Origin of the sequence: Fibrobacter sp. UWP2, from assembly GCF_900141705.1 — a bacterium.
Classification (GTDB): Bacteria; Fibrobacterota; Fibrobacteria; order Fibrobacterales; family Fibrobacteraceae; genus Fibrobacter.
On sequence record NZ_FQYM01000018.1, the window covers coordinates 1 to 56,050 of the forward strand.

54 protein-coding genes and 1 tRNA gene (1 of these 55 cut by a window edge) are annotated in these 56,050 nt (G+C 54.2%); 36 read left to right on the plus strand and 19 right to left on the minus strand.

Annotated features, from left to right (window positions below; translation table 11 throughout):
* Positions 1–285, minus strand: a 285-nt coding sequence (locus BUB55_RS09160; RefSeq protein WP_143152881.1) for a hypothetical protein, incomplete at its 3' end; no start/stop codon positions are given.
* A 141-nt stretch (positions 286–426) separates the two neighbouring features.
* Between BUB55_RS09160 and BUB55_RS09165 the strand changes: the two genes are divergently transcribed.
* The gene (locus tag BUB55_RS09165) at positions 427–720 is read left to right on the plus strand and encodes a hypothetical protein (RefSeq protein WP_073190200.1); all 294 of its coding nucleotides are present in this window, start codon (positions 427–429) and stop codon (positions 718–720) included.
* Positions 721–753: 33 nt separating this feature from the next.
* On the opposite strand, the gene BUB55_RS09170 is transcribed toward BUB55_RS09165, so the two are convergent.
* Entirely contained in the window at positions 754–3,273 is a 2,520-nt protein-coding gene (locus BUB55_RS09170; protein WP_143152991.1) for a U32 family peptidase, read from the minus strand.
* A 19-nt stretch (positions 3,274–3,292) separates the two neighbouring features.
* Positions 3,293–3,673 carry a hypothetical protein gene (locus tag BUB55_RS09175; RefSeq protein WP_083596955.1) on the minus strand — a complete coding sequence of 127 codons (381 nt, stop codon included), beginning with the start codon at positions 3,671–3,673 and terminating at the stop codon, positions 3,293–3,295.
* Between the two features lie 61 nt (positions 3,674–3,734).
* Between BUB55_RS09175 and BUB55_RS09180 the strand changes: the two genes are divergently transcribed.
* Genes BUB55_RS09180 through rfbD form a run of 3 tightly spaced genes read left to right on the plus strand, consistent with a single transcriptional unit; the run spans position 3,735 to position 5,715 of the window.
* Complete coding sequence (locus BUB55_RS09180) at positions 3,735–3,944, plus strand: hypothetical protein (RefSeq protein WP_073190206.1); 210 nt, start codon at positions 3,735–3,737, stop codon at positions 3,942–3,944.
* 14 nt (positions 3,945–3,958) lie between these two features.
* Positions 3,959–4,771, plus strand: a complete 813-nt coding sequence (locus tag BUB55_RS09185) for a hypothetical protein (RefSeq protein ID WP_073190208.1) — start codon at positions 3,959–3,961, stop codon at positions 4,769–4,771.
* Positions 4,772–4,803: 32 nt separating this feature from the next.
* Positions 4,804–5,715: a dTDP-4-dehydrorhamnose reductase gene (rfbD, locus tag BUB55_RS09190; RefSeq protein WP_073190210.1), complete on the plus strand. Its 912-nt coding sequence runs from the start codon at positions 4,804–4,806 to the stop codon at positions 5,713–5,715.
* On the opposite strand, the gene BUB55_RS09195 is transcribed toward rfbD, so the two are convergent.
* Positions 5,716–7,017: a CotH kinase family protein gene (locus BUB55_RS09195; protein WP_143152992.1), complete on the minus strand. Its 1,302-nt coding sequence runs from the start codon at positions 7,015–7,017 to the stop codon at positions 5,716–5,718. It lies immediately after the preceding gene.
* Between the two features lie 144 nt (positions 7,018–7,161).
* Between BUB55_RS09195 and BUB55_RS09200 the strand changes: the two genes are divergently transcribed.
* Positions 7,162–8,295 carry a dTDP-glucose 4,6-dehydratase gene (locus tag BUB55_RS09200; protein WP_073190332.1) on the plus strand — a complete coding sequence of 378 codons (1,134 nt, stop codon included), beginning with the start codon at positions 7,162–7,164 and terminating at the stop codon, positions 8,293–8,295.
* Between the two features lie 36 nt (positions 8,296–8,331).
* Here the strand turns inward: BUB55_RS09200 and BUB55_RS09205 are convergent, their stop codons facing one another.
* Positions 8,332–9,267, minus strand: coding sequence for a bile acid:sodium symporter family protein (locus BUB55_RS09205; protein ID WP_073190212.1), 936 nt, complete (start codon positions 9,265–9,267; stop codon positions 8,332–8,334).
* A gap of 54 nt (positions 9,268–9,321) precedes the next feature.
* Between BUB55_RS09205 and BUB55_RS09210 the strand changes: the two genes are divergently transcribed.
* Both BUB55_RS09210 and radA read left to right on the plus strand, forming a co-directional pair.
* Positions 9,322–10,056 carry an acid phosphatase gene (locus tag BUB55_RS09210; RefSeq protein WP_073190213.1) on the plus strand — a complete coding sequence of 245 codons (735 nt, stop codon included), beginning with the start codon at positions 9,322–9,324 and terminating at the stop codon, positions 10,054–10,056.
* Positions 10,057–10,172: 116 nt separating this feature from the next.
* On the plus strand, positions 10,173–11,552 hold the full coding sequence (gene radA / locus BUB55_RS09215) for a DNA repair protein RadA (protein ID WP_234971883.1): 1,380 nt from the start codon (positions 10,173–10,175) through the stop codon (positions 11,550–11,552).
* 90 nt (positions 11,553–11,642) lie between these two features.
* Here radA and BUB55_RS09220 read toward each other — a convergent pair whose 3' ends face one another.
* Positions 11,643–13,076, minus strand: a complete 1,434-nt coding sequence (locus BUB55_RS09220) for a pentapeptide repeat-containing protein (protein WP_083596956.1) — start codon at positions 13,074–13,076, stop codon at positions 11,643–11,645.
* A 122-nt stretch (positions 13,077–13,198) separates the two neighbouring features.
* Here BUB55_RS09220 and BUB55_RS09225 point away from each other — a divergent pair, with 122 nt between their 5' ends.
* The 13 genes from BUB55_RS09225 (at position 13,199) to thiD (ending at position 23,190) form a co-directional block, all read left to right on the plus strand.
* The gene (locus BUB55_RS09225; protein WP_073190215.1) at positions 13,199–14,395 is read left to right on the plus strand and encodes an NAD(P)/FAD-dependent oxidoreductase; all 1,197 of its coding nucleotides are present in this window, start codon (positions 13,199–13,201) and stop codon (positions 14,393–14,395) included.
* Positions 14,396–14,401: 6 nt separating this feature from the next.
* The gene (locus BUB55_RS09230; protein ID WP_073190218.1) at positions 14,402–14,842 is read left to right on the plus strand and encodes a SufE family protein; all 441 of its coding nucleotides are present in this window, start codon (positions 14,402–14,404) and stop codon (positions 14,840–14,842) included.
* Between the two features lie 9 nt (positions 14,843–14,851).
* Positions 14,852–15,376 (plus strand): hypothetical protein, encoded by a 525-nt coding sequence (locus BUB55_RS09235; protein WP_073190220.1) that lies wholly within the window; start codon positions 14,852–14,854, stop codon positions 15,374–15,376.
* Positions 15,377–15,380: 4 nt separating this feature from the next.
* Complete coding sequence (locus tag BUB55_RS09240; RefSeq protein WP_073190222.1) at positions 15,381–15,896, plus strand: gamma carbonic anhydrase family protein; 516 nt, start codon at positions 15,381–15,383, stop codon at positions 15,894–15,896.
* Positions 15,889–16,851 (plus strand): diacylglycerol/lipid kinase family protein, encoded by a 963-nt coding sequence (locus BUB55_RS09245; RefSeq protein ID WP_073190233.1) that lies wholly within the window; start codon positions 15,889–15,891, stop codon positions 16,849–16,851. Before BUB55_RS09240 ends, BUB55_RS09245 begins: the two co-directional genes overlap by 8 nt.
* Positions 16,851–17,858 carry a UDP-3-O-(3-hydroxymyristoyl)glucosamine N-acyltransferase gene (locus BUB55_RS09250; RefSeq protein WP_073190237.1) on the plus strand — a complete coding sequence of 336 codons (1,008 nt, stop codon included), beginning with the start codon at positions 16,851–16,853 and terminating at the stop codon, positions 17,856–17,858. The genes BUB55_RS09245 and BUB55_RS09250 overlap by 1 nt, the downstream gene beginning before the upstream one ends.
* An 88-nt stretch (positions 17,859–17,946) precedes the next feature.
* Entirely contained in the window at positions 17,947–18,765 is an 819-nt protein-coding gene (locus BUB55_RS09255) for a UDP-3-O-acyl-N-acetylglucosamine deacetylase (protein WP_234971884.1), read from the plus strand.
* Positions 18,737–19,204, plus strand: coding sequence for a 3-hydroxyacyl-ACP dehydratase FabZ family protein (locus BUB55_RS09260; RefSeq protein ID WP_073190241.1), 468 nt, complete (start codon positions 18,737–18,739; stop codon positions 19,202–19,204). The genes BUB55_RS09255 and BUB55_RS09260 overlap by 29 nt, the downstream gene beginning before the upstream one ends.
* Positions 19,201–20,085 (plus strand): sugar phosphate nucleotidyltransferase, encoded by an 885-nt coding sequence (locus BUB55_RS09265; protein WP_073190243.1) that lies wholly within the window; start codon positions 19,201–19,203, stop codon positions 20,083–20,085. The genes BUB55_RS09260 and BUB55_RS09265 overlap by 4 nt, the downstream gene beginning before the upstream one ends.
* A 53-nt stretch (positions 20,086–20,138) precedes the next feature.
* On the plus strand, positions 20,139–20,912 hold the full coding sequence (locus tag BUB55_RS09270; RefSeq protein WP_073190247.1) for an RNA methyltransferase: 774 nt from the start codon (positions 20,139–20,141) through the stop codon (positions 20,910–20,912).
* Positions 20,913–20,914: 2 nt separating this feature from the next.
* The gene (locus BUB55_RS09275) at positions 20,915–21,349 is read left to right on the plus strand and encodes a dUTP diphosphatase (protein WP_073190335.1); all 435 of its coding nucleotides are present in this window, start codon (positions 20,915–20,917) and stop codon (positions 21,347–21,349) included.
* 46 nt (positions 21,350–21,395) lie between these two features.
* A complete protein-coding gene (locus tag BUB55_RS09280; protein WP_073190250.1) occupies positions 21,396–22,379 on the plus strand; it encodes a diaminopimelate dehydrogenase in 984 nt (327 codons plus the stop codon).
* A 16-nt stretch (positions 22,380–22,395) separates the two neighbouring features.
* On the plus strand, positions 22,396–23,190 hold the full coding sequence (thiD, locus tag BUB55_RS09285) for a bifunctional hydroxymethylpyrimidine kinase/phosphomethylpyrimidine kinase (protein ID WP_073190339.1): 795 nt from the start codon (positions 22,396–22,398) through the stop codon (positions 23,188–23,190).
* Between the two features lie 74 nt (positions 23,191–23,264).
* On the opposite strand, the gene dnaA is transcribed toward thiD, so the two are convergent.
* Positions 23,265–24,593 carry a chromosomal replication initiator protein DnaA gene (gene dnaA, locus BUB55_RS09290; RefSeq protein WP_073190253.1) on the minus strand — a complete coding sequence of 443 codons (1,329 nt, stop codon included), beginning with the start codon at positions 24,591–24,593 and terminating at the stop codon, positions 23,265–23,267.
* 347 nt (positions 24,594–24,940) lie between these two features.
* Here dnaA and BUB55_RS09295 point away from each other — a divergent pair, with 347 nt between their 5' ends.
* The 5 genes from BUB55_RS09295 (at position 24,941) to murC (ending at position 30,148) form a co-directional block, all read left to right on the plus strand.
* Positions 24,941–25,414 carry a hypothetical protein gene (locus BUB55_RS09295; RefSeq protein WP_143152993.1) on the plus strand — a complete coding sequence of 158 codons (474 nt, stop codon included), beginning with the start codon at positions 24,941–24,943 and terminating at the stop codon, positions 25,412–25,414.
* Positions 25,407–26,513, plus strand: coding sequence for a squalene/phytoene synthase family protein (locus BUB55_RS09300; protein WP_073190263.1), 1,107 nt, complete (start codon positions 25,407–25,409; stop codon positions 26,511–26,513). The genes BUB55_RS09295 and BUB55_RS09300 overlap by 8 nt, the downstream gene beginning before the upstream one ends.
* Before the next feature lie 8 nt (positions 26,514–26,521).
* Complete coding sequence (lspA, locus tag BUB55_RS09305; protein WP_234971885.1) at positions 26,522–27,121, plus strand: signal peptidase II; 600 nt, start codon at positions 26,522–26,524, stop codon at positions 27,119–27,121.
* Between the two features lie 196 nt (positions 27,122–27,317).
* Complete coding sequence (locus BUB55_RS09310; protein WP_073190345.1) at positions 27,318–28,601, plus strand: RluA family pseudouridine synthase; 1,284 nt, start codon at positions 27,318–27,320, stop codon at positions 28,599–28,601.
* Between the two features lie 122 nt (positions 28,602–28,723).
* Positions 28,724–30,148, plus strand: a complete 1,425-nt coding sequence (gene murC / locus BUB55_RS09315; protein WP_073190264.1) for a UDP-N-acetylmuramate--L-alanine ligase — start codon at positions 28,724–28,726, stop codon at positions 30,146–30,148.
* A gap of 49 nt (positions 30,149–30,197) precedes the next feature.
* Here murC and BUB55_RS09320 read toward each other — a convergent pair whose 3' ends face one another.
* Positions 30,198–31,199 carry a GGDEF domain-containing protein gene (locus BUB55_RS09320; protein ID WP_073190265.1) on the minus strand — a complete coding sequence of 334 codons (1,002 nt, stop codon included), beginning with the start codon at positions 31,197–31,199 and terminating at the stop codon, positions 30,198–30,200.
* Between the two features lie 225 nt (positions 31,200–31,424).
* Between BUB55_RS09320 and BUB55_RS09325 the strand changes: the two genes are divergently transcribed.
* Complete coding sequence (locus BUB55_RS09325; protein WP_234971886.1) at positions 31,425–32,573, plus strand: amidohydrolase; 1,149 nt, start codon at positions 31,425–31,427, stop codon at positions 32,571–32,573.
* Between the two features lie 20 nt (positions 32,574–32,593).
* Here BUB55_RS09325 and BUB55_RS09330 read toward each other — a convergent pair whose 3' ends face one another.
* Genes BUB55_RS09330 through nadB form a run of 3 tightly spaced genes read right to left on the minus strand, consistent with a single transcriptional unit; the run spans position 32,594 to position 36,044 of the window.
* Entirely contained in the window at positions 32,594–33,337 is a 744-nt protein-coding gene (locus BUB55_RS09330) for a CvpA family protein (protein WP_073190266.1), read from the minus strand.
* 26 nt (positions 33,338–33,363) lie between these two features.
* Entirely contained in the window at positions 33,364–34,380 is a 1,017-nt protein-coding gene (locus BUB55_RS09335) for a serine/threonine protein kinase (RefSeq protein ID WP_073190267.1), read from the minus strand.
* Between the two features lie 56 nt (positions 34,381–34,436).
* Positions 34,437–36,044, minus strand: a complete 1,608-nt coding sequence (nadB, locus tag BUB55_RS09340) for an L-aspartate oxidase (RefSeq protein ID WP_234971887.1) — start codon at positions 36,042–36,044, stop codon at positions 34,437–34,439.
* Between the two features lie 152 nt (positions 36,045–36,196).
* On the opposite strand from nadB, the gene BUB55_RS09345 reads away from it, so the two are divergent.
* From BUB55_RS09345 to BUB55_RS09360, 4 genes are all read left to right on the plus strand, one after another.
* Positions 36,197–38,146 (plus strand): peptidylprolyl isomerase, encoded by a 1,950-nt coding sequence (locus tag BUB55_RS09345; RefSeq protein ID WP_073190271.1) that lies wholly within the window; start codon positions 36,197–36,199, stop codon positions 38,144–38,146.
* A gap of 34 nt (positions 38,147–38,180) precedes the next feature.
* Positions 38,181–38,253, plus strand: a tRNA-Glu gene (locus tag BUB55_RS09350).
* 127 nt (positions 38,254–38,380) lie between these two features.
* On the plus strand, positions 38,381–40,279 hold the full coding sequence (locus BUB55_RS09355) for a glycoside hydrolase family 5 protein (protein ID WP_073190273.1): 1,899 nt from the start codon (positions 38,381–38,383) through the stop codon (positions 40,277–40,279).
* Positions 40,280–40,366: 87 nt separating this feature from the next.
* Complete coding sequence (locus tag BUB55_RS09360) at positions 40,367–42,313, plus strand: FISUMP domain-containing protein (RefSeq protein ID WP_143152994.1); 1,947 nt, start codon at positions 40,367–40,369, stop codon at positions 42,311–42,313.
* 4 nt (positions 42,314–42,317) lie between these two features.
* Here BUB55_RS09360 and ligA read toward each other — a convergent pair whose 3' ends face one another.
* The 3 genes from ligA to BUB55_RS09375 are packed head-to-tail and all read right to left on the minus strand — an operon-like array spanning position 42,318 to position 45,819.
* Entirely contained in the window at positions 42,318–44,468 is a 2,151-nt protein-coding gene (gene ligA / locus BUB55_RS09365; protein ID WP_234971888.1) for an NAD-dependent DNA ligase LigA, read from the minus strand.
* A gap of 18 nt (positions 44,469–44,486) precedes the next feature.
* On the minus strand, positions 44,487–45,050 hold the full coding sequence (locus tag BUB55_RS09370) for a manganese efflux pump MntP (protein ID WP_073190277.1): 564 nt from the start codon (positions 45,048–45,050) through the stop codon (positions 44,487–44,489).
* A 1-nt stretch (position 45,051) separates the two neighbouring features.
* A complete protein-coding gene (locus tag BUB55_RS09375; RefSeq protein ID WP_143152995.1) occupies positions 45,052–45,819 on the minus strand; it encodes a hypothetical protein in 768 nt (255 codons plus the stop codon).
* A 153-nt stretch (positions 45,820–45,972) separates the two neighbouring features.
* Between BUB55_RS09375 and BUB55_RS09380 the strand changes: the two genes are divergently transcribed.
* From BUB55_RS09380 to BUB55_RS09405, 6 genes are all read left to right on the plus strand, one after another.
* Entirely contained in the window at positions 45,973–46,272 is a 300-nt protein-coding gene (locus BUB55_RS09380; RefSeq protein WP_073190282.1) for a c-type cytochrome, read from the plus strand.
* Positions 46,273–46,292: 20 nt separating this feature from the next.
* Positions 46,293–46,829 carry a cytochrome c3 family protein gene (locus tag BUB55_RS09385; protein ID WP_073190284.1) on the plus strand — a complete coding sequence of 179 codons (537 nt, stop codon included), beginning with the start codon at positions 46,293–46,295 and terminating at the stop codon, positions 46,827–46,829.
* Positions 46,830–46,837: 8 nt separating this feature from the next.
* On the plus strand, positions 46,838–47,725 hold the full coding sequence (locus BUB55_RS09390) for a 4Fe-4S dicluster domain-containing protein (RefSeq protein ID WP_143152996.1): 888 nt from the start codon (positions 46,838–46,840) through the stop codon (positions 47,723–47,725).
* On the plus strand, positions 47,725–49,509 hold the full coding sequence (locus tag BUB55_RS09395) for a c-type cytochrome (RefSeq protein ID WP_073190288.1): 1,785 nt from the start codon (positions 47,725–47,727) through the stop codon (positions 49,507–49,509). Before BUB55_RS09390 ends, BUB55_RS09395 begins: the two co-directional genes overlap by 1 nt.
* Positions 49,506–49,952 (plus strand): hypothetical protein, encoded by a 447-nt coding sequence (locus tag BUB55_RS09400; protein WP_073190291.1) that lies wholly within the window; start codon positions 49,506–49,508, stop codon positions 49,950–49,952. The genes BUB55_RS09395 and BUB55_RS09400 overlap by 4 nt, the downstream gene beginning before the upstream one ends.
* Before the next feature lie 96 nt (positions 49,953–50,048).
* Positions 50,049–51,389 carry an FISUMP domain-containing protein gene (locus tag BUB55_RS09405; RefSeq protein WP_143152997.1) on the plus strand — a complete coding sequence of 447 codons (1,341 nt, stop codon included), beginning with the start codon at positions 50,049–50,051 and terminating at the stop codon, positions 51,387–51,389.
* 10 nt (positions 51,390–51,399) lie between these two features.
* Here BUB55_RS09405 and BUB55_RS09410 read toward each other — a convergent pair whose 3' ends face one another.
* The 5 genes in view from BUB55_RS09410 to BUB55_RS09430 are tightly spaced (at most 1 nt apart) and all read right to left on the minus strand, a layout consistent with a single transcriptional unit that may run on beyond the window.
* The gene (locus BUB55_RS09410) at positions 51,400–51,993 is read right to left on the minus strand and encodes an L-threonylcarbamoyladenylate synthase (RefSeq protein WP_073190296.1); all 594 of its coding nucleotides are present in this window, start codon (positions 51,991–51,993) and stop codon (positions 51,400–51,402) included.
* A complete protein-coding gene (locus BUB55_RS09415; RefSeq protein WP_073190299.1) occupies positions 51,994–52,386 on the minus strand; it encodes a YraN family protein in 393 nt (130 codons plus the stop codon).
* Entirely contained in the window at positions 52,386–53,891 is a 1,506-nt protein-coding gene (locus BUB55_RS09420; protein ID WP_073190302.1) for a serine/threonine protein kinase, read from the minus strand. Before BUB55_RS09420 ends, BUB55_RS09415 begins: the two co-directional genes overlap by 1 nt.
* Positions 53,888–55,912, minus strand: coding sequence for an ATP-binding cassette domain-containing protein (locus BUB55_RS09425; RefSeq protein ID WP_073190304.1), 2,025 nt, complete (start codon positions 55,910–55,912; stop codon positions 53,888–53,890). The genes BUB55_RS09420 and BUB55_RS09425 overlap by 4 nt, the downstream gene beginning before the upstream one ends.
* Before the next feature lies 1 nt (position 55,913).
* Positions 55,914–56,050 carry the end of a pyridoxal phosphate-dependent aminotransferase gene (locus BUB55_RS09430; RefSeq protein ID WP_073190308.1) on the minus strand. 1,060 nt of this gene lie beyond the right edge of the window, so the window shows 137 of its 1,197 coding nt (coding positions 1,061–1,197); its start codon lies off the right edge, out of view; its stop codon occupies positions 55,914–55,916.

The following is a 56,050-nucleotide window of genomic DNA, read 5'->3' on the forward strand; positions in this document are numbered from 1 at the left end:
TACGCGCACCTTCGCCTTGCCGCCCGCGATGTACACGGAACCGCCCTGGCTGGACCACTTCTTGAAGCCCTCCCTGGGGTGGTATGCTGCACCGCCGAGCTGTTCCCTTTCGGCCAGGAGTATCGCCTCCACGAGCCTTGCGCCCATCTCCCTCGACAGCGCGTCAAGGCAGCTTTTCCCCTGTTCGGCAAGGTCGGCCAGAACCACCCCGATACTGGTCGAAATGTCGATTTCTTCGCGGCGGACGATTGACAGTTTTGGGGTTCTTTTTGTACTTTTCATCATGGTGGTTATCCTCTTGCTTGGTGTTTTTTTGCTGAACCAAATTTACAAGTTGGAGACCACCTTTTTCTTTTTGGTTGCAGAAATTTCAACTAACTTTGGGGCATCTTCTCGACAGACGCCGATGACGATGATGACGAAGGCTTGGGCAATGGCGGAGAAACCGATTTTACCTGCAACTTCAAGAAGTCTGACGATACTTGGGTCCTCGAGGACGGCGAAGTGACCATAAAGTGGGACACCGGCAAGGCTGTCGCTATTGTCAAATCCGATATGGGTGATGCAGAATCATGCCAGATGATACTTGGTGTCCTCGCTTTGGATACCGAAAGCGAAGGCTCATCCTCTTGCGATGGCAGTATCCTCCTTATGGAAGATCCCGATTCTTACAAGGATCTCTCCAGAGAGGCCATGTACGACATGTACTGCGTTGATTAATTTACGTAATTGCGGAGTTTTTATGGCGTCGGCTTATTTGCCGGCGTCATTTTTTTTGCGGTCGTGCCACACGCTTTCGTTGAAGAGCTGGCCTTCGGAAAGGCCGTATTTCTCCTCGACGCCGGCGAGGCGGATGGCGGTTTCTACAGGGAGGCGCCCGCGGATGGCTTCGGCGTAGGTCTGCACCTTGCGGCGGACTACTTCTGGAGTTTCGTCCAAAAGTTCAATGCGGAAGTGGAATGCGTTCGCGGCGAGCAGTTGCGGGAGCAACTTGAATGCCGATTGCGGCTTGCCAACGAATAGCGTGTTGCGGCATTCGGCATCGGATTGCAAGAAGTGTCGTTCGCCCTTGTGGTCGAGAATTTCGACCTTGTGCTGGGTGCAAATCTTGCCGCATTCGGGGAATCGCCTGCCGGTAGTGAGCGCGCGGGCGAACGCGCAGTATTCGGAATGGAATGCGGGCATGTACTGGTGGAGCGAGAGCTCGAGACGTGCGGGGTCAATGTTGCCCAGCAGGTCGAAAAGCTGCGTGGAGTTCAGGTCCCACGAGGGGTGGAGCGTCTGTAATCCTTGTGACAGGAGCCAGTCGTAACTCAGGCAGTTTGCGGCGTTCAGGCTGTAGTCGCCCGCGAGCGGGATGCCACTTTCCTTGAGGATGGAGAGTGCGCCGAGGTTACGGACCAGCGCAAAGTCGGGGCATAGCCGCAGGATGTTCTTGAGGTAGTGGCTTTCGCCCGGCTTGTGGATGCGGAGCGTGGCCATGCCTGCCCTGAAACCGAGTTCGCGGATTTGTTCAAGCGGTTCGTCGTATTTTACGCCCCAGTCAAAGTCCATGATGACGTTGTCTATGTCGAGTCCTTCGAGCGCAGGGATTTGTTCGGGACGGCGGACGAGGACGGAAATGCTTGTTTTGGGCTTTGGAGTTCCCGCGGGTTTGTGCATCGCGGCGCTCAGCAATTCGCGCCCCGAATTCGCGCTGGGCGAGAGAGGTTTCCACAGGCAGCGTGCTGCGTCCAGCGCGGCGACGGCTTTTTGCCGGAGAGTCCGCAAGACCTTTCCCGGTACAAAGGCGTTTGCGTCCACTTGCGCGTCCAGCGAATTCAGGCGGTAAGCCGTTGCGCTGAGCGCCGCGAGCTCCTTGCGGGCAAGTTCTTCAATGCGGTTTGTGGCGTTGCGAGCCGCATCCAATGCGGTTTCGCTTTCCACCTGGACTTTGTGTCCGTCGCCGTCAAAGACGGTCAACTTCAGCGGCTCGCCGATGCGCCCGAATAAAGTCATGTCGATAGGCACGTGCTTTGCCAATTCACGGTCGGTGAAAGTGCGGCGCAATTCCTTTTCGAGTGCGGGGGAGTCGTTGCGGTAAACCTTCATGCCCAGGGCGATTTGCCGTGCGTTGAAATCGCGTCCCATGTCGAGGATGAAGTTCTGTGCGCCGCCCTTGCCCTGTGCAGTGCGGATTCCGAATAAACGCCCGCCGACGCTCACCTCGAATTCCGGATTCTCGAAGAGGATACCGTCTCCAGGGCGCGGCGCGGCACAAACCGGCGAATTTGGCGCAGCATTATCGCCTTCCACAACAATCCCGCCGCGGTCCACCTTCAAGACCTTTCCGAGGAATTCTCCGTGATGGTTGCTGAACGAGCCGTCCACCAGCTGCTGGTGGTCAACGCCCTTGAGCCAGCCCGTTCGGAGCCCACGGCTAAAAAGCACTTCCAGCGGTTCCATGTCGTCGGGGGAGAGCGGAGTGTTTGTAGAACTCTGGTCCAAGGCTTTGCGGTACGCCTTTGCCACCGCGGCCACGTACTCCGGGCTTTTCAGGCGCCCTTCGACCTTGAGCGAATCGACTCCGGCTTCACGGAGTTCGTCAATTATGGGCAGGGCGCACAGGTCGTGAGGGCTGAACAAATACGGAGCCTTCGCCTGCATGTATTCTTTGCCATCCACAAAAATGCGGTAAGGGAGCCTGCAGCTTTGTGCGCATTGCCCGCGGTTTGCGCTTCGTCCGCCAAAGTTTTCGCTCGTGAGGCACTGCCCCGAATAACTTACGCACAAAGCCCCGTGTATAAAAACTTCCAGTTCGAGCGGTGTCGTTTCGCGGATGGTCGCAATCTGCTTCAGCGAAAGCTCGCGCGCGAGTACCGCTCGGTTGAACCCCAGTTGCGAAACCAAGTTCACCGCCTCGGCGCTTGCAAGCGTCATCTGCGTGCTTGCATGAATTTCTTGGTTGGGTGCTATGGCCCGGATTAGCCGGGCGAGGCCTATGTCTTGGATAATGAAGGCGTCGGGTTCAAGCGCAATCAACCGCTCCAAAAATTCCGGAAGTCCCTGCAATTCGCGTTCAAAGACCAGCACGTTCATCGCGAGGAATGTGCGCACTCCGCGTACTCGCGCATACAGGATCATTTCGCGAACGTCGTCAAAGCTAAAGTCCTCGGTGCGGCCGCGCGCGTTCCAGTGCGGAACTCCAAAGTACACGGCGTCGGCGCCATTCTGGATGGCGGCCTCGAGCATTTCGCGTGTACCTACGGGGAGCAGTAATTCGGGCTTTTTCACATCCAAAAGTTAAAAAAAATCAGCCGAGGGAAAAGTCCTTGTAGCCAAATAGTACGACTGCGCCCGTTTCCCTGAAAAAGAAAGCCTTCTTGTGGCCGAGCCCTTCCAAAATGGCGTTGTCTAGGGCGTCGGTAATTTTGTCCCGGGGGCAACTTATGACCGGGAACCCGTCAAAAGAACCCTTGTAACCCTTTTTTACGATGCAGACTGCTGTATATTCGGGATCCATGTCGTAGATGGCCGCGAAGATGGCGAAGTCGGTCGCAGATTCGTCGGCGTTCTCTGCCGGGTCGCTTTTTAGCAAAAAAGTGGACTGCTTGGAACTGTCGCTTGTGTTCCGAACCGATACGGAGCCGTAATAGCCCCTTTCTTTGAAGCATGTCCAAAGTTCGTCTAGCATAATAACCTTTTTTTCTAATTAACAATAACAAATATAACGATTTTTTCTATTATAGGGATGTATGAAAATGAAATTCATTATTTTGTCAACAATTGTTTGCATTTTTGTCGCCTGCTCCAATCCCGAAGGCGAGGCGGAGATTGCAAAACTCACGGCGAAGAATGCCGAACTGATTCAACAAGTACAAACCCTCCAAAAAACTCTGGATTCCATCTCGGTACAGGCTGAAGCCCAGCGCAAAGTCCTTGAAGACCTTGACATGGCAAAATAGCCAGAATTTGGTGTATGATTCATTTATTGCTAATTGTCGCCTTGCTTGCAGCTTCGGCTTTTGCGACCGAACCCTTGCGGCCGGCTCTCCCGCCGCAAACAACGGTGGGCGTGGGCGCAATTGCAGAACTTCGTGACGACGTTTACAGCGGGGACATTGGGTGGAATGTTGAAATTGCCACTTGTGACTGCTTTAGCTTGTATACGGATCTTTCGTACAGGTTGGTGAGCTACGAATGGGACACCATGTGGCATGACCAGCGTCATGAGGCTGTTAACCTGCAAGTGAACGGAATGAATGAATCTTTTGTCGGGGTCAAGTTTTTCCCGATGAGGTGGCTAGGGGTGGTCGCGAACTGGCGGTTCCAACCGGGTGAGGGAAGCCGCGTCGAACGCTTTAACCGCCTTGGGGTGGAGCCTACCATTTTATATTGGTTCAGTCGGGGTTTGCTGCTTGGTTACAGCATGCAATATTACACGTTCGTTGAAAACGAGAACTTTCAACCCGGCGACGAGATTGGCCTCAAGGCTTCTTTTGTGTGGAACTTACTTTGGGACTATGCCAAACGAACCGGGTGGCGTATAGGCTATGCATTTCTATATCGCTGGAGAGTAGAGGAAAGCAAAAATTTCAACATGCTTAAAGCATACCAAAAGATGGACGATGCCTACCGCGGTTTCCGCATGCGTGGCGATGTTTCTTACTACTTTGGGTGGTTCCCGTTCCCTCTGGGGATGGGCATGGCTTACGAGATGAACCGCGGCGAAATGTTCGGTTTCGAGACGGGGCACCGCGTTGAATTGTACTTTAAAGCGCTAATGCCTTAAAATTTTTATAATTAAGAAAATTGAGGTTCATTATGAAGTTTTTTGTTACCGGAGTGGGTGGTCAGTTGGGCCACGATGTGATGAACGAATTGGCTCGTCGAGGCCATACGGGCGTGGGGAGCGACATTGCTCCCGAATACAGCGGTGTGGCAGACGGCAGTGCGGTGACGACCATGCCGTACGCTCAAATGGACATTACGGATGCGGCTGCGGTGGAACGGGTCATTTCTGAAGTTAAGCCGGATGCTGTCATCCATTGCGCCGCCTGGACCGCCGTGGACTTGGCGGAAGACGACGACAAAGTGGCCAAGGTGCGAGCCATCAATGCGGGCGGCACGCAGAACATCGCGAACGTGTGCAAAAAGCTGGGTTGCAAAATGACCTACATCAGCACGGACTATGTTTTTGACGGCCAGGGTACTGAACCATGGCTGCCCGATTGCAAGGCGTACAAGCCGCTCAACGTGTACGGCCAGACGAAGCTCGAGGGGGAGCTTGCCGTTTCGGGAACTCTTGACAAGTACTTTATTGTCCGCATCGCTTGGGTGTTCGGTCTCAACGGCAAGAACTTCATCAAGACGATGCTGAATGTGGGGAAGACTCACGATACGGTGCGCGTGGTGAACGACCAGATTGGAACTCCCACATACACGTTTGATTTGGCACGCCTGCTAATCGACATGAACGAAAGTGAAAAATACGGTTACTACCATGCGACGAACGAAGGCGGCTACATCAGCTGGTACGATTTTACCTGCGAAATCTACCGCCAGGCTGGACTTGCGACAAAGGTGGTCCCCGTCACGACTGAGGAATACGGGCTTAGCAAGGCGGCACGCCCGTTCAACAGTCGATTGGACAAGAGCAAGCTTGTGGAGGCCGGGTTCAAACCGCTCCCCACATGGCAGGACGCTTTGTCGCGTTACCTCAAAGAAATAGGGTAGTTACTCTAGTTCTTTTTTGATCCAAGCCAGTCTTTTACGGTGCCATGCGATGAGGTCGTCGATGGCTTCGTCGTACGAAGAATAGCTGCGAATGTGATTCTCGTGCTCGGTGCTATTTAGAATGTTCCACCGCGTGAAGTTGTTTTTAGCCGCATTGCGCAAACGCTTTCGCAAAGACTCGATGGTGTCTTCTACAGCTTTGAATTCTTGAAGGTGTTCGTCGAAGAAAGAGTATGCCTTTAACCTGAAAGCTGTCTTTTTGAATAGCCTGTGAGTCCAATATGTTTTTTTTATGTACCATCCCTCGGGAGCGTCGTTAAGGGTGTCGGGGTGACCGCCAAAGGCGAGGTCGAAATCCCATACAGGTCCCATTTTTATTGGACCGCCTTTTTCCCAGGTGAAGAATACGCTGGTATAAAAGGCTCCATCGAAATTCTTGGAGTATTCTTGAATCCAGTAATATTTGATATAGGAGTCTATGTCTATCCAGTTGGCGATTTCTGTTGTGTTCGGAGTCTTTAAGAATTCTTCGAAGCTGTTGATGTGGTTCTGCAGAAGGCTTAAAGAGGCGTAGGATGCGTTTTTGGGACTTAAAACGTGGAACGGTTTGCCTTGTTCCGATAAGAATACCTGTTCATCTTTTTTGTACTTGGAGTCGACTTCAACTAGGTAAGAGGAATCGTTTTCTGGAATGTTGACTCTTTTTTTGGCGACTTTGATGGTCTCCGTTAGCAAATAAACGCCCTGGTATTCTTTGTTTAAAAACAGTTCTACGAATTGGCACTTGGGGGTATATGGCAAGCCGAGGGTGGCGGATAGGTGGTAGGCTAGGTAGTTCTTGATTAGAGTCTTGTCTGCGTAGTTGGCTATGAGTGCCCAGTCACGGTTTTGGGGCATCCCCAAAAAAGCGTATTTGTCGTTGAACTCTAACTTGTAGCTTTTTTTGGGCATAGTCACCCAAGAAGTGTTGCCGCGTCCTCTTATGGTCAGGAATTTGATTTCATCTGTAGGGGAGTCTTTCCCATAGACTTGAAGCCTGGCAGGGACTTCGGTTTCACGATCCTTGACCTGGGTGAACTCGTCTGTTTCAATGACGATTCTGGGAAGTCCTGCGTAGGGGTATTCTGAATCGTCAAGGGCGAGGTAACTTCCTGTGGAATTCTTTAAGTTTGTGGGAATATCAATGTTGCTGCAGGCGAGGAGCAATAGCGTAAAAAGAAGCGCGAGTACAGCGCAATACCCCGAAACGAAGAGTTTCGCACTGGATGAACGACAGATCTTTTTAGCCCACAACATGAACATATTTAAAATACTATATCCAACCACAAAATTTACCGATTTTTGCTTTATATGGATAATTTTTACTTTCCAAAAAGCGGCGGCGCTTGGGTTGAAGATTGTTTTTTTTTTTATTTTTTTATTAAAAAGTTACATTGGCAGGAAAAAATGAAGAATATCGTCATCACCGGCGGTGCCGGTTTTATCGGAAGTCACGTGGTTCGCCTGTTCGTGACCAAGTACCCCGAGTACAATATCATCAACTTGGACAAGCTCACGTACGCTGGTAATCTTGCCAATCTCAAGGACATCGAAGGCAAGCCGAACTACAAGTTCGTGAAGATGGATATTTGCGACTTCGACGCGTTCTACAAGCTCATGCAGGACGAGCATGTGGACGGTATCATCCACCTTGCTGCGGAGAGCCATGTGGACCGCTCCATCAAGGATCCGTTCACCTTCGCCCGCACGAATGTCATGGGCACACTCAGCCTTTTACAGGCGGCAAAGCTCTACTGGGAGAGTCTTCCCGAGAAGTTCGAAGGCAAGCGCTTTTACCACATCTCGACCGATGAAGTCTACGGGGCTTTGAAGATGACGCATCCGGAGGGCATTGAGCCCCCGTTTACGACGACCGCCTCCAGTTCCGAGCACCACCTGGCTTACGGCGAAGACTTCTTCTACGAGACCACGAAGTATACGCCGCATAGCCCGTATTCCGCCTCCAAGGCGGGTTCCGATCACTTTGTTCGCGCGTTCCACGACACCTACGGCATGCCGACGATTGTCACGAACTGCTCCAACAACTATGGTCCCTACCAGTTCCCCGAAAAGCTTATCCCGCTCTTTATCAACAACATCCGCAAACGAAAGCCTTTGCCGGTGTACGGCAAGGGCGAAAACGTGCGTGACTGGCTCTTTGTAGAGGACCACGCCCGCGCTATCGACCTGATTTTCCACAAGGGGACCGTCGCCGAGACGTACAACATTGGCGGTTTCAACGAATGGAAGAACATCGACATCATCAAGGTCGTGATCAAGACTGTAGACCGCCTGCTTGGCCGTGCCGAAGGCGAGGACATGAATCTCATCACCTACGTGACGGATCGCCTGGGTCACGACGCCCGCTATGCCATCGATAGCAGCAAACTCCAGAAGGAACTTGGTTGGGAGCCTTCGCTCCAGTTTGAGGAAGGCATCGAGAAGACTGTCCGCTGGTACCTGGACAATCAGGAATGGCTCGACAACATCGTGAACGGTGAGTACGAAAAGTACTACGAGAAAATGTACAAGGACCGCTAAGGTTCAGAAAAGGCTCTGTCTAGCCAGTTCGTACGGCTACGCCCCCCACCTGCGATACACATTCGCCAAAATCGCGCCGGAGATGTTGTGCCATACAGAGAAGATGGCGCCAGGAACCGTCGCCATGGCAAGTCCCGAAAACGCCGTCGCCGCAAGGCTCGTGGCAAGACCGGAATTCTGCATGCCGATTTCCACAGAGAGAGCCTTTGTCTTGGGTGTCGAAAATTTCAGCAGCTTGCCGAGACCGAAACCGCAACCGTAGCCGAGCAGATTGTGGAGAATCACGACGGCGAACACGATGGCGCCCGTGGAGAGAATTTTTGCTGCATTGTGTGAGACGACTGCGGCCACAATCATCGCAATCGCAATCACGGAAACGAGCGGCAACACCTTCACGGCACGCGCAGTCCATTTGCCAAAGAACTTGTTGATGACAAACCCGAGCGCAATCGGCACGATGACGACCTTCACGATAGAAAGGAACATCGCTAGCACATCCACGTTCACCGTCGTGCGGAGCAATAGGTACGTAATTGCAGGCGTCAGCACAGGTGCGAGCAATGTATTCACGCTGGTCATGCCTACGGAGAGCGCCACGTCGCCTTTCGAGAGGTAGGTGATAACGTTGCTCGAGGTCCCGCCGGGGCAGGTGCCTACGAGAACCACGCCCGCCATCAGTGCGGCATCGAGCCCGAAAGCCTTGGAGAGTAAAAAAGCGAGTGCAGGCATCACGATGAACTGCGCTACACACCCGATGGTGATTTCTTTGGGGCGCGCAAATACAAGCGCAAAGTCGCTGAGCTTTAGCGTGAGCCCCATGCCAAACATCACCACCATCAAAAGGTAATTTACCCAACTGAGTTCAATCCAGAGCGTCGATTTCGGCAGGAACAGCGAGAGCGCCGCAATCACAAGTACGACAACAGCCATCCACTTGCCAATGAAATCACTGATTTTTTCAAGAATGTGCATTTGTAATCTCCAGTTCAACCGCAAAAGATAGTCTTTTTTATTTATATTCAACGCATGAACAATCTTATCAAGAAGGTATTTATTGTTGTCGCCTTTTGCGGCGCATCGCTTTGCAGTTTCGCTGCAGATGTCAAACCTTACGTGGAGGCGGATGCTCTCCCGAATGCGCTGAACTTCTACCCGGCGCCACCGGAAACAACTTCGGTGCAGTTCATGTACGATATTTCGCAGTACATGTGGGGCAAGGCCATGCGAGCCGACTCCGCACGTGCGGCACTTGCAATTGCGCAAGCGGCAACAGCCATGGACGATATGGTCCGGATGTTCAGCGAGCCCTTTGGCATGGAGATTTCTGCAAAAAAGACTCCTGCCATCATGAACGTGATTGAACGCGGGATTGCAACACTCCGGCAAGTGGGCAGAGTTCCAAAGAAACACTACATGAGGCGTCGCCCGTTCGACCGTTTCAACGAACCGACGCTCGTCCCTAAAGACGAAGAAGCCTTAAGGAAGAATGGCTCTTACCCGTCGGGGCATACGATTCTTGCGTGGTCGATGGCAATGTTGCTTGTGGAAATAAACCCGGCTGCTCAAGACGCTTTGTTGAAGTACGCCTACGAATGGGGGCAAAGTCGCGTGATTGCTGGGTTCCATTGGCAAAGCGACGTTGATGCCTCCAAGGTGCTTGTCTCGGGAGCTTTTGCAAGTCTGCATAATGACGAAACATTCCTTGCCGACATGAAAAAGGCTCGCGCCGAATTCAAGAAGCTGTCTTCAAAAAAGAAATAACCTGCGGAAAAATTCGCAAGCATTAACAACAAAAAAGTTCTACTTATCCCTGAAAATAGTGAAAATCTGTTCACTATGACACAAAATGTCACTGCACATTTGTTATATTGATGTGCATGGCGACAAAAGCAAAAAAAGAAATCGAATTTTTGTGCACGGACTGCGGCAACACCACCCCTAAGTGGGTGGGCAAGTGCCCGTTCTGTGGGGCGTGGAACACATTGAAGGAGCATGCGGCCCCAGTGGCCGATGTGGCCTCCACCAAGCGAGGGCTCGGAGGTCCGGTCCATAAGGTGGTTCCGCTCAGGGATGTGGCTACCGAGGACACGCGGCGGCTAAGCACCGCCAATGCGGAGTTCGACCGCGTGCTGGGGGGCGGGCTTGCGCCAGGTTCCCTGGTGCTCATCGGTGGCGACCCCGGCATCGGGAAGTCCACGCTGGTGCTCACAACGCTCGCCACGATGACCGCCGCCGGCGTCAAGAGCCTGTATGTGAGCGGCGAAGAGAGTGCCTGCCAGGTGAAGCTTCGCAGCGAACGCTTGAACGTTTCTGGCAGCGACATGCTGTTGCTTTGTGAGACGAGCCTCGAAAAGATTATTGAACAGGCCAAGGAAATCAAGCCGCAGGTTCTGGTTATCGACTCCATCCAAACAGTTTACAAGGGCGACCTGCCGGGGACTCCGGGCAGTGCTTCGCAGTTGCGTGAATGTACGCTCGACCTCATGGTCTTCGCCAAGAATTCTGGCTGCATCACCATCCTCATCGGGCATGTCACCAAGGACGGGCAAATCGCTGGCCCGCGCATTTTGGAACACATGGTCGATACGGTCGTGTACTTCGAGGGGGACCGCAACCACCAGTACAGGTTGCTCCGCACCATCAAGAACCGCTTTGGCGCGACTGACGAGATCGGTGTTTTTGAAATGACGAGTCACGGGCTCGAATCGGTCGCGAACCCGAGCAAGGTGTTTTTGCAGGAGGGCGTGCCGCCGACTCCCGGGAGTGTGGTGTGTTGTACGCTTGAGGGCTCGCGCGCGCTCTTGTTCGAGACTCAGGCGCTGGTGAGCCAAACGAATTTTGCCGTGCCGCAGAGGGTGGCCGCAGGGATAGACCCCAAACGGCTCACCATCATTTTGGCTTTGCTTGAAAAATTCGGCGATGTGACCATCGGTCCTGCCGATGTTTTCGCTAGCATAGCAGGCGGCATGAAGGTGAATGACGCCTCCTCCGACCTTGCCATCGCCCTCGCCATTGCCAGCAACCATTTGGGCATCCCGCTCGGGCGCCAGACCATCGCCATCGGCGAGCTGGGCCTCTCGGGGGAGGTTCGCAGCGTTTCACTTTTGGACCAGCGCCTCAAGGAAGCTCGTCGCCTCGGCATGGTCGAGGCTATTGTGCCCGCGTCCGGCAAGCTCCCGGAGAACATCGAGGGGATGCGCGTTGTCCGCGTGCACAGCCTAGGCGAGGCTGTTGCCTGGCTCATGGACAAAAAGTAATACGCGAATTGCAAGGCTTGCCTTTTTGATGCAGGCAAAAAAAAGACGCTCTTGCGAGCGCCTTTTTTAAATCCGTTAGTCAGGGAAGAATTATTCGTCGTCGTCGTCAGAATGTTTTTTCTTCTTCTTTTTCTTGCGCGGCTTCTGGTCGGTGGAGGTGTCGTCGTCCACGGACTTCTTCTTCTTGCCTTCGACCTTGATGTCGGCAGCCTTCTCACCGCGCTTGGTGAAGCCGTACTGACGCGGATCAAAGCCGCTGGGGAACTTGGTCTTGTTGTCGTAGATCACCTTCTTGGCGGTGAACTTCTCGATCTTCGCGTTGCTCAAGTCAGCACCGGAGAAGTCGACGTCGTTCATCTTGGTGTCGGCGTCAATTTTGATGCCCTGCATGTTGGCGTTGAGGAAGCTCACCTTTTCGAGCTTGGCACCGGCGAAGCTTGCACCGGAGAGCTGGGCGAGGTTGAAGTCGGAACGTTCGATGGTGGAGTTCGCGAAGTTGGCCTTGGTGAGGTCAGCCTTGTCGAAGATGTCCTTGAACACGTAAGCGCCATCGAAGACGGCCTTCATGAGTTCGGCTTCCTTGAACACGTTCTTTTCGACGGCGGCGTCGAAGTAGGAGGTCTTGTTCAGCTTGGCCCTTTCAAACTCGTTCTTGGAGACGGTGCCCTTGTCGAACACGACGCCAGTGAGGTCCTGACCCTTGAAGTCCATGTTCTTGACCGTGGACTGGGCGAACTTGGCCTTCTGGAGCTGAGTCTTGGAAAGGTCGACGTCGTTGAAGGTCGTAAGAGAAAGGTCGGCTTCCTGCAGGTTCACGTTCTTGAACTCGGCACCGCCGAACTCGGCCTGGGAAAGACCGGCCTTGGCGAAGTTCACGTTGATGAGGTCCGTGCCCTTGAAGTTGGCGGCAATCAAGTTACAGGCGGTGAAGTCCGTCTTGACGAGGGTCGCCTTCTTGAGGTTGCTGTTAGCCATGAGGGAACGGCTGAAGTTCGCGTTGGTGAGGTTCGCCTTGCTGAAGTCTGCACCGGTCAGGTCCACGTCCATCACGGAGGCCTGGGTGAGGTCGGCCTTGCTGAAGTCGGCGGCATCGGACACCTTCATGGCGTCGAGTCGTGCATTTTTCAGGTTGGTCTGCGGGAATTCACTATCGAGGAGAGTGGCACGGTAGAGGTTGGCCTCTTCCATGTCGGCGCCCTTGAATGTTGTGCCGCGGATGTCGGCGCCACTGATGATGACCTTCTTGAGGTTGGCGTTCTTGAAACTGGCGTTGTTGATCACCGCGTTCTGGAAAGAAACACCGGCAAGGTCGGCTTCGGTGAAGTTCGGACTGTCACCGGCGGAACGCTGGAAGTCCGTAACATTTTTGACCGCCTTGGAATTGCTGAAGTCGAATCCGTCGATACGCTTATCACGGAAAGAAACGTTGAGGTTCTTGCCCGCCCAGTTGTCTTGTGCAACGGCGCTGATGGCGAGAGCTCCCAGGAGGCAGAGTCCAAGTTTAGAAGTTTTCATCATATTCATATATAACATTCCCTTTATGGAAAAACCAAAATAACGGATAGCCCTAAAATAACTAAAAATTTTCAAAAAACACGTATATAAGTAAAAAAACTAGATAAATAAATGCTAATTTTGACCTTGAGATGTCAGATTTCCTTTCAAAAGAGTACGATGCCGTGGTTTGCGGGGCCGGTCCAGCCGGCTTGATGGCCGCTTGCACCCTCGGAAAAATGACGAGAGGGGCTAGACGGGTGCTCTTGTTGGACAAAAAAGCCCCCTGGAAAGAACCGATTTTTTGTGCCGAAGCTGCCTCGACCAGCAGGCTGGGTGCCTTGTGGCCCATAGACCGTAGCTGGGTTCGCGGACCCATTTCGGGCATCTACTTTACTTCTCCCAAGGGGTACAGGGCCGAATTTTATAGCAAGGACTGCGGTTGCTTGTTGGACCGCTCCAAATTCCACCATGCCTTGGCCGTCGGCTGCAAGGATGCCGGTGTGGAGTGCCATTTTGATACCGTGGTCAAGAAATTGGAACGCGTGGATAACGGCTGGAACATAGTTGTTGGCAATGGCGATTACGATGAGACCTTGTTTTCCAAGGTGGTGGTGGACTCTACGGGTCCGGGATGCCGCCTCACACGCGATATAGACTGCCTCAAGGGAATCGAGAGCGGCGATACCGATTTGGAGCCTGCGATTTTTGCGCTTGCCGAGGGAATCGAGCATAGCCGCGAACACATCGAACTCTTTTTTGGAAGCGATTTCCCCGAGGGCTACGGCTGGATATTCCCGCGCGACGGTGTCGAGGTGAATATCGGCTTTGTACTTGGTAAAAATGCCAAGTCGGGAATCTCGATGCGGCAAAAGCTCGAAGCATTTGTCGCCCGATACCCGGGTGCAAAAATTAGGGCCGTTTATGGCGGGATGATCGCCTGCGGTCAATCGAAGAAGCCGATTGCCAAGTGCGGGCTCTTTAAGGCGGGCGATGCCGCCAGCTGCGTGAACCCCATCAGCCGTTCGGGCATTACCGAGTCGCTGTTGTGCGGCAAGATTGTGGCGGAATGTGCTGTGGAGTGGCTCAAGTCCACAAGCGCCGAGGACCGCGAGCAGATCGAGGCTATGGCCTTCACTCGCTGGATGGATGCGATGGGCAAGTCTCACTTGCAGGTGGCTCGAGCCAAGAAGGCGTTCTACTCGGTCAAGGATTCGCAGTTTGACCGCGCCGCCGAGCGCCTCTCCAAGCTCCCTCGCCAAAAGCAGACTTTGTACAGGATATTCTTTAACGTTCTCTGGGCGTGCCCGTCGTTGATTTGGAAGATGCGCTCGTTCTTCCACTGGTAATGCGCTATGTCGATTACGGAACGTCAAGAAGAAGTCAGGCAGAAGTTCGCGTCGTTTACCGATCCGGACGACAAGTGGAAGTTCCTTTTGGACTTGGCAAAGGCGCACCCGGGCATGGACGCCTCCCTCAAGGCCGAGAAATTCATTATCCAGGGCTGCGCCGCTACGATGTACTTGGTACCGCAGTTCAACGGCTCGGTTCTCCATTTTGAGATGGACGTGGAAGGCGGGACGACGAACCCGCTCATTAGCCGTGGACTAGGCGCCCTCGCCTTGAAAATTTACAACGACATGGCTCCGGCCGATATTTTGAGTGTGGATCCTGTGTTCTTCCAGGAGATTGGCCTGAACGTAGGGCTCTCTCCGACGAGGTCCAACGGGTTTGCTAGCTTGGTGAAGCAAATTTATTTGTATGCACGCGTCTTTGACGCCATTTCAAAAAAATAAGGAATAATTATGGGTCTTAGTTTCTTGAACGGAAAGAGTCCTTTTGACGAGGCCGAAGAAAAACTTGAAGCCGGCGAAACCGTCAACGGTCGCCCCAAACTTCCCTCCGCCCCGGTGATGGGTTGGCAGGATGGCGTGTTCCTCCTGCTGTTGATCGGCCTGATTGTGGGCGGTTACCAGTACTATAAATATGTGAAAAAGAACTGTGCCGAGACTTTTGCCCGCTGCGACGCCTTGTACGTGGCCGCCGAAACCGACATGGTGAGCTTGCCCGCTGCCGAGGCCTGCTACGACAGTACGTGGGAACTGGGCTTTGTGAGCGATAGCCTGGAAGTGCTCCGCCAGGAGCGCCTGGGTGCCATTGCCGACAAGCGTACACTCCAAAAAGACGTACTCGAAGATATGAAGGACGCTGTGGCCGCGGGCGATACCGCCAAGGCTGCCGAAATTCTCTCGGGTTACAAGGGTGCCATGCTCCTGAACGGTTACGATCAGGAAGAATGGAACTCTATCGCGAAAAATATTGTACATTGAGGTTATGGCCTCAATCATTGAATACAAGGGCAAAAAGCCCGAAGTGGGTGAAGGCGTCTTTTTGGCGGAAGGCGCCCGCCTTATAGGTGACGTCAAAATCGGCAAGGATTCCTCGGTGTTCTACAACGCCGTGTTGCGTGCCGACCTCGCCCCGATTGTGGTGGGCGAGCGTACCAACATTCAAGACAACGTGACCATCCATTTGTCGACGGGCGTGGGAGTGACTATTGGTAACGAAGTCACCATAGGCCACAACGCCGTTGTTCACGCCTGCACCATCGACGACAACGTGCTCATTGGCATGGGCGCCATTGTGATGGACGGGGCGCACATCAAAAAGAATTGCATCGTTGCTGCGGGAGCCGTGGTGACGCAGGGCAAGGAGTTCCCCGAGGGGTCGCTCGTCGTCGGGACGCCGGCGCACATTTCGCGCCCGCTTAACGAAGAAGAAATCCGCGGTGTGCACGAGGGCGTGCAGCACTACATTGACGCGAAGAACGAGTTGCTGAAGCATGTATAAGTTCGTATTCCTCATTAACCCCATTAGCGGCGGCGGCCAAGGCAAGCTCATCCACGAGTTCCTGCCCGAGATCATGAAGTCCATGGAGTTTGCCGACAGCGAATGGAAGGCGGAATTCACCAAGAGTGAGGGGATGAGGGAACAGATTTGCGAGGCGCTCTCGAATACGGAAACGCTCATTGCCGTGGGTGGCGACGGGACTGTCTCGGCGGTGCTTTCGGCGATGCTTACGGGCGATTACGCCAGCAGGGTAAAGATTGGCTTGATTCCCCTTGGCACGGGCAACGACCTGGCGCGCGTTTTGAACTTGTACAAGCCGTTTGTGGACCGCGGCTTGCTGTTTTTGGTGCGCCGCCTGTTGCGTGCGCGAGCCACTCCTTTTGACATTTGGAAGGTCAACGGCAAGTTTGCGATGGCGAACTACTTCTCTGCCGGAATCGATGCGCGAATAGCCCATGACTTTAACCAGGATCGCGCAAACGGTGTGATTTCGAGTTCTTCGGTCGTTGCCAACAAGCTACACTATGTGCGCCGCTTTTTTGCCGATCGCAATTATATGCTCAAGAAGGCGACACTCGGTTATCGCGATGTTGACGGTAACTGCGAATCCGCTGACATCACGGGGCACCGCACTGTGATTGTGGGCAACATCCCGAGTTTTGCGAGCGGCGCGAATCCGTTTTACAAGTCGAATATGGCCGACGGTTGTTTGGAAGTGGTGGACGTGCCGAACATGTTCAATTTTATGATGGCGATTGCCATCGGGAATATCCCGCTTTTGGGCTTTATCTACAAAAAGTACTTCTTGAAATCGAGGAAGGTGCGCTCTTTAAAGCTGGTTGTGGCTGCCGATGAATTTTTGCAGCTCGACGGCGAGGATTTGAGCGGTAAGGTCCAGGGCGACATCACTATTGAGTTTGCCAGCCAAGTGCAAATGCTGGCATTGGGGGATTGATGACTCCGGTTGCGCTCTCTGCTGTTTTAGAATGGCTCGGCAATTCAGGCTTTGTTAAGGACGGCGACTCGGCAGCTATGGACGGCGCCGATTTTTTGTTGACCGGGTTTGCCGCCATAGAAAAGGCGTGCGAAACGGATGTCTCGTTTTGGTTGGGGAATCTATCGAAGAACGAGACGAATGCGAACGGTGTTTCGGAATCGGTTTTGGCGAACGTGAAGGCGGGCATTGTGTTTGTGCCGACAGACGTTTCGAAAGCGCAAGTGCCTGGAGCGCGTTGCGTGGTTCCCGTCAAGAACCCCTACCATGTGATGGTCGAATTCCTGAACCGTTTTGTGACCGATACAATGGGCCAAGTTACGGGGTGTGCGGCGACGGCCGAAGTTCACCCGTCGGCCGTGGTGGAAGGCTTTGTGGGCGAGGGGACCAGGGTTGGTCCCAATTGCGTTGTGATGCGTGGAGCCCGCGTGGGGGCAAACTGCGTGCTCGAGGCGAACGTGACCATTTACCCGAACGTGGTGGTGGGCGAGGACTGCGTTTTCCAGGCGGGCTCGGTCATAGGTTCCCGTGGTTTTGGTTTTTATGAGAACGAGGGCAAACGTCTACCGGTGCCCCATTTGGCAGGCGTTGTCATTGGCGACCGCTGCAGTTTTGGTGCCAACATGGTAGTGGCCGCGGGCTTTGTTTCGCCCACAACAATTGGCAACGACAGCCATTTTGATTCGTTTGTCCAAATTGGGCACAACAGCCAGGTGGGCAACAATGTGTACATGGCTTCGCAGTCGGGCATTGCCGGCACGGTCACCGTGGAAGATGACGTGGAGTTTGCCGGGGGAGTGCAGTCGGCGGGGCATTTGACCATTGGCAAGGGCGCCCGTGTTGCCGCCAAGGCAGGAGTCACCAAGAGCATTCCCGCAGGGAAGGTGGTCGCTGGTTTCCCCGCCGAGGACATCAATTTGTGGCGCAAGTCCGTTGTGAGTCTTCGCGTGCTCGCCAAGAAAAAGTAAAGCCATATTTTTTTATCTTTAAAGTACTATGCCGGCGACCCGTACTGTGAAATTTGAATCCAGGTCCCTTTCGTATGAGAGGGCCTGTGTGCAGGTCGATATTTGCGAACGCAATTCGCAATTGGAACCGCGAGTGATGTGGAGTGTGAACGGCAAGCCTTTTTACGGGACCGATGCCGCGAAGTGTTTTGACGAATTGAAGTACAGTACTGCGCGGACCTCCGTATACGCTAACGGGGAAGCTTCCTTTGACGGTGCGCCTGCACGCTTGGCGTCACCCGAGCACTTGGCGCCAGTTTTTTTGATGTGGCCGCGCCGCCGATTTAACGTGGATGCTTGCGCCGAAGGTGCCGCACCCTGCTCAGCGGAGTTGCCCATGCTCGACGGGAGCGCTCTCCCTTTTTTCCATGCGGTGCGCAAGCAGGCGGGCACGCCCGAGGAACTCGTTTTTTACGACGCTCCTGTGACCGACAGCTGGGAATGGAGTACGGGGGCGGTTCGCATTTACCCGAGTGAAACTTTTGAAGTGGAGTATGTGCTCGGCTTTGGTTCGGCGGCGAGTGTCGCTGTTTACTCGGCTGAGGACCTGTACAATATTTTTGAAGCTCGGACGTTTATTTTTGAAAGCGAATACGAAAAGGCCCGCCAAGCGGGGCTTTTGGCCGGAGTTGACGAAACTTGCGGCCTGTTGCTTAAAGATGGAGATGCCGCTTTGAACGCGACAAAGTACCGTGTTGCCGAAGAGCCCGCGTTCCACAAGATTCTTGACTTGCTTGGGGACTTGACATTTGTGAAGCCCGCCCTCCCCAAGATTCATATTGAAATCCTCAACGGCGGGCATTTTCACCACCACAAAATCATGGAGAAGGTATTGCCCTATGCTATACGATGCAGAATTTGTCCATAATCTTTTGCCGCAAAAGGCCCCGTTTGCCTTTGTCGACGAAATCCTCGAACTGCAGAAGGGAGACCCCGAATCCCCAGACGAATCCCTGCGCATGCCGAAGATTAAGGCTGTTTGGCATTTGAGTGGCGAAGAAAAGTTCTTTGGCGGTCATTTCCCGGGCAACCCGGTTTTGCCGGGAGTTCTCCAGGTGGAATCGATGGCGCAGGCAGCGACCATCATGACGCAAATCGCCCGTCCAGAAGTGGTCGAGGGCAAGCGCCCGGCCTTTATTGGTGTGGACAACTGCCGTTTCCGCGCGGCCGTGATTCCCCCTGCCGACTTGACTTTGATCGTCGAGATGACCATGGCGCGTCGTACTCTATTCAAGTACCATGGAAAAATCATGCAGGGCGAGACCCTGGTTTGCGAAGCCGACTTTAGCGCGGCCATGGTAAAATGACCGAAAAACTGAACGTCCTGATACTTGCTGCCGGGCTGGGTACGCGCCTTCGCCCGTTGACGAACGACGTCCCGAAACCGCTTGTGCCCGTGGTGGACGCGAGCATTTTGGAGCAGCAGGCAATCAAGGCCCGTGCCATTGGGGACGTTCGTTTGCACGCCAATGCCCACTACCTGGCAAACCAGGTGGTGGCCGAAGGCGAACGCCTGGGCTTTGAGAAGGTCTGGGTCGAACATCCCGAAATCCTCGGGACGGCAGGGCCGTTGCGCCGTATTTATGCGGCTGGCTACCGTGGCGGTCTCTTGATTATGAACGGCGATGCCTATTGCGATTTTGACTTGAAGGCCTTTGTTGAAAATGCGCGGGCATTGGCCGCTCAGCCGAATGGGCCGCAGGTGGCGCTCTTGGCGGTGGACTTTGCGAAGGTGAATACCTTTCGTGTAGGTGCAGACGGTCGCTTGGCTGGCGTGGTCGGCCGTTTTGGTGCTACAGAAGGTGAGCCCGCGACATTCTCCGGCGTTTCGTGGTACAGCGATGCAGCCCTCTCTCGAATTAAACCGGGGGAGTTCGACATCCGCGAATTCTGGAAGCAGGAAATTGCGGCCGGCCGTGCCCCCTTTGTGGACATGACGCAACTGTATGCCCAGTGGATAGACATGGGTTCCCCCGAGGGTCTCATGGCGGCGGTGGAGGCCCGCCTCAAGGAACTGGGCCGCGACGTGAACGAAGCCGTCATCGAACCCGGCGCCGAAATTCCTGCCGGCGTGACCCTCAAGCATTCTGTGATTTATAAGGGGGCCGAAATTCAACCCGGCGAAACGGTTGAAAACGAAATCCGCGGCAAGGGTTTCAAGTGGAACGTTAGCGCGGCGTCATCCTGAACAAGCGTAGCGCAGTGAAGGATCCAGGAAGAATTTTTTGAAGAGTTTTGATTATGCGTAAATTCAGAGTCGTACTTGTTGAACCGGAACATCCCCATAACGTGGGCTTTGTCGCTCGCGCCATGCACTGCTACGCCTTGCCCGAGCTCTACATCGTTTACCCCAAGCGCGAGAAGGTCATCGAGAATTCGTACCACACGGCGGCCAACAGCCACGACATTTTGGACAACGCGAAAATTGTCCACACCTTTGAAGAGGCTATTGGAGATTGCGCTTGTGCGGTCGCCTACAGTCGCCGCATTTTCGGGAGCGCTATCAAGCACACGATGGTGCAGAACCTTTCGGACATGCTTCCGGAAGACGGTACTGTGGCGCTCGTGTTCGGTCGCGAGTCCTGCGGGCTTGCCCTTGAGGAGGTGAACGCCTGCACGTACCAGTGCGAAATCCCGGTGCCCGGCCTCATGAGCTTGAACCTCGGGCAGGCGGTGGCGGTTTCGCTCTATGAACTTTGCCGCTCCGGCGCCCTTGCCAACGGCGAGGGACGTGCTAAGCGCACCACCAGGGGTGTTGCGGAGACCGGCCCCGCCACCATCCAGCAAATCGAGAGCTTCAAGGCGTTCTTGGACCGCTACCTGACGGGGCAGTACCACGACCAGGCATGGCGCGACAACTTCCTCAACACGATGGTGCAGCGCCTGCACCCCACACGCAACGAACTTTCGGCTTTGTTCGGGCTCATCCGTAATCTCGCGAAAAAGCCTGCCCGCCTGGAACGTGCGTTAGATAAGGTAGCCAAGCAAGCGGCACAGCAAGCCGATGATAAATGAACATGACCACGAAGACGATTAAAATTCAATATCTTGACGATTCTATCACGCGCCTCACGTATGTGGGCGGCAAGTCCGACTGGATTGACCTTGCGGCGGCGGAGACCGTGACGCTCAAGGCGGGGGAGTTCAGGCTCATTCACCTAGGGGTCGCGATGAAGTTGCCCGAGGGTTACGAGGCGCATATCGCCCCGCGCAGTTCCACGTTCAAGAACTTCGGCATCTTGCAGGCGAATTCGGTGGGCGTGGTGGATTCCAGCTACTGCGGCGCGAACGACTGGTGGAAAATGCCTGTTTATGCCACTCGCGATGTGACCATCGAGAAGGGGAGCCGCATCGCTCAGTTCCGCATCATGGAAATCCAGCCGACCCTCACCTTCGAAGAAGGTTCTCTCGACGGCGCCGACCGCGGCGGATTTGGAAGTACGGGAATATAAAGTTTTTTATATTATTTCCGCAAAAATTTTTAACAAGGATATTGTTATGGCAAAGATTGCTATTCTCGGTTACGGTAACCTCGGTCGCGGTGTGGAATGCGCCGTGAAGCAGGCTCCGGATATGGAACTCGTCGCCGTTTTCACCCGTCGTGACCCCGCTACGGTCAAGATCCAGACGGCGGGCGTTCCGGTGCTGAACGTTTCTGAAATGGAAGCCTGGAAGGATAAGGTGGACCTGCTCATCATTTGTGGCGGTTCCGCTACCGACCTGCCGGTGCTCACCCCGAAGTACGCTGCTATGTTCAACGTGATCGACTCCTTCGACACGCACGCCAAGATTCCGCAGCACTTCGCCGCTGTTGACGCTGCCGCCAAGGCCGCCGGCAAGATCGCGATGATTTCCGTCGGTTGGGACCCGGGCATGTTCAGCCTGAACCGCGTGTACGCCCAGTCCATTCTCCCGGAAGGCAAGGACTACACGTTCTGGGGCAAGGGTGTTAGCCAGGGCCACAGCGACGCTGTCCGCCGCATCAAGGGCGTGAAGAACGCCAAGCAGTACACCTGCCCGGTGGAAGCGGCTCTCGAAGCCGTGCGTAGCGGTTCCATGCCGGAACTCACCACTCGCCAGAAGCACACCCGTCTCGTTTACGTGGTTGCCGAAGAAGGTGCCGACAAGGCTTACATCGAAAACGCCATCAAGACGATGCCGAACTACTTCGATGAATACGACACCACGGTAAACTTCATCAGCGAAGAAGAATTCAACAAGAACCACAGCGGGCTCGCTCACGGCGGTTTCGTGATTCGTACCGGCAAGACCGGCATGAATAAGGAACACACTCACGTGATCGAATATAGCCTCAAGCTCGATTCCAATCCGGAATTCACGACCAGCGTCCTCGTGGCCTACGCCCGCGCCGCTCTCCGCATGAAGGCTAACGGCGTGACCGGTTGCAAGACTGTTCTCGACGTGCCGCCTGCATACCTCAGCACGCTCAGCGACGAAGAATTAAGGGCTCATTGCCTGTAATAGCAGAATGGATTCCATGAAGACTGCACTCACGATTGCAGGTTCTGATTCCAGCGGTGGTGCCGGCATCCAGGCTGACATCAAGACGATGACAGTTCATGGCGTTTTTGCCATGAGCGCCGTTACCGCTTTGACGGCGCAGAATACACTCGGCGTCACCGACATCATGGAGGCTTCTCCTGATTTTCTCTCGCACGAACTGGATGCCGTTTTTACGGACATCTTTCCGGATGCGGTCAAGACGGGCATGGTCTCTAGCAGTGGTCTCATCCATGTAATTGCGGACAAGTTAAAGCAGTACAAGGCAAGGAACATTGTGGTGGACCCGGTGATGGTCGCGACGAACGGGGCGAAGCTTATTTGCGACGAGGCGATAGAAACGCTCAAGTCCGAGCTTTTGCCCCTTGCTACAGTCATTACGCCGAACCGCCCCGAAGCCGAAGTGCTCACGGGAAACAAGATCAATTCGGAATCCGGCATGGAAGCCGCCGCCCAAAAGATCTACGAGGCGTTTGGTTGTGCCGTGCTGATGAAGGGCGGCCACGACTTGAACGATGCCAATGATTTGCTGTGGACCGCCAAAGGCCCGCAGTGGTTCTACGGCAAAAAGATTGACAACCCCAATACCCACGGTACTGGCTGCACGTTGAGCAGCGCCATTGCCTCGAACCTCGCGCTGGGAAACGACCTTTCTGTTTCCGTGAAAAATGCGAAGGATTACATTTCGGCGGCGCTTGGCTCCATGCTCGACCTGGGCCACGGCAAGGGCCCCATGAACCACGCCTTTGCGTTCAGTTCCAAACTGCGCTGAATCGTCTGGAATCTTTGCAAAACAATAAAGGCCGTCGGTTTCCCGGCGGCTTTTGCTGTATAGTGAACAAAGTATTAGTCGTGGATCGAGTTCTTGAGCGTCTCGATGAGGCGTGCAAAACTGGAGTCCGTTTCCATCTCTTTTTTGACGCTCTTGATGGCGTGTACCACGGTGGAGTGGTCCTTGCCGCCAAAGCGGGAGCCGATGCTCTGCAGGCTGATAGAAGAGCATTCGCGCATCAGGTACATGGCGACCTGGCGGGCCTTCGAGATTTCCTTGGTGCCGCGACCCGGCTCGGTGAGTTTGGATTCGGGTACTTCGTAGTGCTGCGATACAGCATGGAGCACGGCGTCGAGGCTTACGCGGCGGCGGAGCGTCGGGGCAATTTCGGCGACGACCTTTTGGGCGATTCCCATGTCGATGTCGTGATTCATGAGGCTCGACTGGAGCGTGAGCTTGATGATGGCGCTCTCGAGGCAGCGCACGTTGCTCGCGATTTTCTCGGCGAGGAAGTGGAGGACTTCGTCGCTGATTTCCAAATGGCGTTCCTCGGCCTTTTTGTGGAGGATCGCTTCGCGGGTCTCGACGTCGGGCGGCTGGATGTCGACCGTGAGGCCCCAGGCAAAGCGGCTGACCAGGCGGTCCGAAAGGTTCTTGACTTCGACTGCCGGAGCGTCGGAGGTAAGCACGATCTGCTTGCCTGCCTGGTGCAGGGCGTTGAAGATGAGGAAGAACTCGTTTTGAGTCTCGTACTTGCCGGTCCAGTTCTGGATGTCGTCGATGAGGAGGATGTCCACTTCGTTGCGGTAGAAGTCGCTCATCTCGGTCACGCGGCTCTCGCGCAGGCACTTGAGGTACTGCTGCGAAAAGTCCTCGCTGGTGAGGTAGCATACGCGCTTGTTCGGGTCTTCTTCGAGAATGTAGTTGCCAATAGCCTGCAGCAAGTGCGTTTTGCCGAGGCCCGAGGAACCATAAATAAAGAGCGGGTTGTACTGCGTGCCGTCGGGGTTTCTTGCGACTGCGAGGGCGGCGTTGAAGGCGAGCTGCGCTTTGTCTCCAGGCACAAAGTTCTCGAAGCGGAAACTGCCGGAGAGCGGCACACTCGGCTTCACAAAGTCTTTGAATACGTGATCGCCCGGAGGCGTAACTTGTTGACTAACAGTCTCTTGCGACTGGAATTCAAATTCCATCGGGGCGTCGCTGTGCGTGGTTTCGCGCCAGGCGAGGCGGATGAGTTCCTTGTAGGCGGAGTAGACGGAAGTGTCCAGTCCGGGCGGGACCGAGATGACGGCGTGGCCCACGGTCTGACTGCTGAGCTTGGTCGAGGCAAAATAGGTCTTGTACACGGAATCGGAGAGCATTCCGCGAAGGTAGTTCAAACATCTTTCCCATTCGACTTGCATCACAAACACATCCTTCTCAAAAGCAAAATAAAATCTATCAACAACTAGGTGATTAAATCTAATAATTTAAAGGCCGGTTGTTGATAAGTTTGGGCGGATAAATGGAAAAAAAACGTTTGTAAACCTGAATTTACAAACGGAGGGCGCTTTTCGTTACGGAGCCCGTATCGTTTTTTTTCGCCAATTGGGCGAAGAGGCGTTGTTTTGGCGATGTAAAGCTTTACTAAATTTGAGGTATTATGGAATCTTTAGAGTGGTATGGATATATCGTTTGGCTCCCCCTTGTTTTTTGGGTCGGCTTGTTTTTTTGGTTTTGGCGCTATTCCGGCACCCTGTATTTGAAGAAGATGATAAAGAAAGGAAAAAAATGGGCGGTAATCCCCGAGGCGTTCTCCAAGAATCCCTCGAGTTTTACGCGTTTGCGCCTAAAGAACTTCCTTTTATCGCTGCTGGTGTCGGCGCTTTCGGCGCTTTCGGTGGCATGGTGCCTGAGTGCTTTCGCGGGGATCGACTCCGCCCTGGTGCTTTTGGCTGTAGTGCCGTTCCTTTTGGTTGCCGTTTTCCTCTACAAGGTGGCCATGGCGAAGGTTTCGACCACTTATCAGGCCGCCTACTTTTTGGAATACTGCCGTGCCCGTTACGAGAGTGACAAGAAGGGCGCGCTGAGGAACGAGGCCGATATCCACAACAGGGCCATTTGGAGCTTTGCCAAAAAGCTGAAGAACGCCGAGGCGCACAAACGCCTATGGAAGTACGTGAACGCGATGGCGAATACAAAGAAAATCCCACCCGACGTAATGGCGGAGACCATGTATGGCTAATATCCTTGAACAAGTTGGTATGGGCGAGTCCGTGCTCACGGGCAAGAAAGCGTGGACCTATGCAGAGGAAATCCTTTTGCAGGTGTCAAGAACTTTCGCCTTGAATATCAACGTGCTCAAGGGAAAACTGCACAAAAGCATTTTGCTCGCTTACCTGTTTTTGCGCATTGCCGACACGGTCGAGGACGACCCGGTGATGGATGCCGACGAAAAGGAACACCTGCTCTCGCTTTTTGCCGACATCTTCAGGACGGCTGATCTTGCCGAGGAGGCAGTGGAGGCGTTTGAAAATGCGCTCCCTGATGAGTGGCGCAGGTCGGAACACCCGTACATGAACCTTTGCCTGCACACACATGTGGTGGTGCCGCTGTTGAAGGAGTTGCCTGAGGTCTATGCATCACCTGTGCGCGATGTGACCATCGAGATGTGTGGCGGCATGGCGCAGTTTGCAAAGCGGCAGGAGGAGGCGCTGAGCCAGGGCTGGTTCACGCTGGAAACGGTTGCCGATTTGGACGAGTACTGCTATTATGTGGCGGGAATCGTGGGACGGCTGCTTTCGCATTTGTTTGCCGCGGACACGTGCTTTATTGGCAATGCCCGCAAGGCCGAGATGCAAAAGCTGGACGTGAGTTTTGGTCTTGCGCTCCAGGTGGCAAACATCGTGAAGGACTGCCGCGAAGATGCGGAACGCCGTGTGTGCTTTATCCCCGAGGAGATTTGCCGTAAGCACGGCTTCAAGCATTCGTACGAGATGTTCGAGGATGTTGCGAATGTCGAGGACCGCGCGGATTTTGACCGTCGTCGCTCCGCAGTGATGGCTGAACTGGTGCAAAAGACATGGAAGCACCTAGACGATGCCATCGCCTACACAAAGCTCATCCCGAACATCAAAATGCGCACGAGGCTGTTTTGCCTGTGGCCGCTCTTTATGGCGGCGGAGAATATGAAGATTATCGGGGACGGTTCGCCCATTTTTGCAAACGACAAAAAGATGAAAATCACCCGCGACACGGTGAAGCGCATCGTGAAGTCGACGTCGCTCCATTTCTATTCGGATAATTGGATAGACAAGGCGTACAAGGCGGTAAAAGGAAAATAGAGGTTCTTTTGAAGTTTTTTAACAAATTACCATTCCACATTGGTGTCATTGTATTCAGCATCGTCGCGGACCAGTTGACTAAGCTTTGGGCGTTGGCTCGCTTTACGAACGAGACCGGTGCGCCGAACCACGAGTACGTCAATGTGATTGGCGACCTTTTGCGCTTTTGCCTGGTGTTTAACAAGGGTGCCGCCTTCAGCAGCCGCCCGCAAGACTTCTTGCCGTTTTTGCCGCCCTGGCTGTTCTTTTTGCTGATATCGATTGTAGCCGCGGTGGTGCTATTCTGGTTCTACAAGAACATCGACAAGCGCGATTACCTTACCCGCCTGGGTGTGGTGATGATCATTGGAGGTGCCATAGGCAACTTTATTGACCGCATGCGCCTCGAGATGGTCGTGGACTTTATTGACTGCGATTTCCCTGACTTTATCATGACGCGCTGGCCCACCTTTAACGTGGCGGACTGCTTTGTGACAGTAGGTGTCGCCATCGTAATCCTTTCGCCGTTTATCTTGAAAGGGATTCACAAACAAATTAAGGAAGAAAAGGAGCAGGCGAAGGAACAGCCTAAATCCAAAGACGAACCTTCTGAAGACCGCACATTTTAGACGGCTAACATTTTGGGGCGAAAGCAGGTAGACCAGGTTCGTGTTCCATTCCCTGCTGAGCTGGCCGTTGCGGCAAGGAGCAGTGTGCAGATGGCGAGAATGCGAATAAATCTCTGTAACGAAGTCATGCTTGAAAGATACGGAAAAAACGGAGGGCGGTCCTCGCGGGCGTGCTTTTTTTTGTAAGTTTGACATCATGAATTTTCCTGTAAAAGATGAACACTCCGGCGAACGCATCGACAAGTTCCTTGTGGGCGTGATGGAAAACGTGTCGCGTACCGACATACAGAAACTTATAGTTGCAGGCGAAGTGAAGGTCGGTGGCGCTGCCGTTTCCAAGAATTTTCGCGTGGAGACCGGTATGGTCGTGGTGGTGGAGAAGGTTCCCGAGAAGCAAGCGAGTTCGCTTGAGCCCGAGGAAATCCCGCTCGACATCGTGTACGAGGACGACGATATCGTGGTCCTGAACAAGCCGCGCAATCTGGTGGTGCATCCGGGTAACGGCGTACGCACGGGAACGCTTGCTGCAGGCTTGCTTCACCATTTCAAGGATAATCTTTCGGCGGTCAACGGCCCGCTTCGCCCGGGTATCGTGCACAGGCTCGACAAGGATACGCCGGGCCTCATGGTGGTGGCGAAAAACGATGCGGCGCACAGGCACCTGGCGCACCAGCTGGAAACCCGCACGTTACACCGCACGTACCAAGCGCTTGTGTGGGGTTGCCCGCGTGACCTTACGGGCGTGATTGACGCCCCTATTGGCAGGAACCCCAAGAACCGCCTCAAGATGGCGGTGGTGAAGGGCGGCAAGGAGAGCCGCACGCATTTTGAGGCAAAACAGTTCTTTGCGATTGCTACTTTGCTTGAACTCCAGCTCGAATCGGGACGTACGCACCAGATTCGCGTGCATAGCCGCTATACGGGCCACCCGGTGGTGGGCGACCCGCTTTACGATGGCCGAGAGGACAGCCTGAACCGCGTGCCGCCCTTGATGCGCCCGATTGCCGAGAAGGTTTTGGAAATTGCCCCGGCGCAGTTATTGCAGGCAGTGAAGATTGAACTTATCCACCCGACGACGGGCAAGAAGATGAAGTTCAAGGTCCCACTGGAAGAACCGTTCGCGAAGGTGCTGAAACTCCTGAAGAAGGAATGCCCGGCAGATGCCCCGGTGTTTGACGAGGAAGAAGGCTTCCGCGACTTTGATGCGGACATCCGTTTTGACGACGGCTATGACGCTGATGAAATTGACGACGAAGGCCTAGATGTGTTCGAGGATGGCGTTTTTCCGGAACTGAAGGAGCGCAAGACCCGTGCCCAGCGCCATGCCGAGAAGGCGGCGACGGCCGCGCAGCGCAAGGCGAAGGCTGCCGAACGCAAGCTCATCAAGCAGTTGAAGGCGGCGCGCAAGCGCGGGATTGCTCCTGAGGACTTCGTGGAACCCGGTTACGAGCCGACCATCGATCCAGATTTGCTTGGATAGATGAAAGAGGTGTCATTCTGAGCTATACGAAACTAAGAACTTCAGTTCTCAAGTTGAGTTATCCTCTTAGGGGAGAACGCAGCGGAGTCGAAGAATCTAAATCATTTAAAAGAATTGAAAATATGGAATCTTACTTCTTTATCGGTGTTGCGGGCGTGGGCATGAGTGCCATCGCGCAGTATCTGGCGGGCAAGGGCGTTGCGGTGAGCGGGTCCGACCGTCAGTTTGGTGAATTCCTCTCGGGCAAGTGCGAAAAGCCGCTCGTGATGGGCCAACTCGAGGATTGCGGAATCAAGTGCTTTGCGCAGGATGGCTCGGGCATTGTCGCGGGCCTCTCTGCCGTGGTGGTGAGTACCGCCATCGAGGACACGAACCCCGATTTGAAGCGTGCGAAGGAACTCGGCGTCCCCGTGATGCACCGTAGTGAAATGCTCGCGAAGATTTCGAAGGAAGCCCGCACGATTGCGGTGAGCGGAACGAGCGGTAAAAGCACCGTGACCGCGATGATTTACCACATTCTGGAATACGCAGGGCTTCAGCCTTCCGTGATGACGGGGGCGGGCCTCGTGAACTTGCAGAAGCAGGGCAAGATCGGCAATGCCGTGAGCGGCAAGGGCGAGTGGCTCGTTGTGGAAGCCGACGAAAGCGACGGAACCCTCGTGCGCTACGAGCCGGAAATCGGCCTGATTCTCAATGTGGACAAGGACCACAAGGAGATGGACGAACTGCAGGAAATCTTCCTCAAGTTCAGCCACAACATTCTTGACAACGGCAAGATTCTTATCGTGAACGACGCGCACCCGCTGGCAAAGAAGTTCAGCGCGGGCCGCGAATTCGATTTCGGGTTCGAGAACTACGTGGGCGTGCAGGGCACGGACTTCAAGACGGCCGGTACGCATATCAAGTTCCGCGTGCGCCACAAGGCGGAACTCGTGAATTTCGAGGTGCCGCTCCCGGGCAAGCACAACATGGAAAACGCCCTCGCGGCAACAGCGGCGGCGCTGCGCGCCGGAGTGTCGCTCCACACCTGTGCCGATGCGCTGGCGACATTCCCGGGCGTTTTCCGCCGCCACCAGATTCTGGGAACGTTCAATGGCGTCACCCTCGTAGACGACTTCGCGCATAATCCGGCAAAGATTGCCGCAAGCATCAAAAGCGCGCAGGACTTCACCGAGGGCCGCGTAATCGCCTGGTTCCAGCCGCATGGCTTTGGGCCCACGCGCTTCTTGCGGCATGACCTCGTGGAATTCATTGCGAACACGCTCCGCCCGAAGGATTTCGATTTTGACCGTGAAAACGACGTGATGTTCTTCAGCGAGATTTACTATGCGGGCGGCACCGTTACACGCGACATCAGTGCGGGCGACCTTGCCGATGACCTCTTGCTGAAGGGCTGCGAGGCCATCTACATCGAGAACCGCGACGAATGCGCGAAGAAGATGGTGGAATACGCGCAGCCCGGCGATACAATCTTGCTGATGGGCGCGCGAGACCCGAGTCTCGAAAAGTACGCACAAAGCGTGCAGAAATTGCTGGAAGCGAAGTAGAGCGCCCAAACAAACGCCTCGTATTAACGAGGCGTGTTTTTTTTACCCGCTAAAATAGCACCATCCCGCCGTCGTTTTCACCCAGGTTCATGCAACAGCGGTTCCTGCCGTTCTGCTTGGCGTGGTAGAGCGCTTGGTCGGCCCTTTGGATGAGGCTTGCCACAGTATCGCCCGCGATGCGTTCGGCAAAGCCGATGCTTACGGTCACCTGTAGGAACGTGCCGTCAGAGAGCACGATGCTCATGTTCTCCATGTTGCTGCGGATGCGTTCCGCGATAATGCGGGCGTTCTCGGTCGAAGTCCCCGGTAAAAATACCGAGAATTCCTCACCACCGTAACGTACCGGCATGTCGGAGGGACGCAGGCTCTTGGTGAGTGTCTGCGCGACGGAGATGAGCACCTGGTCGCCGGCGAGGTGGCCGTAGGTATCGTTCACGTTCTTGAAGTGGTCTATGTCGAGCATGAACGCCATGAGCTGGAAGTTTCCCATGTTGCTGCGGCTGATTTCACGCGTGTACATTTCCTCGAGCCAGCGGCGGTTATGGAGCCCGGTCATCGGGTCCACCTTGGCGGATTCTTCCATGCGGCGTAGGTGGAACTGTTCTTCGCAAACAATCCTGTTGTTGTTACGAACGCGTTGGCTCAAAATCTGCAAAAAGTTAAGGCACAGTTCGTGCGAGGCCCTAATCATGGACATGGCCACGTCGTGCGGGATCATCAGGAGTCGGCTTTTTTCTTTGGCGGAGACGAGTGCACTGGGCTCAATATCGTCAAATACCGACATTTCGCCAACACAATGCCCCGGACTGATGGTGTCAGTAAAACTTCCACCTCGGGATTCCATGCGCACTTCGAGCAGGCCATCTAAAAGAATATAGACCTGTCGTACAGGGTTCTGCGGGTCAATAAGACGAGTGCCCGGGTCGGCGACAAAAGTCTTGCAGCCAAGCAAAAAACCTGCCAGCTTTTCGAATTGTACATTCTTGAAGATTTCCAAGTTCGAGAACTCGTTTCTGGAGATTGGTAGTGTTTCGCGGTCGTCGTAATTCATGCTATTAGTATATATTTAAAACGAAAAATGCGAATGGAAGAAAAGCCCAAATAGGCGTAAAAATGTACTATTTTGGAAAAAAGCAAAAAAATGGGACTATTTATGGGAAAAAAAGTACTAAAATCGGTTGTTTTAAAGACAGGGGACGGATTGACACGAACCCAGGATGTTTTGATTGAAGGAAATCTTTTTTCTAAAATAGCCGATTCCTTGGCCCCGGAGGACATGTACAATGCCGAAGTAATCCAATGCGAGGGCTTTGCCTTGCTACCCGCCTTTTATAACGGCCATACGCATGCGGCCATGTCGCTTTTGCGAGGTTACGCCGACGATATGGAACTGGACAAGTGGCTGCGCGAGTACATTTGGCCCTTCGAGGCTAAACTGGGTGACAAGGATATTGAGGTTGGTAGCCGTTTGGCGGTCCTCGAAATGATCAAGTCGGGTACGGTCTTTTTTGCCGACATGTACTGGCATCGTGAACAGACCATGAAGGTGGTCGAGGAAATGGGTGTCCGCGCTTCCATTGGGGTGACGATTGCCGAGCAGTTGACGTCCCCTGAGAATATGAAAAAGAACATGGAGTTCCTCAAGGCGCATGTGGGCGAGAGCGACCGAGTAAAACTGTGCGTGATGCCGCACTCTATGTACACCAATGGCGAAGGCATGCTTCGCCGCTGCGTTGAAATCGCGAAGGCAGAAAACTACCGCATCCACACGCATTTGTCAGAGACCTTAAGCGAAGTGGAACAGTGCCAAAGACAGTTCGGATGTACCCCGGTAGAGCTGTTTGAACGCGTGGGTGCCATTGACGAACGTTTTTCGGCAGCCCACTGCGTACACTTTACCGAAGATGACCGCAAGCGTTTTGCCGATGCCGGGGCGACAGCGGTGATGTGCCCGTGCTCGAATCTTAAGTTGAGCAGCGGCATGCCCCAGGTGACACCGATGATCCGTGACGGAGTGAATCTCGCCCTGGGTACGGACGGAGCCTCTTCCAACAATAGCCTGGACATGCATCAGGAAATGAAACTGGCGACACTTCTTGCAAAGGTGAACGGCTCCGCCGACTCGCTCCCGGCAGAGGCGGCACTCAAGATGGCGACTGTCAACGTGGCGCGTGCATTCGGCTTGGCCAACGTGGGCGAGATCCGCGAAGGCTTTGTTGCCGACGGTCTCTTGGTGGATTTGAACAACGAACGCATGACTCCTTGTCACGACCTGGTGAGCAATTGGGTGTATGCGGCCGATAACAGCAGCATTGATTCTGTTATCTGCAACGGCAATTTTGTGATGCGAGGTCGCCATGTGGATGGCGAAGAGGATATAAAAGAAGCCGCTCGGGCTTGCGCCAAGCGGCTTGCAAACGCTTGAGTCGGCGGGGGAGTTCCCGCCTATTCGTCTATCGGGATGTCGTCCTCGTCATCGTATTCGATTTTGTCGCCTTCTTCGTCGATGGCGCGCTTTGCTTTTTTGCGGACTTTCTTGGCTGCTTTTTGGGACGCCTTTTTGACGCTGTCCGCAGCTGTCTTCGCTGCGTCGACGATGGAATCCTTGACGGCCTCGGCGGCTTGGGTTGCTTCTTCCTTGGCTTTTTCGACTGCCTTTTCCGTAATTTCTTTGCTCAGTTCAGTCGCCTTTTTTTCGGCAATTCCGACGAGGTCGACTTCTTCAGAAGAGAATCCCATGGTCTCGAGCGTGACTTTGTAGACGGCGTAACTCACCGAGTTGTCTCGGGCTTCCTTGAGGTTGCCGCTCACAGGTAAAATGTGCAGGATGGTGAGAAGTACGCAGCAGAGGAGGTAGGCCTTGATGAATCCCAAGAAGGCTCCCAGAATGCGGTTCACCTTGCTCACGGCGGTTCCCGAAACGGCCTTGTTGGTGAGGTGGCCGACGAGGATGAAACCGAGGAATGGGACAATGAAGCCAATGCAAATGCATACGAGCCTCACGGTGAATCCGCTCAGTTCGAGGTTTGCGGCGATTGTATTGGCAAGGAGTCCTTGTGAAACATAGGCGCCCACAATGCCTCCCACCCAGGCGCACAAACGGAAAATGCTCTTGAGCATCCCGCGCCAAAGCCCAATCAAGATGAAAACGAGGAGGCAAACCAGGCAAACGATGTCGATCCAGATCATCCCTAACGCACCTTTAAACTAACAACCTAAACAAAATGGATGGCGATCGCCGCTGCCGCGGCAACCACCGCTCCGACAATCAATCCTGCCTTAAAAGATAGTTTCTTTTTTTCGGAGTATTCTGCCGGGATGAACGCGGTCTCCTGTTCATTGAGAGCCGCGTTAGCCCATTCGACCATGTAGGGCCGCAAATCCCTGGGGTAGTGGCGCATGGACTTGGAGAAAAACTCGGCAACGTCGGTTGCCATGGGGCGCTTGCGCGGGTCCTTTTGGAGCATGCGCATAATAAAGTTTACCATGTCCTTGGGAATTTCTTTGCCGAATGCCTTGGCAGGGATCTTCTTTTTGTTGATGTTGTTGAATGTCTCGGCGATGCTCGCTCCGCGGAACGGGTTCTCGCCCAAAAGCATTTCGCTTGCAATGATGCCGAGGGCGAAAACGTCGGAGGCGGGAGTAATGTTCTTGGAGTCGTGGATTTGTTCGGGGCTCATGTAAGAGGCCGTGCCCAGCTGGGCGAAGTCCTCGGTCAGTTCCTGGTCGTTTTCGTCGTGGGCGACCCCGAAGTCCAAAAGGCGGACGCGGCCGTCCTTGTCGAGCATGATGTTCGCGGGCTTCACGTCACGGTGGGTGACACTATAGCGATGCGCTTCAGCAAGGCCGGAGGCGATTTGGAAAAGGAATTCCATCACAGCCCAAAGGGGAGGCTTGGGCCACTTGTCCAAAAGCTGGCGCAGGCTTTTGCCGTACACGAATTCCATGGCGAGCGAGTACTGCCCGTTGGTCTCTTGCCACAGGGCGTAGGGGAGCACGATGGTAGGATGGTTCAGCTTCGCCAAAATCTTGGCCTCGCGCTCGAAACGCTCCACAAAGGCACCCTGGTCGTAAAGGCTAGGGACCATCTGCTTGACGACCACCATGCGGTTGAGCGATTCGTCGTGGCAGAGGTAGACGTTGCCCATGGCGCCATGGCCCAAGAACTGCGTCGGCTTGTATACGCCTATCTTATTCGGCAGGGCATCCTTTGTCTGTTTTTTCGTCGCCATTGTTAAACTATCCCTCGATAAACCTCTTATAATCTTAATAATCTAATAACTAATAACTAGTTACTCCCTTTCTCGTTCAGATAAATAGTGTGGTGCTTGGTCTTGGGGTCCAGATTCGGGTAGTCCAAAATGTAGTGGAGCCCACGGGATTCCTTGCGGCGGAGTGCCGCGATGAGGATCATCTTGGAGACCTGGAGGGCATTGAGGAATTCGAGGAAGTGGAAGTTCTCGGTTTCCTTGTTCTTGATGGCTGTGGCGACGTCGGCTTCGAGCCCCTCGACAACCTTGAGCCCCTGGTTGAGCCCGGCGACCGTACGCACGATGGCGCAGTTTGACCACATCATGTCTTGCAGTATTTTTTTGCGTTTTCTCCAGTAGGCGGCTTTGGTGAAACTGACCACTTCTTTTTTGGTCGGCTTCGAAACGGAAATCTTTTCTTTGAGGAGCCCGTTCTTGGCGATGTCGTCTACGGCGCGGAGTGCGTAGACCACGCTCTCGAGGAGGGAGTTTGACGCCAAGCGGTTAGCCCCGTGGACGCCGGTCGCGGCGACTTCGCCGCAGGCGTAAAGGCCCTTGATTTCGGTGCGGCTCCAGGTGTCGACCAGGACGCCTCCGCACATGTAGTGGGCGGCGGGCACCACGGGAATCCATTCCTTGGTGATGTCGACGCCGACTTCGAGGCACTTGGCGTAAATGTGTGGGAAATGGCTTTTGATGTCTTTGGGGGTGCGCCCGGTGAGGTCGATAAACATGTTGGTCTTGCCGAGCCTCTGCATTTCGCTGTGGATTGCCCTTGCCACAATGTCGCGCGGGGCGAGCGAGTGCAACGGGTGCACTTGGTTCATGAACTCTTCGCCCTTCTCGTTTTTGAGAATGCCGCCGAACCCGCGTACAGCCTCCGAGATGAGGAAGGGCTTTTTGAGCTGCGGTGCGTACAAACTAGTGGGGTGGAACTGCATGAACTCAATATCTTGGAGCGCGGCCCCTGCGCGGGCGGCAATGGCCATGCCGTCGCCGCAACTGTCGGGCGGGCATACGGTGTACTGCCAAATGCGACCTGCGCCACCGGTAGAGAGAATGGTCGCCTTGGCACAGATGTTCTCGACGACGCCCGTCTTTTGGTGGATGATCTTGGCGCCCACGCAACGTTTTGCCTTGCCTTCGCCCTTGCAAATCAAGTCCTTGATGTAGCAGTTCTCGAGGTAGTCGATGTTTTTTTGCTTGTGGAGCTCGGCGAGGAGCGCTCGCATGATTTCTTTGCCGGTGAGGTCGGCGGCGTGCAGAATGCGGTGGTGGCTGTGTCCGCCTTCTAGGTGGAGGTCGAATTCTGCCTTGTTCGTGGGGGACGGTGTAAAGAGAACTCCCCACTTGACGAGTTGCTGGATTGTTTTGGGACCGTTTTCCACAAGAATCTTTACGGAGTTCTTTTTGCAGAGGCCGGCTCCCGCTTCGAGGGTATCGGCGACGTGGAATTCGAATTTGTCTGTTTTTTCGGTGACGGAGCAAATCCCGCCTTGGGCGTAGTTCGAGGATCCGTCGGGCTTGGCCCCCTTGGTGAGAATGACTACAGAAAGTCCCTTTTCGGCCGCATGGAGGGCGGCGCTTAATCCAGAAATACCTGCTCCGAGAACCAAAATGTCGTACATGGTGCAGCTCCGTTTCATTTGATGCACTTGATGGCGGCAGGGCGAATCACCGCCGCCGATACCTAAACGATAGAAAAAATAGGCTTGTACGGCTATATTTTCGCAATTTTTACTTTTAACCCGTGTTTTTTTACTAACTTTGACCCGACAATTTTAATGGAGTCTCCTCTATGTTAACGTGGATTAATGAAAAGGCCAAGTGGGTTATTGTGATTTTCGCGGCGGGTATTGTCGTGGGCCTCTTGGCAATGGACCGTGTACCGAATATCGCCCAGAACTACCCGGTGGGTGTTGTGAACGACAAGAAGATTTCTTACGCCGAATTTGATTCCCGCGTCAAGATGATTGTCCAAAACCAGTACCAGGGACAGCACCTGGAGGACGAACAGTACACCCGCCTCCGTTCGGACGTCTTCCGCTCCTTTGTCCGCCAGATTCTCATGAACGAACAGTTCGAGAAGGCCGGACTGGCAGCCTCGGTCGCCGAACTCAAGAGTGATTTCAAGCGCAATCCCGATGCCATCCGCGGCCGTCTGGTTCAAGAAGCCCAGGCCCGTCTCTATGCCATCCAGCAGCAGGCGACCTCCCAAGAGGATATGATCCAGCGTTCGCAGGCCTACATCGCCAGCCTCCCGAAGTTCCTTGTGGACTCGACCTTCAATAAGGATGAATTCGACGCCTGGCTCGAGACTCCCGAAGCCTTCCGTTGGAACATGATGCTCCGCTACGAAGAGGAACTCAAGACTTCAATCATCCCGTCCCGCCAGCTGCAGGCCTTGGTTGGCGCCTCGGTGCACCCGACTTCCCTCGAAGCCGAATGGAACGTGAACCGCCGCTTGACCGACTTTGACTTCGATGTCGCCTACGTTTCGAACTCGGAATTTCCTCAGGACGACAAGGCTGTTGACGAAGCCATGATGAAGGGTTACTTCAATGCCCACCAGGACAGCTTCTTTGTTGAGAAGGACATGGCGAAGTTCCAGTACGTGATGCTCCCGGTCGAGGCTACCACGGGTGACGATGAACGTATCCGTGAATATGCAATGACGCTTTTCTACCAGCTTTCCGACACTTCTTCGACTGCCAACTTCGAAGACATGGCCCGTATTTCTTCCGAAGATCCGGGTAGCGCCGAAAAGGGTGGCATGCTTGATCAAGAAGCCGGTAAGGGTGCCTTTGTGGAGGAATTCGAAAAGGCCGCCCTTGCTCTCGATTCCGGTGCCATCTCTGAACCGGTCAAGAGCCGCTTTGGTTATCACATCATCAAGAGCTACGGCAAGTCCACCGATTCTACTGGCGCTGTGACTGCCAAGGTGGGCCACATCCTCCTCACGGTGACCGCCTCCTCCGAGACCATCGACAGCCTCGAGCAGATTCTCTCCGGAATCAAGTCCGAAGTGGACGCCGGCATCAAGGATTTTGCCACCGCTGCCAAGGAACGCAACCTCGAAGTGAAGGAATCCAACTGGGTCGGCCGCAACGAGAATATCAACGAAGTTGGCTACCTCAAGGGCCTTTCCAGCTTCGCCTGGCCCAACGAGAACCTCCCGGATGACGAAAGCATCGTGTCCCCGGTTCTCAGGAACAGCAAGTGGGTCGTTGCCGCCGTCAAGACCGCCGATATCAAGGCCGGTGACCGCGAATTCAGCCTGTATGCCGAACAGATTAAGGGGACTTTGGTATCTAGGAAGTCTTCTGCCGCCGCAGCCGCCTACCTCAACTCCGTTGTGGACAAGGTCAAGGCTTACGTCCCGGTCGATTCCGCTGACTCTGCCGCCGTGGCCGCTGCCGCCATCGACAAGGTCAATATTGAGTCCAAGAGCGCCTCTGTCGAGGGCTATGTGCCTGGCTTTGGTTACGCCAATGAGAAGATCGCCAAGGTCTTGAACGGCCAGAAGATTGGTGAATGGGGCCCGGTTGTTGAAACCGACATGGGCGCCGCCATGGTCAAGGTCAAGGCAAAGAAGACTCCAGAAGCCGAAGCGGTGAAGACCTCCACCAAGGAAGACGTTGAAAATACGGCTCGCTTTGCTTCCATGACGATCTTCAACGACTACATTTCGAAGATCGAGAACGGAACTCTTGTAGAAAATAACTTGGACCTCTTCTATAAGGACTAATTTTTTACTATATTGCGTCGCGCAGACGCAAAATGCCCCTATCGTCTAGTGGCCTAGGACTCGGGATTCTCATTCCCGCAACAGCGGTTCGAGTCCGCTTGGGGGTACTAAGGAAGCTCACCAAAAGGTTGGCTTCCTTTTTTTTGTATACGGGCAGAACCATAAATACGGAGAGTCTTGTTGACTTTGAGAATTAAAAACATATTTTTGAATTGGACAAACAATGAGGTTCAAATGAAATTTTTTAAATCCTTTGGAAAGCTGGCGTTGGCTGGCGTTGTGGCTTCGGCCTTTTTCGCGTGTTCCGAAGATTCTTCTTCGGGTGCGGCAGATCCCGTCAATGCCGAAGAGGGCGTGACTCCGGCCGATACGTCGTCCTCCACGCCGGTGGCGAAGAACCGCGCCTGGAAGATTGTGGAGAACATGGGCGCGGGTATTAACTTGGGCAACGTGTTCGAGGCTCCTGACTTTTCGTTCGATGGCTTTAATCCGGCGAGCTACACAAGCGCCTGGAACGAGACGATTGTGCCCGAGAACTTTGTGGCCTTGGGTGATTCCGGCTTTAACCACATGCGTATCCCGGTGAGCTGGGAAGAACATGTGACGGGTGCGGGAGCCGAGTGCGTAGTGGACGAGGGATGGATGAACCAGGTGTTCTGGGCGGTCGACAATGCCATTGCAAACGGCATGGTGGTGGTCCTCAATGCGCATCACTGGGACGCCCTGTACGACGACCCCGATACGGAGTCGCCTTGCTTGCTGAGCGTTTACCGCCAGATGATGCAACGCGTGGTGAATTACTCCTTGGATTCTCTTGTAGTGGAAACCTTGAACGAGCCGCGCGGCAAGCTCACTTCGGCCAAGTGGAACGTGCTTGTGGATTCCATTATCTCGGTGGTGCGCGCCGCGGACCCCGAACGAGTGGTGATGGTTGGCACATACAACTATAACTCGTATAGTTCCATTTCCCAGTTGAAATTGCCCGCGGGTGTAGACAACCTGATCGTGACGTTCCACTATTACGACCCGTTCGCCTTTACGCACCAGGGAGCGACATTCGTGGATCCGGTGTACGATACCGGTACACTTTGGACGGCTTCGATTGCAGAGACCCGTGCCGTGAAAAAGGCTTTTGGCGTGATGAAGGCTTGGTCCGACGAGCACAACATCCCGATTTACCTGGGTGAGTACGGCGCCTACGAAATGGCCGACGATGTTTCGCGCGAAACCTGGACCACGTTTATCTCGACGTTGGCCTCGAGCCTTGGCTTTGGCCGTGCCTACTGGGAATTCTGCAGCGGTTTTGGCGTGTACGATGACCAAACGGGTGAATGGAAGGATTACCTGATGCGTGCCCTGTTGCACCCGACCATGACTTTTGAAGATGCCATTTACCCGAATCTCGACACGCTTGTGTTCACCCAGCTCGACAACTTTGACGGCAACGAAGGGGAATCCATCAACGTGACGACCCTCTCGGCGAACATTCAAAAGGCAAAGGGAGAACCGGTGGAAGAAGCTCCTGGCCGTTGGTACGCGTATGCCATCAACACCACGACAATCACCTTCGAGAATGGCGATACGCTTGTGACGGGCGACATGGTGAACGACACCAACCTCTCTTACACGGCGACGAACTTTGAACGTCTGGTGACCGAGAACGGTCATGAGGGGCGCGGTCTTTACGCCCACTTTAACCTGAACGGGGAGAACTACCCGTGGGTGGGCATTGGCACCAACTTTGATGGCGACAAGCGCATTAATTTTGCGAACCTCAAGGCTCTCACGTTCTGGGCCAAGGGGCAGGGTACGTTCAAGGTCTCGTGGAAGACGGACTTTGCCGACACCTGCTGCGTGGAGAACTGGGGTACCTTCAGTACCGAGATCACGCTGACCAGCGAGTGGAAACAGTACGTGATTTGGTGGGATGAATGGGCACCGAGTCCGTGGTCTGAACTGGAATCCATTGGTGCCGAATGGAAGGACCACAACGACGACGTGGTGAATCTTCAGTTTAGCAATGGCGCCGATTATGGCGAAACGGTCCTCAACGAACCGATGGACATTTGGCTGGACGATATCCGCTTTTATGGCATGGACGGCTCCGAATTTGGGTTGACCAAGGCCGAATAAAGCCTGAATAAGGCGTTTTGAACAAATTTTTAGACTAGAATCGATGGTTCTAGTCTTTTTTGTTTTTTTTGAGTGTATTTTATTCGTATGTTCAAACGAAATCTTCTTGTTATCCTTTTTTGCTTCACCGCAGCTATGGCTGAGGTGATCAAAATGGGTGACTTCATGGATCCGCGAGATGGTCAAAAGTACAAGACCGTGCAGATTGGGGACCAACGTTGGTTTGCCGAGAATCTTCGCTTTAAGCTCAAGGGCACGCAGTGCTACGACAACAACGAGGCGAATTGTTGGCGTTACGGACGCCTGTATACTTGGGCTGCGGCGATGCGTCTGGTGGACTGGTTTAACACCAATGAAGCATCTAAAGCCCGTAAAAATGTTCATGATGTGTGCCCGCAGGGTTGGCGCGTACCTACGAACAAGGACTGGAAAAAACTGAGGCATTTTGTAGGTAAAAGAGGCAAGAGCGATGGTGTTGGCATCAGCCTTAAATCTCAACACGGTTGGGATGTGGAACTTAGGATCCCTGCCGGTAGCGACGAGTTCGGCTTTAATGCTACGGCGGCGGGCGAACGGCATTACATTGGCTCGTTCGTTGATTTGGGGGCGTCGACGGAGTTTTGGTCTTCGAACGAGTACGATGCCTACGGGGCCTACTATTGGCGCTTGGCGTACGATTCGCGTACTTTTGACAATGTTTACGAGAGCAAGGAGTTGGCGATTTCTGTCCGTTGCGTTGAGGAAAAGCTCTACAAAATCAAGGAACCGCCTCCGCCTCCTGTGGTGATTGTTCCCGAGGTGGTCAAGGTCCAAAACAAGGAACTCATGACAATCCATGTGGGCGACCAGGTTTGGATGGCGAAAAACTTGGATGTGGATGTTCCGGGCAGTTTCTGTTACGGGGATGACAAGGGCAAGTGCGAAAAGTATGGTCGCCTTTACACATGGACGGCGGCGATGAACTTGCCAGATGAATATTCTCAGAAGTTTGCCCGCGATACAGTGCGGCGAATCCACCGGGGAGTTTGCCCGCTGGGCTGGCATATCCCGAGTATTTACGATTTTGAACGGTTGAACGCCTTCATACAAGATGTGGACGATGCTGTTGGCGTCGGTACGAACCTCAAGGCGCGCGATGTTTGGCCCGAGGCGGAGAACGCCTTGCCTGGCGAAAATGGCTGGGGCTTTAGCGCCCTCCCGAGTGGCTACCGGTTGGACTTGATGAGTTTTGTGGGCGAGGATTCCATTACGGGTTTTTGGAGTTCTTCGGAAAAGGATTCGGTGTCGAGCCTCATGTGGTCATTGTTTTACGACAGCGATGAATTGCGTAGGGACAGTTCCAACAAGGTGGGCGCCTTCCCGGTGCGCTGCGTGATGGACCCGCCTGGGGTCGACGAGATATACGACAGTACCGCCATTTATGACGTTCGTGACGAGAACCGCTACAAGACTGTCCGCATTGGCGACCGGAACTGGATGGCGGAGAATCTGCGCTATGCGGCTCCCGGGAGCTATTGCTACGAGGACAAGGATATCCGTTGTCGTAGTTATGGCAGGCTTTACCCGTGGCACGTGGCCATGAGGCTTCCCGAAGATTACATTGAGAACGCGACCGAAAATGCGATTTTGCCTGTACACCAAGGCATTTGCCCCGAGGGTTGGCACATGCCCAAACGCGAAGACTGGATGGCGCTGGGGCAGGCGGTTGCCAATTTGCGAAAGGGGAGTGTCGCCGCTGCGCTTAAAATGCGCGAGGGCTGGACTCGCGGAGGTGCGCCCATTACCGAGGCTTCCGGCTTCAATGCAATTCCGGCGGGTGCCCGTTACAATGACGGCGAATTCGCGGAACTTGGGTCCAGCGCCTATTTTTGGGAAGCGAGCGGTGGCGATGGCGCCGGTGCCGGCTACTGGAACTTGCTCAACAGCAGGGATGAATACGCCCAAATGGAGGACTTCGAAAATACGGCGTTCTCTGTGAGATGCGTGCAGGATTCACTTGCCGGCGTCAAGATTGTAAAACCGGCAAAGAAGTAGGGCTTTAGAACAAACTCAGTTGGCCGTTGGCGCCGCTTGTCGCTTTAGGGGTGTCGCCTTTTTCGCCCGAAATGTCGCCAGAATCTGCTGCGGCAATCTGCGCTAAAAGCCAGGCCTCGTCGTGCACGGGAATCCCGAGCTCGTTCGCCTTCGTGAGCTTGGAGCCCGCCGCTTCGCCTGCCAAGACCCAGCTCGTCTTCTTGCTCACGGAACCGCTGACCTTGCCGCCGTTTTCTTCGATGAGTTTGCGGGCTTCGTCGCGGTCCATGCTCGGGAGCGTGCCGGTGATGACGGCGGTTTGCCCCTGGAACAGCGTCTTTACGACGCCCTTGAATTCGGTGGGGCAGCCGAGGGCTACCAATTCATCGATTTCTTGCGTGTAGCGCTCGGTGTGGAAGAAGTCGTAGACGGACTTTCCGATGCGTTCGCCGACGTCGGTGACGTTTTGCAAGTCTTCGACGGTGGCGGTACGGATCGCTTCGAGGGTGCGGAAATGCTTCGCCAAGTTCCTCGCGCTGGTGCGGCCTACGAATCGAATCCCGAGACCGTGCAGCAGGTTTTCAAGGCTGCGTTCCTTCGATGCGGCAATAGCGTCGAAGACGTTTTTGGCGCTCTTCTTGGCCATGCGCTCCTGCGATTCCAGGTCTTCGAGCGTGAGGCGGTACAAATCCGGAATACGCTTGATTTTGCCCGTGGCAATCAGGCTTGCGATAAGGGCGGGGCCCAAGTTTTCGATGTTCATGGCCTCGCGGCTCACAAAATGCTCGAAGAGGCATTGGACTTGCGCCGGGCAGTGCATGTTTTCGCAGCGCAAAATCACTTCGTCGTCGATGTGGGTGAGCGGTTCTCCGCAGACGGGACATTTTTCGGGGGCGGTCACGGGGACGGCCCCTGCCGGGCGGAGTTCCTTCTTGACGTCGGTGATTTTCGGGATGATTTCGCCGCCCTTTTCGACGCCGACGGTGTCGCCGTAATGCAGGTCCAAGCGCGAGACTTCGTTGAAGTTGTGGAGGGTGGCGCGCTTGACGGTGGTGCCGGCGAGGCGCACGGGGGCGAGGTTTGCCACGGGCGTCACGGCCCCGGTGCGGCCGACCTGGAATTCGACGGAAAGGAGTGGCGTGTAGGCGCGTTCCGCCTTGAACTTGTAGGCGATGGCCCAACGCGGGCTCTTGCTCGTGGTGCCGAGCGCGCGCTGCATGGCGAGGTCGTTCAGTTTCACGACCATGCCGTCGATTTCGAAGGGGAGGCTGTCGCGGCTCGCGCCGATTTGCTCCGAAATCTTCATGATTTCATCGACAGTGTCGGCCTTCCAGTATTCGTTCGTGTGGAACCCGAGCTTTTTTAGCTGCAGCAGGTTCTCTTCGTGCGTCTTGTTGTTGCTGTCTGGAATGTGGTATGCGAAGAATCGCATCGGGCGAGTCTTGCATTCGGCCACGCTCTTGAGCTTGAGCGAACCCGAAACGGTATTGCGCGGGTTCTGGAAAATCTTCTTGCCTTCCAGGATAAACTGCTCGTTCAGGCGTTCGAAGGCTTCGCGTTCCATGTACACTTCGCCGCGTACCTCGAATGTGCCCTGCGGGATTTCGCTCGGGTCAATTTTCAGCTTCTTCGCGTCAAAGTATTCGGGAATGTCCGCAATCGTGAGTGCGTTCAGGGTCACGTCGTCGCCCTGGGCTCCGTCGCCGCGGGTGGCCGCCTGCTTCAAGCGTCCGTTCTCGTACACGATGGAAAGCGAAACGCCATCGATTTTCCGCTCGCAAATCCAGGTGTGAGAATTCGGAGCTGTCATCCTGAGCGAAGAGCTTTGCTCGGAGTCGAAGGATCTCTCGTCTAAACTAGCGATTCCTTCTTCGGCAGCCTTCACGAACTCCGCCATTTCTTCGGCGCTGTACACGTTCGCGATACTGAGCATCGGAACCGCATGTGCGACTTTCGCAAAGTCATTCGTCAGGTCACTGCCGACCCGCTGCGTGAGCGATGCATTGCCGCGCAGTTCCGGATACTTCGCCTCGAGCGCTTCCATCTCCTTGAGCCCAAAGTCGAAATCCTGGTCGCTCATGGGGGAGACGCCTTCTTTGTAGTAAAGGCGGCTAGCTTCTTCTAGCTGTTTCTTTAGCTCGAAATACCGGGTGCGGTCAATGTCTTTCTGGTCCATACCTGCTAATATAGCAAGTTAGAACAGCATTTTCACGCCGATTCCAATCAGGATTACACCTGCGACGATTTCAGGAATCTTTGTTTTGAAACGCTTGGCGGCGTGACGGCCGATTTCATAGCCGATAACGCCCATGATAAAGCTTGCAAGCGCAATGGCGCTAGTGGCAAGAAGCATGTTCGCGTTCAGGAATGCAAACGAAATCCCGACAGCGAATGCGTCAATACTTGTCGCGACTGAAAGCAGCAGGATGTTTGCAATCGTCAAGTTTTTCGCGGCAATCTGTTCGCCTTCTTCTTCGCCAGAGTCACCACGAACGGCGCCCCAGATCATGCGCCCGCCCAGAATGCAGAGAATGGTGCAGGCGATAGGCGTGCCCACTGCATTGAACCAGCGTTCCGCAAAGCCTCCCAGGAAAAATCCGAGCAATGTCATGCCGCCCTGGAATACGCCGAAACTCACAGCCTGCATAAAGGCGCGGCTGTAGCGGATTCCCGACTTGGCAAGACCTGTAGAAACGGCGACGGCGAAGCAATCCATGGCTTCTACAATCGCGATAATGATGATTTCAACAATGCCCATTTTACTTCGTGAACTTGTAGCGGCCCAACAGATCAAAGTAGCGAGCCTTGGGCGAAATCTTTACTGGAGCGCGACGCTTGTGGATGGCAGTGGTGCCGGTGGGGTAAATCATGAAATATTCGCGGGAATATTTTTCGTTGTGTCTCTTAATGGCATAACCGTTGTCATTTTTGATATATTCCAAACTAAAATTTTTGATTTCTTTTTCTCCATATTCTTTACATTTAAAGTCATCTTGTTCATCGCTGACAATGATTGTTTTATGTACTTCAGCGGAATCTGTTCCATAGTTGTAAGTAATGGACTTGACGAGCGAATCATTTTGAAAATAAATCTTCTCGAAAGCAATCTCGCCGTTTGGTCCATCAGGATATTGAGCGTCTAATGTTTTATTTGTGATTTTTGCGGTCTGCTGTTCGTGGACCACTCCATCATGATAATTCGTGAGGGTAATGAATAGAGTGTCTTCTGAATACTTTATTATTCCGAAATATTCAGTACCTTTTTTCGATAATACACTTTCATCGGAATTCCAATAAAAATTTATAGTATGAATTTCTCCACCTTCTTTTGTAATAAGATAATCAAGATGTTCTTTGTTATAAATATATTTCTCTGTTGATTCATCATTGTAATAAGCGGAATCTAAGTGTGCATGGTCTTTAGTGTATATATAGTTATAAGCGTTAATTTCAAACCATGCTTCGGTGCAAGTATTCGCTGCGGCAAAACCCGCCAAAAGCATTAGGCAGAATAAGAAATTTTTCATTTGTGTCTCCTAAACCTAAAAATAGGAATATATTTGAAAAAAAATGTTTATATTTAAGACGAATCTTGTATTCAAAAGGATGGTGTTTTGAAACTGCGGGTTGCGGTCATAGTCTTTGTTTCGGTATGTGCACTTTTTGCGGTAGAGGCTTTTATGCTTCCGCCGGTTACGCCCGAACTCAAAACACAAGCCCACGAATATTTTGAAAACGAATGTCGCGGTTGCCACCGCTGGGCGCGCAAGTTTGCTGCACCCCCGATGCGCGACAATGTAGCGCAGTATGCCGAAAAGCCGGAAGAAATGGTCAAGTACCTGATGCATCCGACTCCGCAGCACCCCGATGAATGGCCCGCCATGGAAATCACTCCGCTTACCGAAGAACAGGCGAAAATGATGACGGCGTGGCTCCTGTACATCCTCAAGAATCCGGATGACCCGGGGAGGCCGAAGTAGGGGAGTTTGGTTTAAAGCCTATGAAGTACGTCGCCATCGCCATACTCGGGATGATATCCGCTTTTTTGCTTGCGGATTTCTTGTTCGGGCAGCCCCCTGCTCCTGTGCATTCGGCTTCGTTCATCCCGTTCAAGCATGCACTCCACGGCGATTCCATAGGTCTTGACTGTTCGCAGTGCCATACGGGGGCGCGTTCTGCGGCCCATGCCTTTATGCCGGCGAAGTCCGATTGCATGGACTGCCACCGTTTGCCGCTCACCGAGAATCCTGGCATCGTGATTCTGGATTCTGCCTTGGCGCAGGCGCCCTCCGAGCCGTGGGTGTACAAGTCCCGCTTGCCCGACCACGTGGTGTTCCACCATGGGGTCCACGCCGCTGCGGGTGTCGAGTGCGCTGATTGCCATGGCCGCGGTACAAATACCCCCGGTTTCCGTAACGATGTGTACGGCGGCGAGAAGTTTAACATGAGCATGTGCCTTGCCTGCCACAGGGGCGAGACGTTCAAAGAAAAGAAGTTCAAGCCGGCCGCCACTTATTGCGGGGCCTGTCACAGGTAGGTGTTGTTATGGACAGGCGTGAATTTTTAAAGTGGTGTGCGGTCATGGCGGCGGGCTATACGCTCATTGGCTGCAGGGACGCGGCTTCGGTCGGAACGCTCGGCAAAAAAATTCCGTCCATTGCCGACTTTGAGGCGGAAGTCCGCAGGGCCGTGGCGCAGGGAAGTAAAGCCTTTGAATTGGTATTGGTCCCCATGCCCGGTAAAAATTCTTTGAACGGCAACCGCTTTGGCATGGCAATAGACCTGGACGCCTGCGATGCGTGCGGCAAGTGCATTCTCGCTTGCAACATGGAGAACAACGTGCCGCTGGTGACCGAGGAGGAGGCCGCGAAGAACCGCTTTATGCACTGGATTCGCATGTGCGGCGGCATCCCCCTCATGTGCGCCCATTGCGGCAACGCCCCGTGCGAAAAAGTTTGCCCCACGGGTGCCGCGAACCATACTCCCGACGGTTTGAGCGCCATGATGTACAAGCGTTGTGCCGGCAGCCGTTTTTGCGGGGCGAACTGCCCCCTGCATGCCCGAAAGTTCAATTACAACGATGCCGAATCCCTCGGGCTTTTGCGCAAGTTCAACGACGAGGTCCCGGTGCGTGGCAAGGGCGTGATGGAAAAGTGCTCCCTGTGCATCCAGCGTTTGCAAAACGACCGCTTGCGCTTTAAAACGGAAGTCGCCGCCGAAGCGGTGGTTGCGGGGAAACCGCCCGCGGAATGGCGGGGACGTGGTGTCAAGACTGCCTGCGCCGAGGCGTGCCCCAAGAATGCCATTGTTTTTGGAAACTGGCTTGACGACAATAGCGAGTTGGTCCGCGCGGCCAAGGGACGCGGACTCTATGCGCCTGCTGTCGTGGCAGGGCTCGATCCCTCGGTGGTCTATATGCGGGGACGTCGCTGATGTTCTTGCTGTTGGAATTGGTTGGATTGACTCTGGTTTTGCCGGGCCTTGCCGCGGTGGGCTATGCCGTATGGCAGGGGCCTGTGGCGTGGGATGCGGACTTGCGTACCTTTTGGGGGACTCCAATTAGTTTGTTTGTATTCTGGATTGGTCTTGCCCATGCGGGGACGCTCCTCTCGGCTGTTTTTTTGGCGTTGAACGTAAAGCTGGACCGCCGCACGGCGCTGCTCGCGGAACTTTCGACCTTGGTGAGCCTTTTGATTGCGATGCTTTTCCCGCTGGTGCACCTAGGGATTATCGGCAACTTTTACATGGTAGCCCCTTTACTGGATGCCCGCGGCGTTTTTGCCAACATGCGTTCGCCTTTGGTGTGGGATCTTTGCTGCATCTTGATTTATGGAATCCTTTCGCTGTTGTTTTTCGCCATACATTTGGCGGCGCGTCCTTCTCAGGATTTAGAAAATCCTTCGGGGTGTGCCGACGCGGTTTCGGCGGCGCGGGACGTGTTGACTAAAATTCGCAGGCCCATGGCGTGGTTGCTCTTCCCGCTGGTGCTTTGGGTGCATACCATCGTGAGTCTTGATTTTGCGACGACGTTTGTGCCCGAGTGGCGCGGGTCGTTTTTCCCGTTGTACTTTATTGCCGGGGCGATTTTCTCGGGACTCTCGCTGGTGAATCTGCTTCTTTCGGCCGAAAACTACCGGGTTCGTCTGCTTGAAAAGCTGATGCTTGCGTGCAGCTGGATTATGATCGCCTTCTGGCTTTGGAATTTTGCGCTGAAGGGTGATTTTTGTGTTTCGTCCTTCATTTTTGCAGGCATCCTTCCGCAACTCTTTTTTGTGGAGGCAGTTCGTGAATCCAAAATAGGCTGGAGGATGATTTGCGGTTCGGTGCTGGTGGGGATGCTCTTGGAACGCGTCTTTTTGGTGGCTCCATCCGAGAGCCAGTCAAAGCTCGCAAACGGCTTTGGATGGGTGGACTACGGATTGCTTGCATTTGGCGTAGGACTCTTCCTCTTGGTGTTTTTTGCCATTCGCAGAAGGTTTTCCGGGATAATCGAGAATGACGAACTTATGATGGGCGATGTGGACGAGAGCAAAACTACGGACGATTTGGACTCTGCCGAAGTGGCTCCCAACGAGTATTTCCCGCCTCTTACGACCCCGGAATTCAGGACCTTGCGGCTTCCGCTTCTTTGCGGCATTTTGGTGGCGCTCCTGTTTTGCATTTGGGCGGCACAGAATTGTGTGCAAAATAGTATTGACCTCGCACTCATTTCGCTAATCCCTGTGACGTTCCCGATTGTCGCCTTTTTTGCGGGAATCATGCTGTGCGTGATACCCCTGTGGCAAGTGTGCCCCTCATGGTTGCGTTGGGCATTGTCTGCGGCTTTGATTGCCCTGGGGGGAGGTCTCGGGTTCGTTTACGCCGGAGGCTCCTCGGTTCCGGCCAAAGAGATTATGCGCGAAACTCGTGCGGAGCACTCGACGACTTTTGATTCCCGTGCACACGCCTCGCTTGTATGGGCGTCCCGTTGCGCTGCCTGCCATGGTGTTGACGGCAAGTTCAACGAAAAGTTCGTTCGTGAATTTTACCCTGTGCCTCAAAAGTTGACGCTCCAGCGTCTTGATTCGCTGGGCGAGGATTCGCTGGTGCAGGTGATTTTGAATGGCCGCGTGAACATGAACCCCTATGGGGACCGCTTGAGTGAGGACGAGGCTCGCGGCTTGGTGCGTTACATGCGCGCGCTTGCTACGGCAGATTCGGTGGAGGCGGCTCCATGACGCTTTTGTTCCATGCGCTTGCCTGCCTTATGGCCCTTGGACTTGCCGGTTTCTTGTGGCGAGGGCGTATTTCCCTGTTCAAGGAGTCCCTCCTCATGATTGGCTTTTTGCTGGTCTTTGGTGTGTATACTTTTTTGGCGGGGGATGTGGCCGACCCCACGATGGAGCACTACCCGTTCCGCATGTTGGCGCTTTGCCTCTGTTTTTCGACGACGGCGCTCCCGCACAAACGCAGGCGTTACCTGGTGCTTGCCCAGGCGATGTGGCTTTGGGTCGAGTTCTTTGGGGCGCTTGTATTGTTTTATCGCGGGTTCGACGTACCCTGGGTTCGAATCGCCTCGATTTTTGTGGTCGGCTTTGGCAGCTGTTTTCTCTCTAGAATCAACCGCGAAATGGAATTCTGCCTGATGGTGTTTTGGATTGCCATCTGGGTGTTCTTCTAGAACGCAAAATCGAGAAAAAACTTATATTTTGGAAAAAGTTAGGAGGCTATTGTTGTGAACTTGAAGGGGTTTGTTGTTTTTGGAGCGTACGTTTTGATGCTTTGTTCCTGCGGCGATAGTGGTTCAGGGACAAACGCCGACGAAGCTGGCAACGGTTCAAACAAGGGTGGATCGTCGAATACCGTCAATCCTTCAAATGACAATGGATCCTCGATGGCGACATTTATCGAGGACCCGCGCGACGGCAATGTTTATGCGGTCAAAAAAATCGGTGACGCCCTTTGGATGACCGAGAACCTGCGAATCAAGGACACGCTCGCTTACCCCATGGACGCGGACTCCACCAAGTGCCCGGGTGACTCGACCGAGGCCTCTTGCCAAAAAATGGGTCGCCTTTACAAGTGGATGACGGCCGTGAACAATAATCAAAGTACCGACACCAACAGCGGAATTTGCCCACCGGGCTGGAGACTCCCTAACGATAAGGATTTTTCGGCAATGGTGAGCTCCCTGGGTTCAAACGACACGTTGCTCTACAAGAAGTTCCAAAAAAACGGTTGGCTCAATGAGGAGGATAGCTCCAGCATTTACTGGAGTACCTACTATAGCGACTACATGTCGCAACCCGGGGGCTTTATAAGGCGACGTGGCCTGCATGCCATAACCGTTTTGAAAATGATTAAGGGGTATAGAAGTGTAGTCTACATGGACTATGGTTTTTTGGATGATTACGGCTATGTGCGTTGCCTGCAAAACCCTGAGGCGGACTCCATCAAGGATTACGACGACTTTCTTGCGAACAAGGCCAAAAGAACGGAATATATTAGGAGTACACTAGAGGGCGCAAAACGCTACATGAACAAGGAATTGAAATACGGTTCCTTTGTGGATGAACGCGACGGGAACGAATACTACACCATAAAAATCGGGGAACAAAAGTGGATGGCGGAGAACCTGAGGTATTTTCCCGGGGATGAATATTATAAGACCTACTGGGATTACGTTTGCTATTCGCAGTGCTCCCATGAGGATTCGGTGGACTATTACACGAATGGAGTCGCGTACGAGTCCAGTTGGGCATTCCCGCAGTCCGACACGGTCGGGCCTGTGTGCCCTTCTGGCTGGAGGATCCCCTCCAAGGACGACTGGGATGAACTGCGTATGAACGCCGATACGGACCAGGCGCTGCTGGCAACGGGGAGTCTCTGGGAATCGGCTTTGAATACGACAGGTTTTACGGCGATGCCCACTTCGAGCGACAAAACCTCCGGTGTTGACCCCTTTGCCGAAACGAGGTTCTTCACTTCGGAGCTGAGCGCTGGAGAGAACGTGGACGACGAAAATCCCAAATACAAGACGCTGTATTACTACTGGTTCGATGACGGTTTCACATACTCGGACGCCAACGCCGCCTATATCCGCTGTATCCAGGAATAAAAAGGAAGACTTAGGGCTCCAGGAGCTCGCCACGTATTATGTCGATGGATCCGCCCACGAGGCTCACAATGTTCGTCGGGTTGATTTCTATTGGCCCGCAGTCCACCATCATGTCCACTGAGTGCTGGAATGTTTTCCAGAGCTCATCGGTGTCGTAGATGTCCTCTTCGCTGAGCTTTGCCGCCGTGCTGAGGATTGGTTTGTCGAAGTGCTGGAACAGTTCCTTGAAAAAGGGATGCGTCGGCATACGGATGCCAATCTCGGGGCGTTTGACGTCAAGTTGACGGGCGATGTGCGGCACCGCGGGCAAAATGAACGTGTAGGGCCCCGGCACACGGGGCTTCATGATGTTGAAGGCGAAATTGTCGATGCGGGCGTAGGCCGTTGCCGAGCGGATGTCGGGGACAATCAAGGCCATGAAGAACTTTTTCATGGGTTTCTTGAGAGCGTAAAGCTTGTGGATCGCCTTGGGCGACTCGGCGTTGCATCCAATGGCGTAACCCGATTCGGTGGGGTAGAGGACCAGGGCGTCGTCTTCGAGGGCCGCGGCGGCGAGCTTGACGATGCGCGCCTGGGGATTTTCTGGATGGGCTTCAAAACGCATTTAGCACTCCGGGATGACCTGGCCGCCTTCAAAGGCGTTCTTGTAGTGGGCGAAGGCGAGCGGTTGCTCGTAGGCCCTTACGGCAAGTACGTCAAAACGGCTTTTTTTGTCTAGGTTCTTGATTTGCGTACAAAGGAAGTGACAGGCGGTATTCCATACCTTGCGCTGTTTTTGAGCATTCACGCGGGCGGCAGGGTTTCCTTCGCCTCTGCTCCAGACCGACTTGACTTCGACGAATACCGTGGTGTCGCCGTGCTCGGCGATTATGTCCAGTTCCCCTCCGCGGTAGGCGTAGTTGCGGGAGAGAATTTGGTAACCATTCCGCATAAGGTAGGCGGTGGCGTGGTTTTCGATGAAGTTGCCCTTGATTCTGTTTTTGCTTTTTGAAAACATTAAAGTTCCATGCCCAGTAGGCGGATTTCCGATATAGCGAAGTCCTTGTTCTCGGCTTCAAAAACGTCATCAAGGTAAATCTTGATTTCGGTAGTTTCCATGGCCTGGATGGTCGGGTACTGCATGCCCTTGATGTTCTCCAGCTTGACCCTTTGCTTGAAACCATCCTTGGTTTCGAGCGTGAGGCTCTTTGGCTTTTTAAAAATGCGGAAGCGGTCGCCAAACGGGTCGTCTACCGACTTTTGGTAACCGACTGCAAAACCGATGTTCGTCACGAGCGTATTGTTTTCGAAGTAAAGCGTGAGTACCGGATTTTGCGGCTTGGCGGGCATGGCGTTGAGCCACGCGGTCTTGAGGTCGCCATCGGTCAGGTTGTCGATGGGGTAGCCGTCGCTCTCGTCGGCCTCGATGGCGGTTGTCTCGTAGTTGCCGAGGGCTTCGCTCCATTCGATTTCGCGGACGGTGCTCTCGGGCTTGTGCGTGAGCATCAAAAGGATGAGCAACAAAATTAAAAGAGGGAACAGCGAAATGGCAAGCGCCGTAAGGCGACGGCGGATGACGCGCACATGCGAGGGCAGGCGAGTGGCTGCCTCGGCAATGGATGTGGTGCCGTGGCGCAAAAGGGAGTGGCGTTTGCCGGTAAGGCGCGGCCCCCCGTGCGTTTCGCGTTGCGGGAACACCTGATCGCAGGCGTCCAAAAACTCCTGCATGTCGTGGAAGCGTTCATTGAGTTTTTTGCGCAGGCACTTGAGGATGAGTTCCGAGAGGCCGGCGGGCATGTCGGGGCGGAACTGCTTGGGGTCGGGAGGCGGCTCCTGCACGTGCTTGAGGGCGATTTCTACGGGTCGGTTGCCATTGAAGGGGAGGCGTCCGCAGGTCATCTCGTACAGAATGACGCCCATGCTGTAGATGTCGGATTGGAAGGTCACCTCGTCGCCATGGCACTGCTCCGGGCTCATGTATTCGGGCGTGCCCATGGTCATGCCGGTCTTGGTCAGGCGATCCTTTTCCATTTCCTGGATGTACGAGATGCCAAAGTCCATGATGTACACGCGGTTGTCGCGGGTGAGCATGATGTTGGAGGGCTTGACGTCGCGGTGTACAATGCCCTTGCTGTGAGCGTAAAGAAGGCCGCGGGCGATTTGGCGGATAATGACCTCGATAGCGTCAAACGGGAGTTTGCTCCGCTTTTGCAGAACGCCCGAGAGGGTGTAGCCCTGCACGTAGGTCATGGCGATAAAAAGCTGGTTATCTTGCTTACCGAAGTCAAAAACGTGTACAATGTTTTGGTGGTCCAGTTCCTTCATGGCCTGGGCTTCCATGTAGAATCTCTGGATGGCCTCTTCGTCGGCGGCGGCATCCAAAATTTTGAACGCCACTTCGCGCTTGAGTTTTTTGTCGAGAGCCTTGTAGACATTGCCCATGCCGCCCTTTCCCAAAGGACCAATCAGTTCGTAGTTGTCGTTAAAGGAACGGGGGAATGTGTTATTTGCTTGAACTGTCATTTTGCTTTTTTAGACCGGTATAGAATTATTGCAGTGATAATATAAAAACCTAGGGCGAGGGCGGCTGCGATTGGTTTGTTGTAGATGTCGTCTGGGCGCTCCAAAAACAGGTTCAAAAGAGAGTTATGATTGTACCGCGACCAAATGACGGTCGAGAGCGCCTTGCCCACGGGGAGCATTTGGTCGAGCGGCACGAGGGCGCCTGCCAAAGCCACCTGCGGAATGATGAGGAGAGGCAAAAAGGCGTTTGCCTGGCCTGCATTTTTGCTGAGTGAGCTGACCAGGAGACCGATGCTCACGGCGGGGAGTACGGTACAGGCGAATACGGCACAGAGCATGGCGATGTCGGGATTGATGTTGAGCCGGTAGGCGACAAAGGCGTAAACGACGGCGGTTTGCAGGAATGCGGCGATGGAGGGGAGAAGCACTTTGCCGAGGAGAACCGGCGTGATTTTTTGCCCCTTGCGGAACTCGTTCCTGAATATTTCTTTTTCTTGGACGATTTCGCGTATCGAAAGCGAGAGGGCGAACCAGTTCGCGCACAGGATGAGCGCAAAGGCGACTGTCCACAGGGAACTCTGCGCACTAAAGATTTGCGAGAAGAGGAACCCGATGACGAGGGGTTGCAAAAAGAGGGCGGCGATTTTCCCTTTGTCGCGGAACCATTGCTTTAGGGTAATGCCCATGCTGTAAAAGAAGGAGCCTTTGCGGCAGACCTTGGGGAACAGGACTTCGGAGTAGACCTTGCCAAGCCCGATGTCGCTTGTGTCGGCGGATTCTTTCCAGCGGGTGGCGGTTTCGTCATTGAGTCCCGAGAGGATTGCCTCGGGGTCGGTCGTTTTAAAGTAGCGGTAGGCGCCTTGCGGGCTCCCGTAATAACCTTGGTGGCCCTGGTGCAGCACCAGCACCTTGTTTGCGATGCGGAGGGCTTCGTAGCTGTGGGTGGTGAGTATCACCGTGTGCCCGAGGAAGGCCAACTGTTTTAAGTGCGTGCAGAGGATTTTGGAGTTGTATGGGTCCAAACCCGAGAGCGGTTCGTCCAGCACGATGAGGCCGGGGGAACCCATGAGCTCTTGCGCCAGGGCGGTTCGGCGGAGCTCGCCGCCGCTGAGTGTGCAAATGCGGTTGTGGATGCGCTCGCTCAGCCCGAAAAGTTCCGTGAACTTTTCGAACCGCTCGGTCGCGGTCGCGGCGAACTCCGTGCGGTCCATCGCAATGCGGGCACCATGCAAAATGGTCTCCTGTACAGTCAGGTCCTTGCGGAGTGCCGGGTCCTGTGCCAAGAAGGCGATGCGTTCGCGAATCTCCTTTTTGCGGTAGTCGAGCCCGCCAATAATCACATCGCTGTTCTCGTTCTTGGTGTAAAGCCCTTCGAGTAGTTTTAGCAGGGTGGACTTGCCTTGCCCGGAGCGCCCGATAATCGCGAGAATCTCGCCCGCGGGGAGTTCAAAGTTGATGTCTTGCAGCAGGCGTTTTTTGCCGGCGTAAACGTCGAGATTCTTGATGCTCACGTTGAACCCGGCGGCAATTTTTGCCACGAGCAGGTTCCCGTCGCGGAAGGTGACTTCGCTTTCGCTGACGCGGACCGTTTCTCCGTTGTTCAGGTAAATCTTTTTGCCGCAAAGGATCTCGGCGCAATTGGGCTTGTCTCCGTCTTCTACAACAAGCCTTGCCTTCATGGCGCCTGCGGTTGTGTAGTCGCTTGTGAGCGTGTAGGTGTCCACATCCTGGTTCTGGTCCAGAATCAAGAGGGAAAGCTCCCCTTCGTTGAGTGTCACGCGGAGCCTGCGCACGCCAATGACGATGATGTCGCCGTCCGAGAGTTTCTTTTCGTCGATGTCCTCGTCGTTTACCTTGGTGACGCTATTGCTCGTGAGGTTCTTCAAGAACCAATCATTCCCGCGTTTTTCGAGAGTCGCGTGGTCCCTCGAGACGAACAGGTCGTTGAACCGGAGATCGCTCGATTCCCTTCGCCCAATCGAAAATGGCTTGCTGGCATCTGGGGTGATTAAGTGGAACATACTAGACCAGGTTCTTCAAGCCTCTTTTAAAGCGGTCGCATGCCTTTTGGAGCATCTCGTCGCTAGCGGCGTACGAGAAACGTACGCAGCTGTCGTCGCCAAAGGCGGCTCCCGGGACAATGGCGAGGCCCTCGCTCT

Excerpts from the sequence above, each read along its gene's own strand:
- BUB55_RS09175 (WP_083596955.1), bottom strand. The coding sequence starts at position 3,673 with ATGCTAGACGAACTTTGGACATGCTTCAAAGAAAGGGGCTATTACGGC.
- BUB55_RS09180 (WP_073190206.1), top strand. The coding sequence starts at position 3,735 with ATGAAAATGAAATTCATTATTTTGTCAACAATTGTTTGCATTTTTGTC.
- BUB55_RS09185 (WP_073190208.1), top strand. The coding sequence starts at position 3,959 with ATGATTCATTTATTGCTAATTGTCGCCTTGCTTGCAGCTTCGGCTTTT.
- rfbD (WP_073190210.1), top strand. The coding sequence starts at position 4,804 with ATGAAGTTTTTTGTTACCGGAGTGGGTGGTCAGTTGGGCCACGATGTG.
- BUB55_RS09195 (WP_143152992.1), bottom strand. The coding sequence starts at position 7,017 with ATGTTCATGTTGTGGGCTAAAAAGATCTGTCGTTCATCCAGTGCGAAA.
- BUB55_RS09200 (WP_073190332.1), top strand. The coding sequence starts at position 7,162 with ATGAAGAATATCGTCATCACCGGCGGTGCCGGTTTTATCGGAAGTCAC.
- BUB55_RS09205 (WP_073190212.1), bottom strand. The coding sequence starts at position 9,267 with ATGCACATTCTTGAAAAAATCAGTGATTTCATTGGCAAGTGGATGGCT.
- BUB55_RS09210 (WP_073190213.1), top strand. The coding sequence starts at position 9,322 with ATGAACAATCTTATCAAGAAGGTATTTATTGTTGTCGCCTTTTGCGGC.
- radA (WP_234971883.1), top strand. The coding sequence starts at position 10,173 with ATGGCGACAAAAGCAAAAAAAGAAATCGAATTTTTGTGCACGGACTGC.
- BUB55_RS09220 (WP_083596956.1), bottom strand. The coding sequence starts at position 13,076 with ATGAATATGATGAAAACTTCTAAACTTGGACTCTGCCTCCTGGGAGCT.
- BUB55_RS09225 (WP_073190215.1), top strand. The coding sequence starts at position 13,199 with ATGTCAGATTTCCTTTCAAAAGAGTACGATGCCGTGGTTTGCGGGGCC.
- BUB55_RS09230 (WP_073190218.1), top strand. The coding sequence starts at position 14,402 with ATGTCGATTACGGAACGTCAAGAAGAAGTCAGGCAGAAGTTCGCGTCG.
- BUB55_RS09235 (WP_073190220.1), top strand. The coding sequence starts at position 14,852 with ATGGGTCTTAGTTTCTTGAACGGAAAGAGTCCTTTTGACGAGGCCGAA.
- BUB55_RS09240 (WP_073190222.1), top strand. The coding sequence starts at position 15,381 with ATGGCCTCAATCATTGAATACAAGGGCAAAAAGCCCGAAGTGGGTGAA.
- BUB55_RS09245 (WP_073190233.1), top strand. The coding sequence starts at position 15,889 with ATGTATAAGTTCGTATTCCTCATTAACCCCATTAGCGGCGGCGGCCAA.
- BUB55_RS09250 (WP_073190237.1), top strand. The coding sequence starts at position 16,851 with ATGACTCCGGTTGCGCTCTCTGCTGTTTTAGAATGGCTCGGCAATTCA.
- BUB55_RS09260 (WP_073190241.1), top strand. The coding sequence starts at position 18,737 with ATGCTATACGATGCAGAATTTGTCCATAATCTTTTGCCGCAAAAGGCC.
- BUB55_RS09265 (WP_073190243.1), top strand. The coding sequence starts at position 19,201 with ATGACCGAAAAACTGAACGTCCTGATACTTGCTGCCGGGCTGGGTACG.
- BUB55_RS09270 (WP_073190247.1), top strand. The coding sequence starts at position 20,139 with ATGCGTAAATTCAGAGTCGTACTTGTTGAACCGGAACATCCCCATAAC.
- BUB55_RS09275 (WP_073190335.1), top strand. The coding sequence starts at position 20,915 with ATGACCACGAAGACGATTAAAATTCAATATCTTGACGATTCTATCACG.
- BUB55_RS09280 (WP_073190250.1), top strand. The coding sequence starts at position 21,396 with ATGGCAAAGATTGCTATTCTCGGTTACGGTAACCTCGGTCGCGGTGTG.
- thiD (WP_073190339.1), top strand. The coding sequence starts at position 22,396 with ATGAAGACTGCACTCACGATTGCAGGTTCTGATTCCAGCGGTGGTGCC.
- dnaA (WP_073190253.1), bottom strand. The coding sequence starts at position 24,593 with ATGCAAGTCGAATGGGAAAGATGTTTGAACTACCTTCGCGGAATGCTC.
- BUB55_RS09295 (WP_143152993.1), top strand. The coding sequence starts at position 24,941 with ATGATAAAGAAAGGAAAAAAATGGGCGGTAATCCCCGAGGCGTTCTCC.
- BUB55_RS09300 (WP_073190263.1), top strand. The coding sequence starts at position 25,407 with ATGGCTAATATCCTTGAACAAGTTGGTATGGGCGAGTCCGTGCTCACG.
- BUB55_RS09310 (WP_073190345.1), top strand. The coding sequence starts at position 27,318 with ATGAATTTTCCTGTAAAAGATGAACACTCCGGCGAACGCATCGACAAG.
- murC (WP_073190264.1), top strand. The coding sequence starts at position 28,724 with ATGGAATCTTACTTCTTTATCGGTGTTGCGGGCGTGGGCATGAGTGCC.
- BUB55_RS09320 (WP_073190265.1), bottom strand. The coding sequence starts at position 31,199 with ATGAATTACGACGACCGCGAAACACTACCAATCTCCAGAAACGAGTTC.
- BUB55_RS09325 (WP_234971886.1), top strand. The coding sequence starts at position 31,425 with ATGTACAATGCCGAAGTAATCCAATGCGAGGGCTTTGCCTTGCTACCC.
- BUB55_RS09330 (WP_073190266.1), bottom strand. The coding sequence starts at position 33,337 with ATGATCTGGATCGACATCGTTTGCCTGGTTTGCCTCCTCGTTTTCATC.
- BUB55_RS09335 (WP_073190267.1), bottom strand. The coding sequence starts at position 34,380 with ATGGCGACGAAAAAACAGACAAAGGATGCCCTGCCGAATAAGATAGGC.
- nadB (WP_234971887.1), bottom strand. The coding sequence starts at position 36,044 with ATGAAACGGAGCTGCACCATGTACGACATTTTGGTTCTCGGAGCAGGT.
- BUB55_RS09345 (WP_073190271.1), top strand. The coding sequence starts at position 36,197 with ATGTTAACGTGGATTAATGAAAAGGCCAAGTGGGTTATTGTGATTTTC.
- BUB55_RS09355 (WP_073190273.1), top strand. The coding sequence starts at position 38,381 with ATGAAATTTTTTAAATCCTTTGGAAAGCTGGCGTTGGCTGGCGTTGTG.
- BUB55_RS09360 (WP_143152994.1), top strand. The coding sequence starts at position 40,367 with ATGTTCAAACGAAATCTTCTTGTTATCCTTTTTTGCTTCACCGCAGCT.
- ligA (WP_234971888.1), bottom strand. The coding sequence starts at position 44,468 with ATGGACCAGAAAGACATTGACCGCACCCGGTATTTCGAGCTAAAGAAA.
- BUB55_RS09370 (WP_073190277.1), bottom strand. The coding sequence starts at position 45,050 with ATGGGCATTGTTGAAATCATCATTATCGCGATTGTAGAAGCCATGGAT.
- BUB55_RS09375 (WP_143152995.1), bottom strand. The coding sequence starts at position 45,819 with ATGAAAAATTTCTTATTCTGCCTAATGCTTTTGGCGGGTTTTGCCGCA.
- BUB55_RS09380 (WP_073190282.1), top strand. The coding sequence starts at position 45,973 with ATGCTTCCGCCGGTTACGCCCGAACTCAAAACACAAGCCCACGAATAT.
- BUB55_RS09385 (WP_073190284.1), top strand. The coding sequence starts at position 46,293 with ATGAAGTACGTCGCCATCGCCATACTCGGGATGATATCCGCTTTTTTG.
- BUB55_RS09390 (WP_143152996.1), top strand. The coding sequence starts at position 46,838 with ATGGACAGGCGTGAATTTTTAAAGTGGTGTGCGGTCATGGCGGCGGGC.
- BUB55_RS09395 (WP_073190288.1), top strand. The coding sequence starts at position 47,725 with ATGTTCTTGCTGTTGGAATTGGTTGGATTGACTCTGGTTTTGCCGGGC.
- BUB55_RS09400 (WP_073190291.1), top strand. The coding sequence starts at position 49,506 with ATGACGCTTTTGTTCCATGCGCTTGCCTGCCTTATGGCCCTTGGACTT.
- BUB55_RS09405 (WP_143152997.1), top strand. The coding sequence starts at position 50,049 with ATGCTTTGTTCCTGCGGCGATAGTGGTTCAGGGACAAACGCCGACGAA.
- BUB55_RS09410 (WP_073190296.1), bottom strand. The coding sequence starts at position 51,993 with ATGCGTTTTGAAGCCCATCCAGAAAATCCCCAGGCGCGCATCGTCAAG.
- BUB55_RS09415 (WP_073190299.1), bottom strand. The coding sequence starts at position 52,386 with ATGTTTTCAAAAAGCAAAAACAGAATCAAGGGCAACTTCATCGAAAAC.
- BUB55_RS09420 (WP_073190302.1), bottom strand. The coding sequence starts at position 53,891 with ATGACAGTTCAAGCAAATAACACATTCCCCCGTTCCTTTAACGACAAC.
- BUB55_RS09425 (WP_073190304.1), bottom strand. The coding sequence starts at position 55,912 with ATGTTCCACTTAATCACCCCAGATGCCAGCAAGCCATTTTCGATTGGG.